Consider the following 57,671-nt stretch of genomic DNA (forward strand, 5'->3'; position numbering starts at 1 on the left):
CCAGCTACCTGGCCGGCCGGCCCTCTCTCCACCGGGGCTGACCCCGTCCCTCCCGGCCGGGAGGGACGGGGCGGCGCCGGGGTCACCCGCCGGGGCGCAGGACCGCGCGAACGCACCCGTCGGTCTTGTCCTTGAACATCGCGTAGCCGCGTGGCCCCTCGTCCAACGGCAGCAGGTGGGTGAGCAGGTGGGCGGTGCGGATCTCTCCCCGGTCCATCCGCTCCAGCAGGTCGGGGATGTAGCGCTGCCCGTGCTGCTGGCCGGTGCGCAGGGTGAGCCCCTTGTTCATGACCGCCCCGATCGGGAACTTGTCCGCCAGCCCGCCGAACACGCCCAGGACCGAGACCGTCCCGCCCTTGCGGCAGGCGTGGATCGCCTCACGCAGCGCGGAGATCCGGTCGGAGGCCAGCCGTACCTGCTGCTTGGCCCGGTCGTAGTGGTACTGCACGCCCTCGCCGTGCGCCTCCATGCCCACCGCCTCGATGCACACGTCGGGACCGCGCCCGCCCGTGCGCTCGATCAGCTCGCCCAAGACGTCCTGGGTGGAGTAGTCGATGGTCTCGGCGCCGATGTGGCGCCGGGTCATCTCCAACCGTTCGGGGAGACGGTCGATGGCGATGACGCGTTCGGCGCCGAGCAGCATCGCCGCCCGGGCGGCCATCTGTCCCACTCCCCCACATCCCCACACCGCGACGACGTCGCCGGGGCGCACGCCGGCCAGGTCGGCGCCCATCCACCCTGTTGGAACGGCGTCGGAGGCGAAGACGGCGGCCTCGTCGCTGAGCCCCTCGGGGACGGAGAAGGCCCCCTGGTCGGCGAAGGGCACCCGGACGTACTCCGCGTGGCTGCCGGCGTAGCCGCCCATGGCGTGGGAGTAGCCGAAGATGCCGGCCGGGTTGGACCCATACACCAGATCGGGCACCCCGGGTGTGGTGTTGCTGTTGTCGCACAGCGACCACAGGCCCTGCTCGCAGTACCAGCAGCGTCCGCACCCGATGATCGAGCAGACGACGACACGGTCGCCGACGCGGTGTCGGCGCACGTCGGGGCCGGTCTCCACGACCGTGCCGAGGAACTCGTGGCCGATGATGTCGCCCGCGCTCATCGCCGGGATGTACCCGCCGAGCAGGTGGAGGTCGGATCCGCAGGTGGAGCTGAGCGTGACCTCCACGATGATGTCGTGACGGTTGAGGATGCGCGGGTCGGGGACCCGCTCCACGGTGAGCTCGTTGACTCCCGTCCAGCACAGCGCCCTCATCGCGGCAGCCTCCCCCGGGAGCGGTGCGCGGCCGAGCGCAGCAGGGTCCCGGTCGCGGTGCGGCGGCCCGCGGGCTGCCCCTCGACCGTGGTGACCTCGCCGACCTCCAGGAGCTGCTTGGCCTCGCGCAGGGCCGTGGCGACGGTCTGTTCGGGGTGGCGTCCCATGGTCCGGGCGAGCCGTGCCCGGCCGCGCGTGCCGTCACCGGGCCGGGCCGCCAGTTCGGTTCCGCGGCCTCCCGGTGCGGGGCGCACCCGGGTGCGCACGGCGTCGCCGAGTGCGGCCAGCGGTTCGGGCGGCCGTCCCGCGGGGGCCACCTCCTCCACCGGCCGGTTGACGGTCACCACCTGCCAACGCGGCCGGCGGCCGTCCGTGCCGCGGTCGCGCGACCGGCCGCTCAGGAGTACGGCGACCCCTGCGGCCCCGAACGCCGCCAGGACCAGCTTGGCGCTCTTCTCCATGTGTGCATCACCTCGCGGGCGGATCTCCAGCCGGGTGGAACTCACGCGACTGGGCGTCCCCTGCGGGACGCGGTCCGTCCCCCGCTACCCCGGTGCGGGCGCTTCACCCCGCCTGTGGCGCGGGCCGGTACAGCGAGATCCGGAACGAGGCGGTGGTGGTCACCGGCTCGGGCAGGGCCGCGACACGGCGTCGCAGTTCGCCGGGGGGCAGATGGCGGGCGCTGGGGCCCATCTCGACCAGGGTGGTGGCGGCCTCGTGGGACAGCTCCAGTGTGGTGTCGAGTTCGTCCCGCTCCATTGGGAGGAACGAGCCCGCCAGCGCGCCCTCCAGGCGTTCCTCCTTACGGGCGTCGACCGTGACCAGGCCGAGTGCGCCGACCACTTCGGCCAGGTGACGCGCCGTGGGGGTGACCACGACGAGCCGGCCGTCGGGGCGCAGGACCCTGCGGAACTCGGCGCCGTCGCGGGGGGCGAACACGTTGAGCAGCAGCGACGCCGAGCCGGACCGGACCGGCAGGCCGCGCCAGGCGTCACAGCCGGCGGCGCCGGCGCGCGGGTGGCTCTTGGCTGCGCGGCGCAGGGCGAACTTGGACACGTCCAGCGCGAGCCCGACGGCGCGGGGGCGGCGCTCCAGGACGGCGGCGAGGTAGTACCCGGTGCCGGCGCCGATGTCGACGACGACCCCCTCGTCCCCGCCCGCCCCGGACGCGATCGCGGCGATGCGGTCGGCGAGGGGGGCGTAGTGTCCGGCCTGCTGGAACTCCACCCGGGCCCGCACCATCTCGGCGGTGTCGCCGGTGCCCGCGGACCGGTGGCCGGTGAGCAGGTTGACGTAGCCCTCACGGGCCACGTCGAAGGAGTGGGCCGAGACGCACCGCAGGGCACCGCCCTCGGGGGCCAGGCCCGCGCCACAGTGGGGGCAGGCCAGCGCGTCCAGGACGGGGGCGGGCATGCGCAGCCGGTCGAGCACGGCCGGGCGTCGATGGTCTTCGCTGCTGGTAGGCATGATCGCCGTTCACCCTATCCGGCCCGCGGCGGCGCCCGGTCCGGACGGCAGGCGGCGAGGACGCGGGGCGGGCCCGCTCGGGCGGGCCCGCCCCCTCAGCCCTGTTCGCCGCGTTGCGCGGGCACCCCGGTGCGGGCGTCGCCGGCGCCGTCCGCCGTCCCGGCGTCCCGGGCGTCGGCCCGGGCACGTTGCGGAACCACCGTGTACCTGGGATCGCGGGCCGAGGCGACGCCGGCCTGGAACACCCCGAGGCGGGTGCACAGCGATCCGGCGAGCAGCGCGACCCCCGCGGTGGCGGCCGCGGCGCGGCTGCGCCGTCCCAGCACCGTCCCCGCCGCTGCTCCGGCCAGGGTCAGGGCGGAGGCGGCGCGCATGAGGACGCCGGCGCTCCCGCGCCCGTAGGGTTCGGCCACCATGCCCATGCGGCGCCGCATCACCTGGGCCGCCCCGACCTCGAGGGCCGCCCCGAACAGGGCCGCGCGCCGCGCCGGGCCGGCCTGTTCGACCGGGGCGGCGAGCATGCCGAGCCCGCCCGCTGCAGCGGCGCCCGAGCCCACGAAGACGAACGGCATCTCGCGGTGGCCCTCGTGCCAGGCCGGTACCGCGGTGTCGCAGATCAACGGCGCGGTGTAGGCGGCCACGGCGGGTCCGAAGGCGGCGGCCCCCACCGCGGCGGCCCGCCCCAGGCGGGGGAGGAGACCGGTGACGTCGGTGACCGCCGCCGCGCCGGCCAGCGGCCCGTAGCAGGCCAGCAGCCAGGAGCCCACGCTCATCGGGGAGCTCGGCTTGAACACCCGCAGCATGTTGACGAACCGGGCCGGCCGGCCCAGGTCGTGGACGAGCGCGACGACCGACCCGGAGATGGCGCCCAGCGCGCCGATCTTCATCGCCCGGGCCAGGACCGGACGGCCGCTCAGTTCCGCGCCCGCGGCGAGGACCGAGGAGGCTCCCGCGAGCCCGCCCAGGAAGAGGTACCCCCCGATGTCGTAGGGGGCCCACACGATCTGGTTGAGGACCGGCTTGCCGTAGTAGGAGCGGAACTCCGCCTTCGGCACCATCAGGCGTTCGCCGCGTCCCCCGCGCCGGGGGCGCCGCCGACCGGCCGAGCCGGGGATGGCGTCGTGGTCGGGGCGGGCCCCACGGATGCCCTCCCGGGTCACCTCCGATGTGTTCACGTGCGCCTCCTCAGGAACGTCAGGGAAAGGCCGGCCAGCAGGGTCAGCGCGGCGACGCCGGCGTGCCGCCACATCGACGGCAGGTCGCGGGTGGTCACCACCGGGTCGGGGGGCAGGCCATAGACCTCGGGTTCGTCCAGGAGCAGGAAGAACGCGCCCGCGCCGCCGACCCCGTCGTCGGGGTCCTCGCCGTAGAGCCGGGCCGAGGCGACCCCCGCCTCGTGCATCGCCGCCACCCGGCGTTGGGCGCGCTCGCGCAGCTCGTCCAGTTCGCCGAACTGGATGGAGTCGGTCGGGCAGGCCTTCGCGCAGGCGGGTTCCAGTCCGGCGCCGAGCCGGTCGTAGCACAGCGTGCACTTCCAGACCCGGCCGTCGTCCTCGCGCTTGTCGATCACGCCGTAGGGACAGGCCGGAACGCAGTAGCCGCACCCGTTGCAGATGTCCTCCTGCACCACGACCGTGCCGAACTCGGTGCGAAACAGCGCTCCGGTGGGACAGACGTCCAGACAGGCGGCGTGGGTGCAGTGCTTGCACACGTCGGAGGCCATGAGCCAACGGAAGTCACCGCGCTCCTCGGCCCCGGTGGTGTCCCCCGGGCGGGTGAAGGAGGGCATGCCCAGGTCCGTCACCGTACCGCCGCGGCCCACCCCGCTCTCCTGGTGGCCCAGCGGGGCGCGCTGCTCGATGAAGGCGACGTGGCGCCAGGTGTCCGCGCCGAGCCCCTCGCTGTTGTCGAAGGACATGCCCGTGAAGTTCAGGCCGTCCTCGGGGACGGCGTTCCACTCCTTGCACGCCACCTCGCACGCCTTGCAGCCGATGCACACGCTGGTGTCGGTGAAGAAGCCCATGCGGGGCGGGTGCTCGTCGTAGCCGGAGCTCGCGGCCGGGTCCACGCCCCGCGCCCCGGTCCTACCCTGGCGTTCCATCACCATGGCCTCACACCTCCGTTCCGGTCAGGTCGGTGACGCCCGCGCGCCGCTGGTACCGGCGGACCAGGTCGATCCGCTCGGGACCGCGTGGCCGCCGGCCGGGCCTGATGTCGGCGGTGATCGCCTTCACCTCCTGTATGTGGGCGTTGGGGTCCAACACGATGGGGAACAGCTCGTTCGCGGCGTCGCCGGTGGTGTAGCCGTTGGGCCCCCAGTGGTAGGGCATGCCGATCTGGTGGACGACGCGCCCGTCCGCCCTCAGCGGGACCATCCGGTCGGTGACCAGGACACGCGCCTCGATGGCGTTGCGGGCGGTGATCACCGTCGCCCAACCACCGTGTTCCAGGCCGCGCTCGGCCGCGAGTTCCGGTGAGACCTCGCAGAAGAACTCCGGTTGCAGCTCGGCCAGGTAGGGCGTCCAGCGGCTCATCCCTCCGGCGGTGAAGTGCTCGGTGAGCCGGTAGGTGGTGATCACGTAGGGGTAGACCGCGGCGCCGGGCGTGCCGGCGTCGGGGTGGTAGCGGTTGTGGTCGTGCGGGTAGACCAGCCGGGTCGGACTGCGCTGCTGGCCGTAGAGCGGGTTGGCGAAGGGCGAGTCCTGCGGTTCGTAGTGGGTGGGCAGCGGCCCGTCCACGAGTCCGGCCGGCGCGTACAGCCACCCCTTGCCGTCCGCCTGCATGATGAAGGCGTCGGTGCCGGTGAGGGCCTCGGGGCCGCGGGCCCCCTGGGGCGGCCGGTAGTCCGGGGTCTTCGTCGCGTCGCCGTCGAAGTTGTCGTGGCCGGTCCACCGCCGCCGTTCGGGATCCCACCAGACCAGGGCCTTGCGGGGGCTCCACGGGGTCCCCTCGGCGTCGGCGGAGGCCCTGTTGTACAGGATCCTGCGGTTGGCGGGCCACGACCACGCCCACTCCGGGGCGATCCAGCTCTGCTCGGCGGCGGGCTTGCGGCGGGCGGCCTGGTTCACACCGTCGGCGCGGATGCCGCAGTAGATCCAGCAGCCGCAGCTCGTGGAACCGTCGTCGCGCAACTGGTCGTACCCGCTCAGCGGACGGCCGTCGGGGCCGTGGCCGTTGATCTCGGCGAGGACCGCCTCGGCGTCGGGCTCGCCGTACTGTCCGCCCTCCCCCTCCTCGTAGGGGTAGTCCCAGGTCAGGTCGAGGAGCGGACGGTCCATCGGGTCGGTGGACCCGGCCAGCCGTTCCCGGACGAGCCGCCCCAGGTGGAAGGTGAACCACAGGTCGCTGCGCGCGTCGCCGTTGGGCGGCACGGCGCGCGTGTGCCACTGGACCATCCGGTTGGTGTTGGTGAAACTGCCGGACTTCTCGATGTGGGCGGCGGCCGGGAAGAAGAACACCTCGGTCGCGATGTCCTCGGTGCGCATCTCCCCGGACTCGATCTCCGGCCCGTCGCGCCACCAGGTGGCGCTCTCGATCAGCGAGAAGTCGCGCACGACCAGCCAGTCGAGCTTGGCCATGCCCATGCGCTGGGCTTTGGAGTTGGCGGATCCGACCGCGGGGTTCTCCCCCATGAGGAAGTAGCCCTTGCAGGTGCCCTCGAGTTGGGCCAGCACGGTGTCGTAGGTGCTGTGCGAACCGGTCAGGCGCGGCAGGTAGTCGAAGCAGAAGTCGTTGTCGGCCGTCGCCGCGTCTCCCCACCACGCCTTGAGCAGGCTGACCATGTAGGCCTTCATGTCGGCCCAGTACCCCTTGTCCGGGGCGTCGTTGGCGATGGCGTCGTCCAACCCCTGCTGGTGGTGGGCGTGCGGCATCGGCAGGTAGCCGGGCAGCAGGTTGAACAGGGTCGGGATGTCGCTGGAGCCCTGGATGCTGGCGTGCCCGCGCAGCGCCATGATGCCCCCACCGGGGCGGCCGATGTTGCCGAGCAGCAGCTGCAGGATCGAGGCGGCGCGGATGTACTGGGACCCCACGGTGTGCTGGGTCCAGCCCACCGCGTAGCAGAACGCGCTGGTCCGGTCCCGGCCGGAGTTGCGGGTGAGGTGGTCGCAGACCTGCAAGAAGGTCTCGCGGGGAATCCCGCAGACCTTCTCGACCATCTCGGGCGTGTAGCGGGAGAAGTGCCGTTTGAGGATCTGGAAGACGCAACGAGGGTCGGTCAGCGTCTCGTCGGTGCGGATCTCCCCCCGGATCGCGGCGCCACCCGCTCCGTGCTGCTCGGCGCGGCCCGCCCCCTTGATCGCGTGGTCCTGTTCCGGCTCGCCGGCCTGCCCGGACGGGCGCCGGCCGCGCTCGCCCGAGGCCGCGGCGACGTTCGCCCCCTCGTACTGCCAGGTGTCGACGTCGTAGTCGCGGTTCTCCCACGAGAATCCGGAGAACAGCCCGTCGAGGTCCTCGGTGTCACGGAAATCCTCGGAGACGATCGTGGCGGCGTTGGTGAACGCCAGCAGGTACTCGCGGAAGTACTTCTCGTTCTCGATGACGTGGTTGATGATCGCGCCGAGGAAGGCGATGTCGGTACCGGCGCGGATCGGAACGTACAGGTCGGCCAGCGCGCTGGTCCGGGAGAAACGGGGATCGACGTGGATGACGACGGCACCGCGCGCCTTGGCCTCCATCACCCATTGGAAGCCGACCGGGTGCGCCTCGGCGTAGTTGGACCCCTCGATGATGATGCAGTCGGAGTTCTGCAGATCCTGCATGAACGTGGTGGCGCCGCCACGGCCGAAGGAGGTGCCCAGGCCCACGACCGTGGAGCTGTGGCAGACCCGCGCCTGGTTCTCGACCTGCACCACGCCCAGCGCGGTCAGCAGCTTCTTGATGAGGTAGTTCTCCTCGTTGTCCAGCGTCGCCCCGCCGAGGCTGGCGATCCCCATGGTGCGCGCCACCCGGCGCCCCTCGTGCTCCCACTCCCAGGTCTCGCGCCGGGTGCGCACGACCCGGTCGGCGACCATCTCCATGGCGGTGTCCAGGTCGATCTCCTGCCAGTCGCGCGCGTGGGGAGGCCGGTACAGGACCGTGTCCAGGCGGGAGGGGCCGGTGGTGAGCTGGAGGCTCGCCGATCCCTTCGGGCACAGCCGGCCCCGGCTCACCGGGGAGCCGGGGTCGCCCTCGATCTGGACGACCTTGCCGTCCTTGACGTACACCTTCTGCGCGCACCCGACCGCGCAGAAGGGGCACACCGAGTCCACGACGTCGTCGGCGGTCTCGGTGCGAGCGGTGAGCCCCGCGCTGCGCCGCGACTTCACCGCCGCGCCGTGACCGGTCCGGTCGGATCCGGTGACCTGCCGGTACACCGGCCAGGATTCGATCCACTCGCGAACGCCCATCGTCCCTCCTCGCCCTCGGCACCTGGTCCCCCGGCCGCTACGGACGACCGCGGGCGCCCGCTACCCGAGGGGCCGGGGACGAAACGGAAACCGCCCTGCCCCAAGGGTTTCGGACCGACGCGCAGGTTTGGGGAGGGGTGGGGCGGCTAGCGGAGGGACGTCCACACATCCCCCGAGCAGGGCCCGTCCCGGAGGAAGAGGCGAAGTGACGAGCGTGCAGGCCCGCCCCCACGGCGACACCCACCCGCAAGGCCCCCACCGCGCCGGCAAGGGGGCGGCCGTGGTGGCCTGGGTCACCTCGACGGACCACAAGATCATCGGCTACATGTACATCGCCACCGCGTTCGGCTTCTTCGTCGCCGGTGGCATCATGGCGCTGCTGATCCGCGCCGAACTGCTCTACCCGGGCCTGCAACTGGTGAGCCCCGAGTCCTACAACCAGTTGTTCACGATGCACGGCACGATCATGATGCTGCTGTTCGCGACGCCGCTGTTCGTCGGCTTCGCCAACGTGATCGTGCCCTTGCAGATCGGGGCGCCCGACGTGGCGTTTCCGCGCATGAACATGCTCGGCTACTGGCTGTTCCTGTTCGGCGGGCTCATCACGGTCGGGGGGTTCCTCACCGCGGGCGGGGCGGCGAGCTTCGGCTGGTTCGCCTACACGCCCCTGTCGGACGAGGTGCGCTCGCCCGGCACGGGCGGTGACCTGTGGGTGATGGGGCTGTTGGTGTCGGGGCTGGGCACGATCCTGGGCTCGGTCAACTTCATCACCACGATCGCGTGCATGCGCGCCCCCGGGATGACCGCCTTCCGGATGCCGATCTTCACCTGGAACGTGTTCTTCACCGCCATCCTGGTGCTCTTGGCGTTCCCGGTGCTCACCGCGGCGCTGGCGGGACTGGCCGCCGACCGGGTGCTGGGGGCGCGGGTCTATGACGCCGAGCACGGTGGCGCGATCCTGTGGCAGCACCTGTTCTGGTTCTTCGGCCACCCCGAGGTCTACATCATCGCGCTGCCGTTCTTCGGGATCATCACCGAGGTCATCCCGGTGTTCAGCCGCAAGCCCCTGTTCGGCTACAAGGGCATGGTGGCGGCGACCATCGCCATCACCGGTCTGTCGATGACCGTGTGGGCGCACCACATGTTCGCCACCGGCGCGGTGCTGCTGCCGTTCTTCTCCTTCCTGTCCTTCCTCATCGCCGTCCCCACGGGGATCAAGTTCTTCAACTGGGTGGGCACGATGTGGCGGGGCCAGCTCACCTTCGAGTCGCCGATGCTGTTCTCCATCGGCTTCCTGGTCACCTTCCTCCTCGGCGGCCTGACCGGTGTCATCCTGGCCTCCCCGCCGATCGACTTCCACGTCACCGACTCCTACTTCGTGGTGGCCCACTTCCACTACGTCGTGTTCGGCACCGTGGTCTTCGCGATGTTCGCCGGCTTCTACTTCTGGTGGCCCAAGTTCACCGGCAAGATGCTCAACGAGAAGCTGGCGAAGTGGCACTTCTGGACGCTGTTCCTCGGCTTCCACGGCACCTTCGGCGTCCAGCACTGGCTGGGGGCGCAGGGCATGCCCCGCCGCTACGCCGACTACCTGCCCTCCGACGGCTTCACCGCGCTGAACCAGTTCTCCTCGGTGAGCTCGTTCATCCTGGGCGCCTCCACGCTGTTCTTCCTCGCCAACGTCTGGATCACCGCGCGGTCCGGTGAACGCGCCCGGGGTGATGACCCGTGGGGGTACGGCAACTCGCTGGAGTGGGCCACCTCGTGCCCGCCCCCACGCCACAACTTCACCTCGCTCCCCCGGATCCGCGACGACCGTCCGGCCTTCCGCCTCCACCATCCCGACGCCGGCCGGGACAGCGAAGCGGTCGGCTGAGCCCCGCACGGAGCCGGGGCCGGCCTCCGGGAGGCGCCCCGCACGCCGTCCCCGCCAGACCGGTCCTCATCGGCGGAGCAGCAGCGCCACCGGATAACGGTCCAGCAGGTCGGCCAGGAGGGGGGCCGCGAACCCGTCGGGATCGGCCTGGATCTCGCGCCCGGTGAGCAGGTCGCCCCAACGGCCCGGCCCCACCGGCAACGGCAGGACCGTGTCCCGCCAGCCTCCCGCCCTCTCCAACCCCAACGGCAGCCGCGTGGCGACGGCGACCACGTCGGGCGGGTGGATCCGGTCGCGTCCGCGTGCGAACGCGACCGCGTGGCGGGCGGACGGCCCCTGGGCGGCCAAGGGCAGATATCCCTCGACCGGGTGGTCGCGGCGCAACCGCAACGCCGTACGGACCACGTGCATCTTGGCCGCCCCGCTGTGGTCCACCTCGGGCAGCCAGCCGTCCTCCAGCTTGGCCAGCAGCTCCTCGCGCAGCGCGTAGTCCACCGGGCGCCGGTTGTCAGGGTCGACCAGTGACAGGTCCCACAGCTCGCTGCCCTGGTAGACGTCGGGAACCCCGGGGCCCAGAAGCTGGAGCAGCTTCTGGCCGAGCCCGTTGGAGTATCCGGCCGGGGTGATCCGTTCGGCGAAACCGGTCACCTCCCCCGCCAGAACCGGGTCGGCGAACACCCGCTCGGGCCAGGAGGCCACCTCCCGCTCGAAGCCGGGGTCGGGTTCGGTCCACGAGGTGCGGAGCTTGGCCTCCTTGGCCGCCTTCGTCAGGTAGTCGCGCAACCGTCCCGAGTCGATCGGCCACGCGCCGAGCAGCGTCTGCCAGGCCAGCAGGTTCAGCGACGGCTCGCTCAGGCCACAGCGCCCGCTCCAACGGCGCACCGCCGCGGCGAACTCCTCGGGGATCTCGGAGAGCACCGCCAGACGGGCCCGCACGTCCTCCGCGCGCTTGGTGTCATGGGTGGACAGCGTCGTCATCGTGTCCGGCCGCGACGCCGCGCGGGCGGCCGCGCGGGCGTGGAACTCCGCGCTATCCACGCCGAAGCGTTCGGGGGCGCCCCCCACCTCGTTGAGCGCGACGAACCGGGTGTAGCGGTAGAAGGCGGTGTCCTCGGTGCCCTTGGCCACGACCATGCCGCTGGTCTGCTGGATCCTGCGGGCCAGTTCACCGCGGGGCTCGGCCCGTACCCGACGGTCGATCTCGGCGAGTTCGGCCGCCAGGTCGGGACGGGCCGCGCGGGCCCCTCCCAGCGCGCGCCCCCACTCGGCCGCCCCCTCGGGCAGATAGGAACGGTAGACCGGGAAGGCGACGAGGAGTTCGACGACCGCCGCACGCGCCCGTCCCGGGTCGGCGCCCTCCAGCAGCGCCGCGATCCGGCGGACCTCGGCCCCCAGCACCCGCGTGGCGACGTGGCGCCGGCAGTCGGCCTCGACCCGCGCGAAGTCGGTCTGGCCCCCCCTCTCCTCGGCGAGGCGGGTGAGCGGCCCCTCCGCGGCGGGATCGACGAACAGCCCGCACACCTCGCGCAGCGCGTCGTACCCGGTCGTCCCGTCGACCGGCCAGGACGCCGGAAGGGACTCGTCGGGGGCGAGGATCTTCTCCACCACGATCCAGCCGGGGAAGTCCTCGCGCAGCCGGCGGGCGTAGCCGCCCGGGTCGCTCAGCCCGTCCGGGTGGTCCACGCGCAGTCCGTCGACGTCTCCCGCCGCGGCCCAGCGCAGGATCTCCCCGTGCGTCGCGGCGAACACGTCGGGCTCCTCGACGCGCACCGCGGCGAGGGTCGCCACGTCGAAGAAGCGCCGGTAGGTCAGCTCCGAGCCGGCCCGCCGCCACGACACCAGCCGGTAGTGCTGGCGTTCGTGCGCCAGCCCGGGGTTGTCCCCCGGCGCGTAGCTGCCGGGAGCCAGCGGGAAACGGTGCTCGTAGTAGGTGAGGCAGTCGTCCGCGATGGCGAGTTCACCCAGCGCGGCCTCCCCTCCGTCGCCGTCGTCCGCCAGAACCGGCAGTAACAGCGGGCCGGCCGACCAGTCGATGTCGAAGAAGCGCGCGTAGCGCGACCGGGGTCCGTGGCGCAGCACGTCCCACCACCACGGGTTGGCCGCGGCGTCGGCGACCGACATGTGGTTGGGCACGATGTCGACCACCAGGCCCATGCCCAGCTCGCGCAGCCACCCCACCAGCGCGCGGCGCGCCCGTTCCCCGCCCAGCGCGACCGAGACCTGGGCCGGATCGACCACGTCGTAGCCGTGGGTGGAGCCGGGGGCCGCCGTCAACAGCGGAGAGGTGTACACCGCGCCGACCCCCAGCCGGTGCAGGTAGTCGGCCACCCGCGCCGCGTCCCCCAGCGTGAACTCCGGCCGTAGTTGCAGCCGGTAGGTCGAGCTCGGCACCCCCGGTCCCACTGCGCGTTCCCTTCGGCTCACCGGCCCCTCCCCGTCCCTGCCGTGCGGCTCGCGGCCGCCCTACCGCTTCTCGGTCTCCGCGCTCCGCCGCGCGGTGGTGCCGCGCCCCTCCGCCGTACGGCGCAGGAGCAGCAGCGAACGCGCGGGAAGCGCCATCGTGCCGTTGGCCTTGACCGTGCGCCGGATGCCCTGCGCCTCCGGCGGCGCCACCGCCCCCGACGGGGCGAACACCTCGCCGGTGGAGGTGTCGACCACGACGCTCCACTCGGCCCCGTAGTCCTGGTCGGGGATCGTGACCTCGACATCGCCGTAGTGGGCGTTGAAGCACAGCAGGAACGAGTCGTCGGTGACCCGCTCACCCCGCGGATCGAGGTCGGTCATGCCCTCGCCGTTGAGGAACACCACGATGCACCGGCCGAAGGGCGCCTCCCAGTTCTCCTCGGTCATCTCGGCGCCGTCGGGCGTGAACCAGGCGATGTCGCGCAGTTCGTCGCCCTTGCGGATGGGACTGCCCGCGAAGAACCGGGTGCGCCGGAAGATCGGGTGGTGGTGGCGCAGCTCGGTGATGGCCGCGGTGAAGGCCAGCAGGTCGGCGTTCTCCTCCACCAGCGTCCAGTCCATCCAGGTCAGCTCGCTGTCCTGGCAGTAGGCGTTGTTGTTGCCGGCCTGGGTACGGCCGATCTCGTCTCCGTGCAGCAGCATCGGCACCCCCTGGGACAGCATGAGGGTGGCCAGGATGTTGCGCCGCTGCCGGTCGCGCAGGGCGTTGATCGCGGGATCGTCGGTGGGGCCCTCGATCCCGCAGTTCCACGACCGGTTGTCGTTGTGGCCGTCGGCGTTGTCCTCGCCGTTGGCGAGGTTGTGCTTGTCGTTGTAGGAGACGAGGTCGGTCAGGGTGAAACCGTCGTGGGCCGTGACGAAGTTGATCGAGGCGAACGGCCGGCGCCCGTCGTCCTGGTACAGCTCGGAGGAACCGGTGATGCGTGAGGCGAACTCGCCCAGTGTGGCGGGCTCGCCGCGCCAGAAGTCGCGGACGGTGTCGCGGTACTTGCCGTTCCACTCCGTCCACAGCGGGGGGAAGTTGCCCACCTGGTAGCCGCCCGGCCCCACGTCCCAGGGCTCGGCGATCAGCTTGACCTGCGAGATCACCGGATCCTGCTGCACGATGTCGAAGAAGGCGCTCAGCCGGTCGACGTCGTAGAACTCCCGGGCCAGCGCCGAGGCCAGGTCGAACCGGAACCCGTCGACGTGCATCTCCAGCACCCAGTAGCGCAGCGAGTCCATGATGAGCTGCAACGAGTGCGGGTCTCGGGCGTTGAGCGAGTTCCCCGTGCCGGTGTAGTCCATGTAGTAGCGGGGGTCGTCGTCGACGAGGCGGTAGTAGGCCTGGTTGTCGATGCCGCGCATGGACAGGGTCGGCCCCAGGTGGTTGCCCTCGGCGGTGTGGTTGTAGACGACGTCGAGGATCACCTCGATGCCGGCCTCGTGCAGCGCCTTGACCATCGCCTTGAACTCCTGCACCTGGGCGCCGGGCCCGCGCGTGGCGGCCGTGGCCGCGTACTCCTCGTGCGGCGCGAAGAACCCGATGGTGTTGTACCCCCAGTAGTTGCGCAGTCCCCGCGCGATCAGCGCGTGGTCGTGCAGGAACTGGTGCACGGGCATCAGTTCCACCGCAGTGACCCCGAGCCGCTGGAAGTGGTCGATGACGGCGGGATGGGCGAGCCCGGCGTAGGTGCCGCGCATCTCCTCGGGGACGTCGGGGTGGCGCATGGTCAGCCCGCGCACGTGCGCCTCGTAGATGACGCTCTCGTTGTAGGGCGTCTTCGGCGGCCGGTCGTTGCCCCAGTCGAAGAAGGGGCTGACGACCACCGACTTGGGCACGAACGGCGCGGAGTCGGCGTCGTTGCGCTGCTCCTCGGTGCCGAAGCGGTAGCCGAACAGGGCCTCATCCCAGATCACCCCGCCGGTGATGGCCTTGGCGTAGGGGTCGATGAGCAGCTTCGCCGGATTGCAGCGCAGTCCGGCGGCGGGATCGTAGGGGCCGTGCACGCGGTAGCCGTAACGCTGCCCGGGGCCGACCCCCGACAGGTAGCCGTGGTGTACGAATCCGTGTGCCTCGGGGAGCCTGACGCGGGTCTCCGCGCCGGTGTCGTCGTCGAACAGGCACAGTTCGACGTGGTCGGCGACCTGCGAGTACAGAGCGAAGTTCGTTCCGGCGCCGTCGTAGGTGGCGCCGAGCGGATAGGGGGTGCCCAGCCAGGGTCGCAATGCGTGCTCCTTCGCGTCCCCCGCCCGCGCGACCCGGGGGGAGGTCGTCGTGTTCACCTGCACCTGTCAGCGGCGTGGCCGTCCGCCGCCTTTCAGACTAGAGCGGTGGGGCTCGCCACAAGGTGACTTCCCGAAACGGCGTGTTGTACGCCGATCGGCACGGGATCGGCCACGCCCACCGGTGGACGGATCCGCCGGAGGACTCCTTCCTCGAGGAACGACCGGGAAAGGGACGAGAATCGGTCCGCGCCTGAAGACGTCCCCCGTTCCCGTCGACCGAGACGGGAGGAGAGCCCGAAAGCCGAGCAGTGCGGAGAGGATCCGCTTCGCGGAGGGCCCTCTCCTGCTCATCCACCGGTGAGGTGCCGGCCATGGTCCCGAGGGATGAACCCGCCCCTGCAGGGTGTGGGCGGCGGCTCGCAGGACGGTGAGAGGATTCGCCCGTCTGCGGCACGTGGACGGTGACGGGCATACCGGCGGGGTGTCGAGAGCACGTGGCCACGCAGCGCGCCCAGGGGGGCGAGCGTTTCTTCACCGAGCCCGGGCCGCTCCTTGGCCGTCGGAAAGCCGATGACGACGGCACCGGCGATCCGGGCGCAGTCCAGGAGGTTCCCCGTGAGGTTCCCCGTCTTCGGCGGCGGGGGCGCGACTGGATCATGGAGGAGAAGGCCACGGACCCCCTTGTCCCCGGCGGTACGGGCCCGGTCGGCGCCGATCAGGCCCATTGGTACGCGGATCCGCGCGGGCCGGCCCTCGGCGGCCGGGCCATCGGCCTGGAAGCCGCAACGTGCACGGCGTTCATGGTCCCACCGTGGGCGATGCCAGGACCCGGTCGCCTTCGCACCGCTCGATGCGTGCCCCTCGGGGGACGGCCCCACCTCAGATGGCCGTTCCGGCTCTGCGCCCCCTTCCGGGATGTGCCGGAAGGGGGCGGTCCGCTATCGGCCGCGTCATGATCGGTGCGGCGGACGACCACGGCGCAACGGTGAGAAGCGCCGGAGAGTCCGCGGAACGCCCCAGGCCGGGTTCGGCGGTTTCCGGTGTGCCACGCCGTCTGCGCCTTTCTCCATGACACGTCCGCCGGATATTCACACCTCACATATTAACGATGCGTTGACAGAGTTAACAGGAAGATGCCATCCTCGTCGAAGGGCGAAGGTGTACGCTCCCTGCGAGACGCACCCATCTTGCGCGCAGCGGGCGAAACGGGGAGGGCGAGTGGACCTGAAGACGGTCGACGGGCGGTTCCGGATCACAGGAATCGTAGGCCGCGGGAACATGGGCGAGGTGCACCGGGCCGAAGACCTCCGGGCCGCCCCCGACTCCCCGCATCGGCAGGTCGCGATCAAGACCGTACTGCGCAGCCGGACCGGGGTGACGGTCGACGCCCCGGAGTCCGGCAAGGAGGTCGCCCGCTTCCGTCGCGAGGTGCGGATCATGCGCATGCTCTCCCAGGGGCACCCGAACCTCACCTTGCTGATCGACGGCGGTGTGGATCGGACGCCCGGCGGCGCCGGCCTGCCCTATCTGGCCATGGAGCTGCTGGACGGTCATCCGCTCACGGATCTCATCGACGAGGAACCCCAGCTCCCGGTCTCGTGGGCCGCCGCCATCGGGGCCCAGATCGCCGCCGGTCTCACCGCCGCGCACACCGCCGGGGTCGTCCACCGCGATCTGAAACCGGCCAATGTGATGCTGACCCACGACGGCACCCTCAAAGTCCTCGACTTCGGCATGGGCTCGATCGTCGACGACCCCGACCAGACACGGCTGACCAGCACGGGCGTCAGCGTCGGTACGGCCCGCTACATGGCGCCCGAGCAGTTCCGCGCCGAACACGTCTCCGCCCCGGCCGACCTCTATGCGCTCGGCTGCATCCTGTACGAGCTCCTGATCGGACGGCCGCCGTTCTCCGCCAAGACCCCCTACGAACTCTCCGAACAGCACCAGCACAAACAGCCACCGCAGCTGACCCTCGTACGTCCGGATCTGCCGCCCGGTCTGGTCCGGCTGGTGAACCGCCTGCTTGAGAAGGACGCCGAGCTGCGGCCCGAGAACGCCGCCCTGGTCCGTGAGGCGCTGATCCCGCTCGCACTCGCAGCGGACGAAGGGGCCGCCCTGCTCGCTCCACACTGGCTGGTGATGGATCCGGTGGCACGGTTGCGCGCCCTGCTCCCCGAATCCGCTCCGGCCGTGCCGGCACCGGCACCGCGCAGGAAGCCCCGCCTGCCGGAGGCGATGGACGTCTTCGGGATTCATGCCGACCTGATCAACGAGTACGAGAGCTTCACCAAGAGCGCGACGGTGATCCGGGACCCCCGGATCTCCGGTTTCGTCGAGGATGACCTGGCGGCGAAGTCACAGTGGCCCGACCCCTGGCTGTCGCTGAACCCGTTCTTCGCCGACGGCGGCCAGGTCACCGACCTGGTACGGGACGGAATCCTGCATCCCAGGTGCGCGGAGATCTTCCAGGCGGGCAAGAAGGAGACCTCACTCCGCCCGGACGGCCGGCCGCTGACCTTCCACCTTCACCAGCGGGAGGCGATCGAGGCCGCGCAGGCCGGCGACTCCTACGTGCTCACCACGGGCACCGGTTCCGGCAAGTCGCTGTCGTACATCGTCCCGATCGTGGACCGGGTGCTGAAGGAGCGTCAGACAGCGGGGCCCGCCGCCGGAGGCCGGATCCGCGCGATCGTCGTCTACCCGATGAACGCGCTGGCCAACTCGCAGATGGAGGAGTTGAAGAAGTATCTGCGCCACGGCTTCGGAGCAGGCCGAGAGCCGGTCACCTTCGCCCGCTACACCGGCCAGGAATCCGACGAGCAGCGCCGAGAGCTGCGCAAGAACCCTCCGGACATCCTGCTGACCAACTACGTGATGCTGGAGTTGATGCTGACCCGGCCGGACGACCGTTCCAGCCTGATCCGCATGGCCGAAGGACTGCAGTTCCTCGTCTTCGACGAGCTGCACACCTACCGGGGGCGGCAGGGTGCGGACGTGGCGTTCCTGATCCGCCGGGTCCGTGAGGCCTGCCGGGCCTCGGCGACCCTGCAGTGCATCGGCACCTCGGCGACCATGTCCACCGAGGGTTCCTGGGAGGAACAGCAACGCGAGGTGGCCAGGCTCGCCGGGCGCCTGTTCGGTACGACCGTGCTGCCGAAACGGGTCATCGGCGAGACCCTGGTCCGGGCGACCGAAGAGGCTCCCGCGACCGTGTCCGCCGAACGGCTCCAGGCACCGGCGGCGCCCCGTTCCTACGAGGCGCTGACGAAGGATCCGCTCGCCCGTTGGGTCGAGTCCCGGTTCGGCTTGGAGCGCGAGGAGGAGACCGGACGCCTTCGCCGTTGCGCTCCGGACACCGTCGAAGCGGCGGCGGCCGAACTGGCCGCACAGTCGGGGGTGGCCGAGGAGATCGTGCGCGAGGCGATCCGGACGACTCTGGAGGCGGGGGCACAGGCCAAGCATCCGGTGACGGAGCGGCCGTTGTTCGCGTTCCGGCTGCACCAGTTCCTCTCCAAGGGGGACACCGTCTACACGACGCTCGAGGATCCGCTCACCCGGCCGCTGACCCGCACCTATCAGCTGGAGCAGCCGGACAGCGACGGCAAACCGTTGTTCCCGCTGGCGTTCTGCCGCGAGTGCGGTCAGGAGTACCTGACCGTCTGGCGCTCCGAGGAGGGCGGCACGTTCCGGTACGAACCGCGCCGGGACACCTCCGCCTCCGGAGGCCGCGAGGGCGAAGGGTACCTGTACCTGGGCCTGCCCGGAGAGGACTACGAGTGGCCGGCCGATCCGCAGAAGGCCGTGGACGACCGGCGGCTGCCGGAGTCCTGGCTCGAACCGGACGCTCAGGGGGTGACGGTCGTCAAGAAGTCCTACCGCTCCCGGTTGCCCAAGCGTGTCGTCGTGGACGCCCATGGGAACGAGTCGGGCGAGGGGGCGGTGGCCGCGTTCATCCCGGCGCCGTTCCTGTTCTGCGTGCACTGCCAGGTCTCCTACGAACAGACCCGCGGCCGGGACTTCGCCAAACTGGCCACCTTGGACCAGGAGGGACGTTCCTCGGCCACCTCGTTGATATCCGCATCGATCGTGAAATCCCTGCGGGCGGTACCGGAGGAGAGCCTGGACAAGAAGGCGCGCAAACTCCTCACCTTCGTGGACAACCGCCAGGACGCTTCGCTGCAGGCCGGTCACTTCAACGACTTCGCCCAGGTGACGCAGTTGCGCGGGGCCCTCTACCAGGCGACGGCGCAGGCCGGTGAGGAGGGACTGCGCCACGACGTCCTCGCCGAGGCCGTCACCGGGGTGATGGGACTGTCACCGAGCGAGTACGCGGCGGGCACGGATCTGACTCCTTCCATGGAGCGCCGGGCCACGAAGGCCTTCCGGGACGTCGTCGGCTACCGCCTCTACCGCGACCTGGAGCGCGGCTGGCGCATCACGATGCCGAACCTGGAACAGACAGGGTTGTTGCGGATCGACTACGAGGATCTGGACTGGCTCGCCGCCCGGGCCGAGCGCTGGCAGTCCGCCCACGCCGTGCTGCGTGACGCCGACCCCGCGCTGCGCGAGGAGGTCGCCCGTACGCTGCTCGACTTCATGCGGCGCTCCCTCGCCATCGACGTGCAGTACTTCCGTGACGACTTCGACACCCTGCAGCGAGCGAGTGAGCTCCTCAGCGGGCCGTGGGTGCTGGGCGAGAGCGACCGGCCGACCGTCGGAACCGCTTACCCCTACGGCTCACGACCGGGTATGGAGCGTTCCGCACTGTTCCTGTCGGCCCGTGGCAAGTTCGGCAGATATCTCCGGCGGAACATGCCCGAACTGCGCGATCTGTCCCTGGAGGACGTCCAGCAGGTCATCGAGGATCTGCTGAGGGTGCTGCGGGACGCGGACCTGGTGCGCGAGGTGGAGGCGGCCCCCGAACACTCCGGTCCGGCCTACCGGCGCCGTGCGGCGGAGAAACGCACTGGTTACCGGGTGCCGGCCACCGCCCTGATCTGGCGGGCCGGGACGGGCGAACGGGGCGCGGTCGACCCGCTGGCGCGCACGTACAGCAGCGGAGAGGGCCCGCGCGTCAATCCGTTCTTCCGTGGTCTGTACCGCACGACGGCGACCGAGCTGGCCGGTCTGTTCGCGCGGGAGCACACCGCACAGGTCACCCCCGAGGACCGGCTGGAACGTGAGAAGCGGTTCCGTGACGCCGATCTGCCCCTGCTGTACTGCTCGCCGACGATGGAGCTGGGGGTGGACATCTCCTCGCTCAACGCCGTGCTGATGCGCAACGTGCCGCCGACCCCGGCGAACTACGCGCAGCGCTCCGGCCGCGCGGGCCGTTCCGGCCAGCCCGCGCTGGTGACCACGTACTGCGCGACGGGCAACAGTCACGACCAGTACTACTTCCGCCGCTCCCAGGACATGGTGTCCGGGCAGGTGGCTCCTCCGCGTCTGGACCTGGCCAACGAGGACCTGGTCCGTTCCCACCTGCAGGGCATCTGGCTGGCGGAGACCGGTATGAAGCTCGGTACCGCGATCCCCGACGTCATCGACGTCGCCTACGACCCCGATGGCGGCGACCGCCCCGATCCGCAGATGCCGTTGCCGCTCCTCCCCCACATCCGCGACCTGTCCCTGGACGAGGACGCCCGTCGACGTGCCACCGCCGCCGCCCACAGCGTCCTGGCCCCGCTGCTCGCGGACTTCGAGGCCACCACCTGGTGGTACGACGAGTGGATCGAGGACCGGATCGAGCGGGCGCCGGAGAGGTTCGACGCCTCCTTCGACCGGTGGCGTCAACTGTTCCGGGCGGCCGTCATCGACCAGTACGAACAGAACAAGCGCGTCGTCGACCACACCCTCTCCCCCGGTGAACAGAGCCGGGCGCGCACCCGCCGACGCGAGGCCGAGGCACAGACGAACCTGCTGCTGAACCGTTCCGCCGACAGCAAGTCGGTGATGAGCGACTTCAACCCCTACCGCTATCTGGCCTCCGAAGGGTTCCTGCCCGGTTACAGCTTCCCACGGCTTCCACTGGCCGCCTACATCCCGCGCAGCGGCAACCGTCGCAACGCCGACGGCGACTACCTGCAGCGTCCCCGGTTCCTCGCGATCCGCGAGTTCGGTCCCGGCGCCCTGATCTACCACGAGGGCGCCCGCTACCAGGTCACCCGGGTCCAGCTGCCGCCGGACGCCTCGGGTGACCTTGCCACGGCGGAGGCCAGGCGCTGCGACGGCTGCGGCTACCACCACGCCGTCAAACCCGGCTCCGACAAGTGCACGATGTGCGGGGAGGATCTGACAGGCAAGCGCACCGGTCTGCTCCATCTGCACACCGTGTACACCACGCCGCGCGAGCGGATCTCCTCCGACGAGGAGGAGCGGCGCCGAGCCGGTTTCCGGCTGGAGACCTCGTACGCGTTCCAGGACCACGGTGCCCGCAAGGGACGCCTCACCTCGCATGTCACCGACACCGACGGCGCCCCCGTCCTCGACCTGGACTACGGCGACTCGGCGACCGTCCGCATCACCAACCTCGGGCGCGTGCGCGACAAGCCGGGCGAGCCGGACGGCTACTGGCTGGACCTGGGCGACGGGCGCTGGCTCAACGACCGGGCCGCCGCGGACGCCATCGAAGGCACCGGCATGCCGGTGGTCGACGAGGACGGCAACGAGAAACGTCGCAAGAAGCGGGTCCTGCCCTATGTGGAGGACCGCCGCAACATCCTCGTGGTCACCTTGGACGAACCGCAACCCGAGCCGGTCGCCCTGTCGTTCCTGTACGCACTGGAGCGGGGCGTCGAGGCGGCGTTCGAGTTGGAGGACTCCGAGCTGACCGCGGAGCTGCTGCCCCCGGACGACGGCCCGCGCCGCCGTATGCTGTTCACGGAGGCCGCCGAGGGGGGCGCCGGTGTGCTGCGCCGGATCCAGCACGAGAAGGACGCCCTCGCCAAGGCCGCCCGGACCGCCTTGGAGATCTGCCACTTCGACCCGGAGACCGGCGAGGACCTGGGCGGGCCGGCCGAGGGCGAGAAGTGCGCCCGCGGTTGTTACGCCTGTCTGCTGACCTACGCCAACCAGATGCACCATCGCCGACTGAGCCGGCACGCCGCCCGCTCGCTGCTGATGCGGCTGGCCGGCGCCCGTACCGAGCGGGAGGACCGTGGCGAGTCCCGCAGCGAACGGTTCCGCAGGCTCGCTCCGGCGGCCGACGGCGCGGGCACCGCGTCCGGCACCGTTTCGGCGCCCGCGCCGTCGTCCCCGCTGGAGGCGGATCTGGCGGCCCTCGTCTCACGGGGCGACCTGCTCGGCTGGCTCAAGGCGAAGGGTTACCGGCTGCCGGACGAGGTCAACACCCTCGTCCCCGAGGCGGGGGCGTGCCCCGACCTCGTCTTCCGCCTGGACGGCGCCAACCTCGCCGTGTTCGTCGACGTCCCCGGTCGCGCGGCCGACTCCACCCGTGACATCGAGGCCGGTTACCGTCTGGAGGACGCCGGCTGGGACGTCCTGCGCTTTCCGACGGACGCGGACTGGGAGGGCATCGCCGACCACAACGCCGCCTACTTCCACACCCGTTGACCGCCCGCCCCCCGACCCCGAGGAACCGAGACATCTCATGAGCCCCACGTACACGGCCGGCTCGCTGGTCGCCGCCCGCGGCCGCGAATGGGTGGTGCTGCCCGAGAGCGCCCCCGACATGCTGGTGCTGCGCCCGCTGGGCGGGAGCGAGGACGACATCGCCGCCGTCTTCCCCGCGTTCGAGGAGGTGCGTCCCGCCGAGTTCACGGCGCCGAGCCCGGACGACCTCGGCGACCAGCGCGCCGCCGGCCTGCTGCGCACGGCGCTGCGCATCGGGTTCCGGTCGGGTGCGGGACCGTTCCGCTCGCTGGCGTCCATCGCCGTGGAGCCCCGCGCCTACCAGCTGGTCCCCCTGCTGATGGCCCTGCGGCAGCGTACCGTGCGGCTGCTGATCTCAGACGATGTCGGCATCGGCAAGACGATCGAAGCCGGGTTGATCGCCAAGGAGCTGCTCGCACAGGGCGAGGCGTCCCGGCTGGCCGTGCTGTGCTCCCCGGCGTTGGCCGAACAGTGGCAGAGCGAGCTGCGGGAGAAGTTCGGCATCGACGCCGAGCTGGTCCTGGCCTCCACGGTGCCGCGTCTGGAGCGCGCCCTGGAGATGGGCCAGTCCCTGTTCGACCGGCATCCGTTCACGATCATCTCGACGGACTTCATCAAGTCGGCCCGCCACCGCGAGGACTTCGTACGTCACTGCCCGGATCTGGTGATCGTCGACGAGGCCCACACCTGTGTCGCCGCCGACGACACACAGGGCTCCGTGTCCTCCTCGAACCAGCTCCGTTACGAGCTGCTGCGGAAGATCTCCGCCGACGCCGACCGCCATCTGCTGCTGCTGACCGCGACCCCGCACTCGGGCAAGGAGTCCGCGTTCCGCAACCTGCTCGGCCTGGTGCGTCCCGAACTGGCGTCCCTGGACCTGGACACCCCGGCGGGACGGGCGAGGCTCGCCGAGCACTTCGTGGCCCGCAAGCGTGCCGACGTCCGCGACTACCTCACCAAGGAGGACGGTCTCGCCGACGACTCCCTGGCCGAACGGACCGCCTTCCCCTCCGATCGCTGGACGAAGGACGAGCCGTACCGGCTCACCCCCGCCTACCGGGCGCTGCTCGACGACGCCATCGCCTACGCCAGGGACCGCGTCGAGGCGGCCGGCGAGCAGGGCGGGCGGGAGGCCCGTATCGCCTGGTGGTCGGTGATCGCGCTGCTGCGCTCGATGGTGTCGTCGCCGGCGGCCGCCGCACAGACCCTGCGGACCCGGTCGGAGTCCGCCGCCGCCCGCACCGCGCACGAGGCGGATCTTCTCGGCGCCCCGGTGGCCGCCGACTCCGCGGACGACGACCGTCTGGAAGGCCGGGATGTCGCGCCGGGCGCCGCCGAGGCGGAGAACGCCGGCACCTGGCTGCACGAGCTCGCCGAGCGGGCCGAACAGCTCGCCGGTCCGGCCGAGGACGCGAAGCTGAAGGCGCTGATCCGCCACCTGAAGGAGCTGACCGCCGACGGCTACCATCCGATCGTCTTCTGCCGGTACATCCCCACCGCCGAATACCTCGCCGAACAGCTTGAGGGCAGGCTCGGCAAGAGGACGAGGATCGCCGCCGTGACCGGCACCCTCTCCCCCCAGCAACGTCTGGAGCGCATCGAGCAGCTCGCCGCCGAGGGGGCCGGTGATCCGGCCGTCCGCCGCGTGCTGGTCGCCACCGACTGCCTCTCCGAGGGCGTCAACCTCCAGCACCACTTCGACGCCGTCGTCCACTACGACCTGGCCTGGAATCCGACCCGCCACGACCAGCGCGAGGGCCGCGTCGACCGCTACGGCCAAAAGCGCGACCGGGTCCGCGTCATCACCATGTACGGGGAGGACAACGGCATCGACGGCAAGGTCCTGGACGTGCTGTTCGAGAAGCACCGCCAGATCAAGAAGGACCTGGGCATCTCCGTCTCCGTCCCCGACGAGACCGCCTCCGGCGTCACCGACGCGATCGTGGAGTGGCTGCTGCTGTACGGCCGGCAGGGCAGCCAGGAGGCCCTGTTCGACCTCGGCGACCACCAGGAGTCCCTCGACCGGATCGAACGCGAGTGGAGCTTGGCCGCCGAGCGGGAGAAGACCTCCCGCTCCAAATACGCCCAGCGCGCCATCCACCCGGAGGAGGTCGCCCGCGAGGTCGCCGCCGTGCGGGCCGCCCTCGGCGGCACCGATGAGGTCCGTGACTTCGCCCTGGAGGCGCTGCGCGACCTGGACGCCCTGGTCCGCGATCCACGCGACGGCACCGGCGATTTCACCGCCCAGGTCGGCGGCGCTCCCGCGGGCCTGCGCGACGCGCTGGCCGAGGCCCTCGGCGGCCGCATCGTCGAGGAGGACCGCGAGATCCCGTTCCGCGCCACTCCGGCGATCGCCCGTGGCGAGGCCGCCCTGGTCCGTACCGATCCCGTGATCGGGGCCATCGCCTCGTACGTCCTGGACTCGGCGCTGGACGTGAACGCCCTCGGTCCCCGCCCGGCCCGCCGCTGCGGTGTGGTGACCACGGACGCGGTCGCCACCCGCACCACGCTCCTCCTGGTCCGCTACCGCTTCCACCTCACCCTGCCGTCCCGCACCGGTGAACGGCAGTTGGTCGCCGAGGACGCCCGCCTGCTCGCCTTCGAGGGGATGCCGGCACGGGCCCGCTGGCTGGACGACGAGGCGGCCACCGCCCTCCTCACGGCCCGCGCCACCGCCAACACCCACGAACAGCTCGCCCGCAACCACATCACCCGCACCCTGAACGGTCTGCCGGACCTGTCCGCGCACCTGACCGAGTACGGCATCCGCCTGGCCGCCGAACTGGACGCCTCGCACCGCCGGGTCCGCAAGGCCAACGAGGAGATCGTCCGCGGCCTGAAGGTCGTCCCGCAGGAGCCCGCCGACGTTCTCGGCGTGTACGTCTACCTGCCGCGGCAGCCCGCCTCCCCCGCCGCATCCGCCTCTACCGTGTCCGGAGCCGAAGCCTGATGTCCGCCACCCCCCGCACCGCCCTGGCCTTCACCGCCGTCACCACGGTCGGCGGCCTGCTCCCCGCCGACATGCTGCTGCGCATCGCCGAGGCGCGGGACCTGCCGGGTGCCACGTCCGCCGACTACGGCCTGCCCGCCTCGGTGCCCGTGCACGACGAGGCCGAACGCGCCTGGGAGTACCTCAAGCCGCTCTGGCGGGACCTGCGTGCCGTCCTGCCCGCCGACCCCACCACCGGCGCGCCGGCCGCCGATCCGACCGGCCGCGCCGGCACCGACTGGCTCGCCCAGCTCTTCCGCAAGCTGGACTTCGGCGCGCTCACCGAGGTCGGCCCGGACGGCATCACCACCGACTCCGACCCGGACACGCGTTTCCCCGTCTCCCACCGCCACGGCCCGGCCCTCATCCACCTCATCCCCTGGAACCAGGACCTCGACAGGCGCCCGGCCCCCGGCCGGCTCCCCGCCCAGTCCATGCTCCAGGACTGCCTCAACCGCGTCGAGGCCCACCTGTGGGCCGTCCTCGCCAACGGCCGCCGGCTGCGCCTGCTGCGCGACTCCTCGTCCTTCGCCACCGCCGCCTACGTCGAGTTCGACCTGGAGGCGATCTTCGACGGCGAGCTGTTCAGCGAGTTCGTGCTGCTCTACCGCGTCCTGCACGCCTCCCGGTTCACGGTGGCGGAGGGCACGGCCCCCTCGGGGTGCTGGCTGGAGAAGTGGCGGACGGTCTCCATCGAGTCCGGCAGCCGGGCTCTCGACCACTTCCGCGACGGCGTCCAGAAGGCCCTCACCGTCCTCGGCACCGGTTTCCTGAGCCACCCGCACAACAGCAGGCTCCGCGAGCGCCTGGACGTCCACGCCTTCCAGACGGCGCTGCTCCGGCTCGTCTACCGCATGATCTTCCTCTTCGTGGCCGAGGACCGCGGCGCCCTGCTGGATCCCGGGGCGGACGAGCGGACCCGCGAGCGTTTCACCCGCTACTTCTCGACCGCCCGCCTGCGCCGCCATGCCCTGCGCCGTCTGGGCACCGCCCACGACGACCGGTACCGCGCCCTGGAACTGCTGATCGAGGCGCTGGGCCGCGAGGAAGGGCGTCCCGAGCTGGGACTGAAGGGGCTCGGCGGCCTCTTCGACCACACCTCCGCCGACGAGCCTCTGCGCGACGCCCGGTTGTCCAACCGCCACCTGTTCGAGGCCGTCAAGCACCTGGCCCGCGTGCGCGACGCGGGTTCGGCCCGCTGGCGTCCGGTCGACTACCTGCACATGGGCGCGGAGGAACTCGGCTCGGTGTACGAGGCGCTGCTGGAACTGGTGCCCAAGCACAGCGCCGCCGACCGCACCTTCGAGCTGGTCGACCGCATCGGCAACGACCGCAAGAAGACCGGCAGCTACTACACGCCGTCCGCGCTCACCGAGACCCTCCTGGACTCGACGCTGGACCCGGTGATGGACGACGCCGTCAAGCGCGGGGAACGGCGCGCGAGCGCCGAGGGCCGCCCCGACCCCGCCGACGCGATCGTCGAGGAGCTCCTCTCCCTCACGGTCTGCGACCCCGCGTGCGGCTCGGGCCACTTCCTCGTGGCGGCGGCCCGCCGCATCGCCAAGCGCGTGGCCGCCGTCCGGGAGCGCAACCCCGAGCCCACGGCCGAGGCCGTACGTCATGCCCTCCGCGAGGTCGTCGCGCGCTGCGTGTACGGCGTGGACCTCAACCCCATGGCCGTCGAACTCGCCAAGGTGTCCCTGTGGCTGGAGGCCATGGAGCCCGGCCGTCCCCTGGGGTTCCTCGACTCCCACATCAAGCACGGCAACGGCCTGATCGGAGCGACCCCCGCCCTGATGCGGCAGGGCATCCCGGACAAGGCGTTCAAGGCGGCCGAGGGCGACGACGCGGCCTGGGCACGGTCGCTGCTCACCCGCAACGCGCTCGAACGCGCAGGCCAGGATGGCCTGTTCGAGATCGGGACGGAGACGAGGGTCGCCAACGTCTCCTTCGCGCGCGGGCTGCGGCGGATCACCGCGTCCCCGGCCGACAGCCTCACCGACGTCCGCCGCAAGAAGGCCGCCTACCGCGACTGGTCGACCTCGGCCGAGTACCTGCACGCCCTGCACCTGGCGGACGCGTGGTGCGCGGCGTTCGTCTGGGTCAAGCGCGAGGACGCGCCCCCGGCCATCACGCACAAGGTGTTCCGGGAGCTCAGGGAACCAGGGAGCGACGCGGCACCGCGGTCGACGCACGACGAGATCGCGCGCCTGCGCGACCAGTACGCCTTCTTCCACTGGCACCTGGAGTTCCCCGAGGTCTTCACGGTCCCGGAGGAGGACGACCCCTCGGCGGGCCGGGGCGAGGTCGACCCGGCGACGGGGTGGACCGGCGGATTCTCGTGCGTGGTGGGCAACCCGCCGTGGGACAAGGTCGACTTCGAGGACAAGAAGTACTTCAGCGTGGTCGCCCCCGAGATCGCGGAGATCGCGGGCACCGCCCGCCGCACCCGCATCGCCGAGTGGGAGCGGGAGAACCCGGAGGGCGGGAAACGCTACCGGGAGGCGCGGCGTACGGTGAAGGGGACGTTCCACTTCGCGGGGGACTCGGGGGTGTTCCCGCTGTGCGCGGAAGGGCTGACGGTCAAGGGCGTCACCATGATCCAGACGGACCAGCTCTTCGCCGAGCGGATGGCGAACCTGGTCGCGCCCGGGGGACGGTTCGGACTGATCCTGCCCACGGCGATCGCGACGGGCGCGGGCGCCCAGCACCTGTTCGCCGACTTCACCCGGCGGGGGGCCCTGGCGTCGCTGTACGACTTCGAGAACCGCCGGCCGAGGTCGGCCCTGCTTCCCAAGGGCGGCAAGTGGTTCGAGAACGTGCACTCCAGTTACAAGTTCTGCCTGCTCTCGCTCACCGGCCGGGGCACGCAGGCGGAGGCCAGCCGGATCGGCTTCTTCCTGTCCGACGTCGCGGACCTGGAGGACCCGGGCCGTGTCTTCACACTGGACCCGGAGGATCTGGCCCGGATCAACCCGAACACGGGCACTCTTCCGGTGTTCCGCACACAGCGCGACGCGGACATCACGGCCGGCGTGTACCGAAGGGTACCTGTGCTATACGAAGAGAGACGATCCAATGGAAATCCCTGGCAGGTGACCTTTAAAGCGACCTTCTTCCATATGACCGACGACTCCGACCTCTTCCGCAGCCGTGAGCGGCTCGAGGCCGAGGGGTGGGAGCTCCGGGGCAACGTCTTCGAGCGCGGTAAGGAGCGGCTGCTGCCGCTGTACGAGGGCAAGATGGCCCATCTCTTCGACCACCGCTGGAACTCCTACACCGGGACGGGCAACGAGGACCGGCGCCGCATCGGTGCCCTGGAGAAGGCTGATCCTGCGGCCTGTGCCGTTCCCCGGTACTGGATCCTGGAGGACGGGCCCATTCCCACGGTCCGCCGTGGCAGGGAGGTCAAGGAGCGTGGCGTCGGTGAGCGTCTCGCCGAACTGCACTGGACACGCGACTGGCTGTTGGGCTGGCGAGACGTATGTCGTACGACAGATGAACGCACCGCCATCCCGGCCTTCCTCCCACGTACGGCTGTCGGTCACACTTACCCCCTGATGCTGCCCCAGGTCGCCCCTCCACTGGTCGCTGCCCTGGTCGCCGCCCAGTCCTCCCTGGTCTTCGACTTCGTGAGCCGCCAGAAGATCAGCGACGCCCATATGAAGCTCTTCATCTGGAAGCAGCTCCCCGTCCCCACCCCCACCTCTCTCGAACCCCACCTTCCTTTCCTCCTCCCCCGTGTCCTGGAACTCGTCTACACCGCCTACGACATGACACCGCTCGCCCGCGACCTCGGCGACGAGGGGGAGCCGTTCCGGTGGGACGAGGACCGCCGCGCCCGGCTCCGCGCCGAGCTCGACGCGTACTTCTTCCACCTCTACGGGATCTCCCATGAGGACACCGAGCACATCCTGGAGTCCTTCCAATCGGAGTCGGGCGGCCTGAAGAACAACGAGATCGCCAGGTTCGGCGAGTACCGCACCAGGCGGCTGGTCCTCGCCGAGTACGACCGCATGGCCGCCGCCGGCCTGTCCCTGAAGACCCCACTCGCCGAGGGCGGGTCCGGCGCCTACCGCTCCCTTCTCATCCCGCCTCCCGGCCAGGGGCCCCGCCACCCGGCCCGGCAGGAGGGGTGAGGCGTGTCCCGTGAGATACCGGCTGCTCGGATCGCCGCGTTCCGTGCTCATGACCTCCCCGTCATCGAGGCGTACCCGGAGCCCAAGAACCGGCGGCGGAACCACGGAGGCGGACCGGGCGCCATCCGATACCACCGGGAGACCGCCTGGGGCCCCTGCCCGCGGTATGGCGGTCCGGACGGCCCGTTCCCCCACGGTCCCGTGCCCGGCGGTGCCCCGCAGGCCCTGGTGTGGCCCTGCGGAGACAGGGCCGGCGCCTACGATGCCCTATGCACGCCGCGCCGTTCGCAGGAGCGTAAGCCGGAGACGGTCCTCCACTCGCTGTCCTCGCGCGACCGGAACGGGGTCCGGACGGTGATCGGAGGCCCGCTACGGCAGAGGGGCCGGGATCCGGACCCCGATGCCGGCTTCTCCGGGACACCTGGCGAAGTAGCGGCCTCGGCCACGGACCGTGACGTAGTGGTGCCCGGGGAGGGCCGGCACACGTTCGACGGCCGCCCGTATCCGGCCGGGGTGGTCTCCGAGAACGCGGTGCCGTCCGGCCTCCGCCACGACGCACCGCCGACGCGCGGCGGCCCGCCCTCGGCGGGCCCTCACGCGGCGCGGACTCTCGGTGGCAGGCGCCCGGGGAGGCTTCTCCGGCCACGGAACCCATGCGGCGAGGAGACGCGCGGCCGGTGGGCGGAGCACCGTGGAAGTCCCGAGAGCGGAGGCCCCACCTCCACCGTCCCCTGGTGAGGACCACGTCGGTTCACTTCTCCACCGGTTCGGCATGACGGACTGGACGTCCGGCGCGGTCTGCCGTGACACCGTCCCGTCCCTCACCCGCACACCAGGTGAGACGTGCCTCCGCCGCCTCCCCGTCCGCGGCGGCGGACGGCCGGCCCGGCCCTGTACCACCGTGCCCCCGGCCACGGCTCCGGGCTTCGGCTCCCCGCCGAGCTCCTCCCCCAGGCCGCAATACGCCCGCCTACACCCATGTCGATTGACAGTGTCAACACGTAAACTCTTCGCCGCCCGCGCAGAACCCGCCCCCGGAAGGTGATCGCCCATGTCGCATCCCGGACGCCTCGCCGGCTCCCCCGACTTCCGCATCGAGCTCCCCAAAGGAGGCGAGGCGCGCGGACACCTGCTCTCCGAGACCAACGGCAACGGCACGCACAGGTTCCTCCTGGAAAAGGGGTCAGAGGTGGCCGCCGAGGCATGGCCGGGGCTCCGCGACCACGGACGCCGGTTCCGCGCGGAGCTGCGCGCGAGCGGAGCACTGGCCGACATGCCCGCGGATCCGGAGCGACCGGAGGCGCCACCGCGTTGGGTGGCGGCTCGCGACATCGTGTGCAGCTCCTCCTCCGCCGCCGCCACGCTGGTGTACGGCTACAACGCCTCCGGCCCGGAGTTCTGGCGCACCGACGAAGGTCATCCGCTCGCCGACTACCTGTCCACGAGCTGGCGTCCCCCGCGCAAGGCCTGGCTGGTGCGCGGCTCCAACGTCTCCGGGCACAACCTGGTGCGCCAGCTGTGGCTGGGGGAGGGGATCGTCTCGCTCTCAGGCGCACACCTCCCTCCTCTGGAGGAGACCAATCCGACGAAGAGCACGCTACGCCGCTTCGTCGAGGAGGGATACGAAGGGACGGCCTCGTACAACCAGAAACGGGGCCTCGTCGACGAACTGCACGCCTTCCTGACGCAGATGCGCATCGGCGACACGGTGGCCACCATCGGCGACGGGCAGCTGCACGTCGGGGAGATCACCGGGGAGGCCGTGCAGACCGCGTCGCCGGGCGGCCTGTCCAACCTGCGCAGGAGCGTCGCCTGGCTCCCGGAGAGCCACGCCTACGAGAAGCTGCCGGAGGAGATCCAGCAGAAGCTGTCCGTGCAGCATGACGTCGTCGACCTGACCACTGTCCTGGACACGCTGGACGAGCTCACCGGAGCCACCGGACACACGGATCCGGCGGCGTCCGGCGACACGGACGCGTTCCCCTCCGCGGAGCGGCCCGCGCAGCGCGAACTGTCGCTGCCCGACGTCACCGAGGCCCTCGCCGCCGATCTCCTCGTCCACGACCGCGCCTGGCTGGACGAGATACGCGAACTCCTCTTGGACGAGAGGCAGCTGGTCTTCTACGGTCCGCCGGGCACCGGGAAGACCTACGTGGCGATGAGGCTGGCCGAGTACTTCGGCGGTGGCCCCGAACAGGTCAAGATCGTGCAGTTCCACCCCTCGTACGCCTACGAGGACTTCTTCGAGGGGTTCCGGCCCGTGGAGGACCCCGAGACGCGGGAGGCGGCGTTCCGGCTGACGGCGGGCCCGCTGCGGGAGCTCGCCGACCTCGCCTCCCGCGAAGGCAACCGGCACATCCCCCACTTCCTGATCATCGACGAGATCAACCGCGCCAACCTGGCGAAGGTCTTCGGTGAGCTGTACTTCCTCCTGGAGTACCGTACGAAGTCCGTCAGGCTCACCTACTCCGGAGACGACTTCGCGCTGCCGCCGAACCTGTTCGTGATCGGCACGATGAACACCGCCGACCGCTCGATCGCACTGGTGGACGCGGCGATGCGACGCCGGTTCGCCTTCGTGGAGCTGTCCCCGCGTACCGAGCCGACCGCCGGGCTGCTCCGGCGCTGGCTGGAACGGGAGGGCAGGGACCCCGAACCCGCCCGTCTTCTCGACGCCCTCAACACGCGCATCGACGACGCCGACTTCGCCATCGGCCCCTCGTATCTGATGAAGCCCGGCGTGTACCGTGACGGCGGGCTCGAACGGACCTGGCGGACGAAGATCCTGCCGCTGCTCGAAGAACACCACTACGGCGAGGGTGTCGACGTCGCCGCCCGCTACGGCCTCGACGCGCTGCGCGAGCAGCTTCGGCCGTCATGAGCACGCGGCCGGGCATCGACACGGAGGCGGGTACGCGCACAGGCGTGGACACCGATCCAGCCGTGACCGTGCCCGAGGTGGTACTGCGCGAGCACGGCCCCGCCGTCTCCGTTCCGATCGGCGCCGCGGCCGGGCGGGCCCTGGCCGCCTCCGACATCCTGCGCAGTGCGGCGCCCGACCCCGCGCGGCGCGGGTGCTGGCTGCTGCGGGCGGGCAGCATGGTCGGTGCCGTGCGCGTTCCCAGCGGCCCGGTCGTGCGGATCATGCCCAAGATCCCCGTCGGCCGGCTGTTCTTCCTCCTCGGTTTCAGCCTCGATCCGGCGCGTGCCTGGCGTGACGGGCGGGAGGGCACCGTCGACATCGGTGTCCACGACGACGTCGTCCCGGCGCTCGCCCACGCCGTGGAGCGGCAGATCGATGCGGCGCTGCGGCAGGGGGTCCTCCAGGGCTACCGGGAGGTGGAGGAGTCCGCGCCGGTCCTGCGCGGCCGGCTGCGCGAAGCCGAACAGATCCGGCGGCACTTCGGCCGAACACCGCCCGTGGAGATCGCCCACGACGCCTATACCCCCGACATCGCCGAGAACCGCATCCTGCGCGCCGCCGTCGAGCGGCTGCTGCGGCTGCCGGGCGTCCCGGGCACCGTCCGGCGGCGCCTGGTCCACCAGCGTCTGCGTCTCGCCGACGCCCTGCCGCTGGTACGAGGACAGGAACCACCGCGTTGGCGCCCCTCGCGCCTGAACTCCCGTTACCAGCCCGCGCTGCGGCTCGCCGAGGCCGTCCTGCGCGGCGCCTCGCCGGAGCACCGGACCTGCGGGTCCGAACGGCTCGCGGTGAACGGCTTCCTGCTCGACATGAACAGGCTGTTCGAGGACTTCGTCACCGTCGCCCTTCGCGAGGCCCTTCGGGAACACGGCCTGACCGCGCGCCTCCAGGACCCCCACCACCTCGACATCGCCGGCCTGGTACGGATGCGCCCCGACCTCGTCGTCCGCACCGGTGACGGCCGCACACCACTCGCGGTCGTCGACGCCAAGTACAAGGTCGAGAAGGCCGACGGACTCCTCAACGCCGACCTGTACCAGGCGCTCGCCTACGCCACCGTGCTCGGCCTGCGCGAAGCGCACCTGGTGTACGCGGCCGGACGGCGGCCCGAACGCTTCCACGAGGTACGAGGAACGGCGGCGGGACCGGACGACCAGGGGGTGCGGCTGTACCAGCACAGCCTCGACCTCTCCCACGAGCCCGAACGGCTCCTGGCGGCTCTCCGGGGGATCGCCGGACGGCTGGCCGAGACCGTGTCGCGTTCGTGACCGTCGAACACCACGAGGAGACCTCCGCTCTCCCCGACCCCCTCACCGGAACCGGACCGCTGCCCGATGCACCGGACCGAGCAGTCAGAAAGGAAGAGAGACCATGCCCCGGCTCGCCTTCGCCCAGAGCTTCTGGGACGGCTACGACGCCCTGGAGAAGCCCGTCCGAGCCGGAGTGCGCAAGGCCATGGCGAAATTCCAGGCCATGACCGTCGCCGAACTCAACGCGGACAAGGGACTGCACCTGGAGTCCGTCGAGAACGCCCGTGACCGGCGGATACGCACCATCCGCATCACCGACTTCTGGCGCGGCGTCGTCCTCGCCCCCGATGATGGCAGCGATGTGTTCCTGCTGGTCAACGTCCTGCCGCACGACGACGCCTACGCCTGGGCGGCGAAACGCCTCTACAGCGCCAACACCGCGACCCGTGCCCTGGAGGTACGCAACGCCGTCGCCTTGGACGAGCTGACGCCCCTGTACGAGACGGCCGCGCGCACGGCCCCCCGGCTGTTGTTCGCGGACGTCTCCGACGGCACGTTGCGCGAGCTCGGCATCGACGACCAGGTCCTGCGCGCCGCGCGTTCCGTGGTGGACAAGGCGCAGCTGGAGGCGTTCTCCACACTCCTGCCGGAGGACCAGCTGGAGGTGCTGCAGTACCTCGCCGAGGGCTTCAGCCCGGAGGAGGTCTACCGGGACGTCGTCGCCGTCCGCCGCCCCGCCGACGCACCCGCCGAACCGGTCGAGGACCTGGCCACGGTGATCGCCAACACCCCGGCCCGTATCCGCCTGGTCACCGGGCAGCAGGAGCTGGAGGAGATCCTGGAGAAGCCGTTCGCCGCCTGGCGGGTCTTCCTCCACCCTTCCCAGCGGCGCGTCGCCTACCGCACCTCTTATGGAGGTCCCGTCCAGGTCACCGGCGGGCCCGGGACGGGTAAGACGGTGGCCGCCCTGCACCGGGTCAAGCACCTGCTCGGCGGTTCCGACGACGGCCGCATCCTGCTCACCACCTACACCAACGCCCTCGCCACCGGGCTGCGCGAGATGCTCGGTCTGCTCCTCGACGAGGACGAGAAGCTGCTGGCACGGGTCGACGTGACGACGGTCGACGCCTATGCGAACGGCGTCGTGCGCGCGGCATCGGCGTCCGCGCCCAAACCGATCGACGACCGGGAACAACGGCGGCTGTGGGAGAAGGTCGTCAAGCAGCTCGGTCTGCCGTTCACCGCCCGGTTCCTGGCCCAGGAGTACCGGCACGTCATCCTCGGCCAGGACCTCCGCGATCTCGACGCCTATCTCGCCGCGAGCCGCCGCGGTCGCGGCACCGGACTCGGCCCCGCGCGCCGCCGGCTGCTGTGGAGCGGCGTAGAGCGGTTCGAGCGGCTCCTGCACGACCGCGGTCAAACCACCCACCTGGGCGTATGCGCCCGCGCCGCCGAACTGCTCGCCGCCGGGCCGGCCCCGTACGCCCATGTCGTCGTCGACGAGGCACAGGACCTGCATCCCGCCCAGTGGCGCGTGCTGCGCGCCGCGGTTCCCCCGGGGCCCGATGACCTGTTCCTCACCGGAGACCCTCACCAGCGGATCTACGACTCCAGGGTGACGCTCGGCTCCCTGGGCATCGCCACGGCCGGGCGCAGCTTCCGCCTGCGCGTCAACTACCGCTCCACCGAGGAGATCCTCACCTGGTCCGCACGGCTCCTCGCCCCCGTCACCGTCGACGCGCTCGAGGGCGAGGGGAGCGACTCGCTGGCCGGGTACCGCTCCCTGCTCCACGGGCGTCAGCCCCGGACACAGGGGTATGCGACCCGCCGGGAAGAGACCGAGGCTCTGGTGGAGCGGGTCCGGACGCTGCTCGACGAAGGCCTCGCACCGCACGAGATCGGCGTGTGCGCACGCTTCAACCTCTCCCTGGACGCGGCCGAGGAGAAACTGAAGTCCGCAGGCATCCCGGTGCTACGGGTCAAGGGGCAGGCGGCGCAGGGGCCCGAGGGTGTACGGCTGGCCACGATGCACGCGATGAAGGGGCTGGAGTTCCGAGCGGTGTCCGTCCTCGGCGTCACCGAGGACAGCGTCCCGTTCGCCCGTGAAGTCACCCCACGCGAGATGGATCCGTTGCAGCACGACGCCGACCTGCTCCGAGAGCGCTGTCTTCTCTTCGTCGCCTGCACTCGCGCTCGTGAAACGCTGAGTGTGACCTGGAGCGGGACTCCCAGTCCGTTCCTGCCGCAGGCCGCCTGACCTGCCATCCGGCACCGCCCGGCGCGGGGCGCCCGTCGAGGGTGCCCCGCACGTTCCTCACTCCTCCGGTGCCAAGGCTCCCGTGGCGAGGCCGTCACGGGCGACCTCGGCGAGCCGGCGGCTCAACTCGTCCACTTCGCGCATTCCCTCCTCGAACGCGGACAGGGCTCGGAAGGCAGAGCCATAACGGCGCTGCTCGTCGATGCCCATACGAGGGATACGTGCTCCCCTGGTGTCGAGACGGAAGGTCCCGCTGGCGCTCGTGGAGCGACGGGCGTTGACGGAGCTGCGCAGGAATCCCCGGAGGAAATCCGTGTCGAGCTGCTCGCTGGCCGAGACCGGTTCCGGACCGTCGTAGGCGACGAGCCCGGCGCGAGCGAGATCCGCGATGCTGGCGGTGACACCGTTCAGCGAACCCGATCCGTCACCCGGTTCGAGATCGGGCAGGAGCGCGGCGAGCCGGCGGATCCTCTCCTCCAGCTCCTTGCGCAAGGAGACGTACTCACCGGGATAGTCCCGATGCCGGACGCGCAGATGACTGCCGGGGGTCAGGTCGACGATGTCGTCGAGGAGTTCGATCAACGACACGTCGGCGACCTGATCGGGGCGTGGTTCCAGACCTCCGTCAGGATTGTTCTCAGTCAGGTCGACCATGCGCACGGTGTGGTCCGTATCCGTCCCCTCCGCGTTCCCAGGACGCCGCAGACACCAGAGATGGACGGGCATGGCGTGGGAGGACGCCGTCCCCGGCGGCAGGGCCACCACTTGGCGCAGGATACCCCGGCGTACCAGTTCCGCCCGGATGCGGCGGCCCGCCTTGCGGTAGGCGACCGAGGCGGGCATGACCATGAGGACCTGACCACCGGGTTTTGTGTGCGCATAGGCATGCTGGAGCCACGCGAGCTCCCCTTCGGCCTTGGACGGGATACCGAGTTCCCAGCGGGAATCGAGCAGCAGCTCCTCTCGTCCCCACTCGGTCACACCGCCCGGTGGATCGCAGACGACCAGATCGGCCCTGAGGTCCTGCCATCCGTCCGTACGCAGGGAATCACCCGCCACGACGCGCACATCCGACCGGCCCGCGAGTTCGGCGCGGAGTCGCGCGAAGCGGGCACTGTCGGCATCGATCTCCTGGCCGCGGCAACGCACGCCCGTTTCGGAGGCGACGGCCAGGAGCAGCCCACCGATCCCACATGCGGGATCGAAGACCGTGGCGTCGGCCGGCAGAGGGGGAGCGAAGTGACGCACGGCACGGACCACGCGCTCGGAGGTCACCTGGTCCGATCCCGCACGCCGAGCGGACTCGATGAACCGCTCCGCCAACCCGTTGACAAGGGCGACGGGGGTCTCGGTCCGAACGAGCTCCTGTACGCGAACGGCGACGTCGTCCGGCGGCCTCGGTCCCCGCTCTCCGGCCAGCATCCCGGCCACCTCCGCCAGGCCCGTGACCATCTGCTCCCCATACGCGGCCCGCATGGTCTGCCAGAGCTCGACCTCGGGTGACACTTCCTGGCCTTTGCGCTGCCTGTCCAGCCACGCCTGGACCTCAGCGAGCACATAGAGCGGGCTGTTCGAGGCACCTCCCGCCGGCTCGGGGAAGTCGTCGTAGCGCCGGCGCCAGTTGGAGACGGCGGCCCGAGTGACCCCTGCCAGCCGGGCGATCTCGGAGCCGGTGACAAGAGGGCCGACCGGTGAAGCGGCGTTGTCCGTCATACTCCCAGCGTACACGGATGAGCACACATCTCCCAGAGGTAAGCATGTTGACGATGTACACGGATTGATGGCAACATCTCGCGTGTACTCGCTTCCCTCCGGTCCAGCGCGGCGCATCCGCCCCTGTCCGATTCTGGAATCTCCACCGCCCGCTCCGCCCCACGCTCATCGGGACCACTCATGCGCACCTTCTCCCGGCCGGCCCGTGACCGCTCACACCGGTGGCGCCGAAGACCGACCACCTCAGCGCCCGTCTCCCCCCGTTCGTGTCGCACTCGCAGCATCGACCAGCGCCCTTCCACCACGGTCGGCACGGCGGCACGCCGATGCGTCTTCGTGAGGACCGGTCCCCTCACCCGGACGTCGACCGCCCTGACCCCGGCCCTGCCGGGAAGAGCCAGGACCTCGACGACCACCTACCACGGCCTCCGTTCGCATGCTTTCCATCTCGAAGAGGTCCCGTTCCGCCACACGCCCTGGCCGGTTCCACGCTGCGCCGCTCACCCGATCGCCCCTCGCAGGAAGGCCGCGCGGCGGTGCCGCCTTGTGACTGTGACGCTCGGTGTTCCCGCTGCACTCGTCGCCGCGGAATACGTCGTTCCACGGCTCCACGGCGTGAACCCATGTCGCACACCATGGGCGTCCAGGCCGTCGAAAGCGTCCACCATGCCGTCACCGTGTCCCTGCTCTCCGGCGACGGCCTCCGCCGACCGCGAAAACGACGTCCCTGTTCCCGCCTGGCGGCCACGATGACCGCTCGGTGAGGAGCCGTGCCGGGGATCCGGGCAGGTCGTCACAGATGGCGGTCACGAGGGCGCGGACCCGGTGATTCACGTCGCCGTGAAGAGCCGGGCCTGTCTCCCTCCACCGGGCTCCTGGCCCGAACAAGGAGTCATGACGTCCTCGAACGCGAGGACGGCCCCTTCGTCGGAATCCCCCTCACCTGCGCGAAGAGCCGGAAGACCTCGCGCGGCCGTCTCCTCGCAGGTGACGCCGTCGACCGCGCCGTCCGCCTACGCGAGTCCGCCGCAAAGTCCCCGAGCACAGAGCAGACCACCCGTCACAGCAGAAGATCACCCGCGGACATCCCGTGGTGGCCACGCCCGGCACGACAGACGCCGATCCGGCGATTCGCCGGTTCGTCCGCACACCTCATACCCGACACGAAGAGGAACACGAAAGGCATCCACTGTGGAGAACGTCGCAGCGACAGTCCCCCGAAGCAATACGACCAAGATGGAATCAGAGGCTTCCTCGAACCAGGGGAAGCCCGGAGCCGGAATGTACCTGCAACAGCTCGACATCAAGAATTTCCGGTCCTGCTACGACGTGAAGGTCGAGTTCCGACCGGACGTCACACTCCTCGTCGGCGAGAACAACTCCGGCAAGACCAACATCATCGAGGCGCTGAGGCTGGTCACCACACCCCTCAGCCGCAGAGCCACGCGCTGGTTCGACGAATCCGATCTGTCACACGGCGAAGAGCTCACGGAAGCCGCGTTCCGGGCGACGTACGGTGGTCTGACCAGGGCGCAACGTGCTCACTACATCACCGCGCTCGACCACGAGACGAACCAGGCCGTCTACACCACGACCTACAAGCGGGATCCCGTGCGGCAGCGGATACGGCCCAGCGTGACGGTCGGCCCCATGGGAGGACCAGATGCCGAACCTGAGAAACGCGGCCAAATCGCTCACGTCTACCTGGCGCCGTTGCGGGACGCGCAGCGGGAACTGGACTCTTCGGACGGCAACCGGCTGCTGCGGATCATCCGCTACCTCACCAGCGACGCGGAGCAGGAGGAGTTCCGCGCAAGGGCGAACGCCTCATTCGACGGCCTCACGGGCCATCCGGTCCTGACCTCGACGATCAAGGAGATCCAGAGCCATCTTGGAGAGCTGACCGACCCGGTGCGCGGACAGACCGTGGAGATCACCTTCGCCGAGTACGAATTGCACCGGTTGACACGGAACCTGCGCGTGAAGATGGCCGAGGCCGGTATCGCGCCGGCCGACCTCACCGAGTCGGGCCTGGGTTACGCCAACCTCCTCTTCATCGCGACCGTCATCCTGGAGCTGCGCAAAGCCCAGGACATGGAACTGACGCTGTTCCTCGTCGAAGAACCCGAGGCCCACCTCCATCCCCAACTCCAGGCGGTCCTTCTGGACTACCTGTGCGAGCAGGCCGCGGCCTCGCTCAGGGACGACACCTGGGGCCCGGCCGGTCGCATCCAGGTCGTCGCGACCACCCACTCGCCGAATCTGGCCAGCAGTATGGGAATCGAGCACGTGGTGGCGCTGCGCCCCCGGACAGAGGAGGAGAGGGGGCGGAACGGCGAGAGCCGGGAGAAGACGGTCCAACGCCGGAAGACGCAGGCTCTTCCTCTGGCCCGGCTTCCCCTCACCGACGAGGAGCGACGGAAGATCGACCAGTACCTGGACGCCACCCGGGCCGGCCTGCTCTTCGCTCGCCGTGTCATCCTCGTCGAAGGGATCGCGGAGGCGGTCCTGCTACCGGTCATCGCCCGTCATTGCGTCCTCGATGGCGCTGAACAGGCGGAACAACGACGCGGGTTCCGCGCTGTCACGGTCGTCAACGTCGGCAGCGTCGACTTCGCCCCCTACATCACGCTCCTGCTTTCGACGGTGAACGGCTGCCGGTTGCTCGACAGGTTGACCATCGTGACCGACCGTGATCCGAAGATCCCTGAAGAGAAGAAGACCGCCAACGGTCAGGTCGGCGTCCGGCCGGCGGCCACGGCCGCAGTCCCGACCGCAGCCGCCACCGGCGAGAAAGCCGAAGACGACGGGGGACGACCGGACGATGATGCCGCCACCGTGGTGGACAACCGCAAGGATCGTCTGCTCGCCCACGCCGAATCGATCGGGGCGAAGGAACACCTGGTCGTGGCCGAAGCACCACACACCCTTGAGGCCGATCTCCTCGCCCCCGAAGTCAACGAGCCGCTGCTCCGCACCGCCTTCCTGAAGCAACATCCACGCTCGCAGAAGAAATGGCGGGAGATCGTCGACGACGGGCGGGGCCGCGCCTGGGGTTTCTACCTGAGGCTGCACAAGGACAAGAAGCTCATCAGCAAGGGCGAGTTCGCCCACGACGTGGCGCTGGGCATCGAGAGCGGCGCGGACTTCGAACCACCCCACTACCTGGTCGAGGCCATCCGTGGCGTCCTGTTGGACGAGACAGGCGGTGAGGGTTGAACACCCCGAAACTGACCGACGGACAGCGGGCGCTCGTCGATGCCGAACAGAGTCTGTTCGCCGCCGCCTGCCCCGGCGCAGGCAAGACCCGGGCCATGGTGGCCCGCTTCCTGAAGCGGGCCGGAGAGGAAAACCGGCGGGGCATCGCCCTCGTCTCCTTCACCAACACCGCGGTGGAGGAGGTACGCCGCCGGTGTGGGGATCGGGTGGAGGTTCTATGTGCGCCGCACTTCGTCGGTACGTTCGACGCCTTCATTCACCGCTTCATCGTCACGCCCTTGTATGTCAAGGCGTTCAAGCGGAAACCGGACTACGTTCGGTCCTGGCAGGACATAGAGAGCACACGCTTCCGTCTCCCCGACATGGGGAGGACCAGGAGCCTGGAGTTCGACTGGTTCGACTTCTCCGCGGACGGACGGGCCCATCTGAATTCGGACCGGGTTCCGAGGGATTTCGGTAACGCCGAAGCCCACCGGATGCTAAAACGACGCAGAAAGGAGGCGGAGAACGCCGCTCACAACATCTTCTGGCGTCTCGTCAGGGCAGGGACCCTCAGTTGTGAAGCGGCCCGTCTCATGGCCGAGTTCTGGCTGAACCGCCCTGAGGAGCAGAACGTACTCGCTCCGCTGCTGCACGCCCGTTTCGCCGAGGTCATCGTGGACGAGGCCCAGGACTGCGGCCGCGAGGAGCTGCGCGTCCTGAGGTTCCTCCGCGACTGCGGAATCCGTATCGTCATGGTCGGCGACATGGACCAGTCGATCTACGAGTTTCGACAGTCGACCCCCGCGGCCGTACAGGATTTCGCCTCCGGCCTGCCGGGCCGGCTCACCCTGGAGGACAATTGGCGGAGTTCCCCGGCCATCTGCGCCTTCAACAGGAGCCTGAGATCCGGACGACTGGTGGAGACGGCCCGCGGTGACCGATCCATCGTCCAGACCCCGGTGCACCTGATCGGATTCTCAAAACCGAACCAGATCGTGCCTGCGGCTCTGGAAGTCGCCGAACAGTACAAACTGGCGGTGGAGGACCTGATGATTCTGTCGTACGCCGAGGCGACCGGATCGAAGGCGGCCGGTGGCGTGCCTGTCGACGACTCGGGCTCCAACCGTGTTCTCGCCATCGCCAACGCCGGTTTCAGGCTCAGATCGCGAGAGACGGACGCCGGAACACGCCGGAAGGCGATCGATCAGGTTCGGCGCGCTGTCTTGTCGGCCCTCACCCTGGACATCGAGACGAAGCACCACGGCTTCGCCGCCATCTGTGAGCGGATAGGCGTGGAACCACGCCGGTTGGAGTCCTTCGCGGTACGCCTGGCCGTAGGGCTCGACGCCACCGGAAAGACCCGGCAGGCGTTCGCCGCGGAGGTGCGCGACTTCCTCGCGGCAGTGGACTGGGGGGACGTGCCCTCTCCCGATTCCAGCACCCTCGGAAGGCTTTTCAGGGCGCCACCGGAGGAGGTTTGGGCGAGCGTCACACGTTCCGGCACCGTTCCACGGATCCGCCATTCGACCGTCCACGGCGTCAAGGGCATGGAATTTCCCGGAGTGGTGCTCGTCCTACCGGAGAGACTGAAAGCCGACCCGACCACGGGACGGACCGTCTTGGACGATTGGGAAGGTGGACACGACACCGAAGCCCGGCGCGTTCTCTACGTCGCCGGATCACGAGCGCAGGAGCTACTGATGTGTGCGGTACATCGTCGGCACATCGACAGGGTGGCCGCGCTGCTCGGCAGTAAAGGCGTCCCCCACCTCAGAACATAGGATCTGCCACAGGACGGCCGAGCAGGACCCCACGTCACGTCCGGTGCTGAGGTGGCTCCTCCGCGGCGGGGGAACACCCCCGGCATCCTCCGCCCCGCACGGCTCCAGGAACCGACACGGGACCACTGGATCCGCACCGGCCGGCTGTTCTCGGCCCCGTGTTTCTGACCAGTGGGTCCGTCCGATCACCGACCGGATCCGGATCCGAGCACGGTATGCAGCAGGATGGTCCCCGCCTGCGGAGCGACGTCAGCACAGCCATGACGCGGCTCGGGTGTAGTGGCGGTCCAGGTCGACGCCGCTTCGACGCTGACGGTCATGACGTCTCTCCCCTCAGCGGGCGAGGCGATCGCGTGGTCCTGGCTTCGGCGACGCCCCAGAGCTCGAAGGCGCACAGGGTGGTGTCGACGACACCGTCACATTCTGTGAGGACAACCTGGAAGGCGGTCGGTGACCACCGCAGGACCCCGGGCGGGGGCACCCGGTGCCTGGTCGCCTGCCCGGCGCTGTCGGGGTGGCCCACCGGAGGCGCCCCGCTACGGCCGAGGACGGGGCGGCGCGGGAGAGGACGCCCTCGGGCCGGCCCACGGCGGGACGACCACGGGGGCGAGGCCGTGTCCCCGCGAGGCGTGTGGCCCGATCGCCCCTGGCCCGCCGGCCCCCGGAGGCGGCACGGGACGCGCCTTCCGGCCCCTTCCACCCCTGATAGGACGCGGAGCCGGGCGGCCTCCCGCAGACCTGCACTGTTCTCCCTGTTGTAAATTCTTCGACGGCGTCCGATCACTTTCGCGCCATCTGTCCGTCACCGGGCGTCCTCCGTGCACACACTAGGCGGACCCGGCGTTGTCGAGGGGGAATTCAGAGCAGTGCAGGCGTCGACCTACCGAAGGATGTCCACGATCGCGCTGGCCGGCGCGGTCGCGCTGGCGACGGGGTGCGGCAGCGACAACGCCGTCCGCGGCACCGCTCCGGTTCCGGTCCCCGCCGACCTGGAGTGTCTGTCCGGCAGCATCTCCGGCGCGGGATCCAGCGCGCAGGAGAACGCGATGCAGGTGTGGATCGCCGGCTACCAGACCGCCTGCCAGGACTCGCTGGTGTTCTACGACGCGATCGGCTCGGGCGGCGGGCGCAGCCAGTTCATCGACGGCGCCGTGGACTTCGCCGGCTCCGACGCCGCGCTGGACCCCGAGGAGACCGAGGAGGCCAGGGCGCGCTGCCACGGGTCCGACCCGATCAACATCCCGGCCTACGTGGTGCCGATCGCCGTGGTGTTCCATCTGGAGGGCGTGGACTCCCTCGACCTGACCCCGCAGACCATCGCGCGGATCTTCGGGCAGGAGATCACCCACTGGGACGACCCGGCCATCGCCGAGACCAACCCCGGCGTGGACCTGCCGCACACGCCGATCACCCCGGTCAGCCGCTCCGACGAGTCCGGCACCACCGAGAACTTCACCGCCTATCTGGCCGCCGCGGCCGGTGACGCCTGGCCGCACGAGGCCGACGGGCAGTGGCCGATCCCCGCGGCCGAGGCCGGGCAGGGCAACAGCGGCGTCGCCCAGGCCGTCGAGGGCGGCAACGGGACGATCGGCTACGTCGAGGCCTCCCACGTCGGGCACATGTCCACGGTGCGGGTCGGGGTCGGTGGCGAGTTCGTGGAGCTGTCCCCGGAATCGGCCGCGGCCGTCGTGGCCTCCTCCCCCGAACGCGAGGGCGGCCCCGAACACGACCACGCCCTCGAACTCGACTACGGCACCACCGAGGCGGGCACCTACCCGATCGTCCTGGTGAGCTACGAGATCGCCTGCATGGAGTACGCCGACGAGAACGAGGCGGCGGGCGTCACCGCCTTCCTCGACTACGTGATCAGCGAGGAGGGCCAGCAGGCCGCCTCCGACGAGACCGGGTCGGCGCCGTTGTCGGAGGAGATGCGGACCAAGCTCCAGGAGTCCATCGACGCGATCGGCGTGGCCTGACACCGCCTCCGCCCGCCGCCCATGGCGGCGGGCGGGTTTACCCCCGTGTCCGCGGGATAGCCGTGGGATGGATCGCGACGGACACGAAGAGACGGGGGTGTGCGGCATGACGCAGCCGGACGCGCAGAGCCAGCCCTATCCCGGGCGGACCGGGCCGATGACGCCCGAACCACGCGACGAGATGCGCGACTATGAGGGGCGGGGCCTGCTCTCCGGGAAAAAGGCGCTGATCAGCGGCGGCGACTCCGGGATCGGGCGCGCGGTGGCGATCGCCTTCGCCAAGGAGGGCGCCGACGTCGCGATCGCCTACCTGGAGGAGCACGAGGACGCCCGGCGCACCGCGGAACTGGTGGAGCAGGCCGGCGCGCGCTGCCTGCCCATCCCGGGGGACCTCGGCGACGAGGCACACTGCGCGGACGTGGTGGCGCGCGCGGTCGCCGAGTTCGGCGGGCTCGACATCGTGGTGGCCCACCACGGCACCCAGGCCCCGGTGGAGGATTTCGCGAAGCTGAGCACCCAACAGCTGACCCGCACCTACCAGGTCAACGTGTTCGGGGTGTTCTGGCTGCTGCGGGAGGCGGTCCCGCACCTGCCCGAGGGCGGCTCGGTCATCATCACCGGATCGGTCAACGGCCTGCGCGGCAACAAGAGCCTGATCGACTACGCCACCTCCAAGGCCGCGGTGATGAACCTGACGTACTGCCTGGCCCAGCACTACACGGACAAGGGGATCCGGTTCAACTGCGTCGCCCCCGGCCCGGTGTGGACACCGCTGATCCCGGCGACGTTGCCGGAGGAGAAGGTCGAGGGGTTCGGACAGCAGGCCCCGATGGGCCGGGCCGCGGACCCCGACGAGATCGCCCCCTCCTACGTGTTCTTCGCCAGCGGCCGGCTGTCGTCCTACTACACGGGCGAGGTGCTGGCGCCCATCGGCGGGGAGATCCAGTCGAGCTGACGTCGCGCGCGGCGCCCGGAAAACCCGTTTGAGCGGGCGCCGCGTGGCGTTAGGGTCGGGCCGACGAGAGGACCGATCCACATGACCACTCCCGCCTGGACCCCCGAGCCCCCCGCCGCCGAGCCGGCCGAGGTGCGCCGCCGCCACGCCGCCAACCGGGTCGCCTGGAACGAGGCCGCGCAACGCTACAGCGAGGGGCTGCCCGAGGCCATCGCCGAGCTGCGTGCCGGACGGTCGTCGGTCCACCCCGTCGAACGCGCCGCGCTGGGCGATCTCGCCCCGTGGTGCCGGCGCGCGATCCACCTGCAGTGCGCGTCGGGGCGCGACACCCTGTCGCTGCTGCTGGAGGGGGCGCAGGAGGTCGTCGGGGTGGACATCTCCGAGGTCCAGGTGGCCAACGCGCGGGCCACGGCCGCCGCGATCGGCGCGCCCGCCCGGTTCCATCACTGTGATGTGCTGGACACCCCGCACTCGCTGGACGGCACCGCCGACCTCGTCTACACGGGACGCGGCGCGCTGTGCTGGATCCACGATCTGGCCGCGTGGGCGCACGTCGTCGCCCGGTTGCTGCGCCCCGGCGGGGTGGTGTCGGTGTTCGACGACCATCCCGCGGGATGGCTGTTCGACCAGGACGCGGCCGAGCCCGTCGCCTCCGGCGTCGACTACTTCGGTCACGCTGAGAGCAACGTCGGCTGGCCGACGACCTACATCGGCGAACTCGACGTGCCGCCCTCGACCAAGCATGAACGGCTGTGGCCGATCGGCGATGTCGTGCAGGCGCTGATCGACGCGGGGCTGACCATCACCCGTCTGGAGGAGCGCCCCGACGAGTACTGGACCGTCTTTCCCGCCATGCCCGAGGAGCTCCGCCGCAGGATACCGATGACCTTCCTGCTGCACGCGCGCCGGCCCGCCTGAGAGCGGCCGGGCCCGCGCCCCTCCTAATCGCGGAAGCGGGCGATGACCAGCGCGCTGTCGTCCTCCCTGCGCCCGAAGTGTCCCAGCACGCGGTCGCCGAACGCCTCCAGGTCCTCCCCCATGGACCTGGCCAGGCGGCCGAGGGCGTCGAGGTTGTCGTCGATGGGGACGGAACGGTCCTCGACCAGCCCGTCGGTGACCAGGAGCACCGCGCCGCCCGGCGGCAGCACGTGGGTCTCCTCGCGCGCCCGGTCCACCGGCGTGCCCAGGAGGACCCCGCCGGTGCCCGCGTAGGCGGCGGCCCCGTCGCCGACGAGCAGGGGCGGGATGTGGCCGGCGTTGGCGATCTCGATCCGTCGCGTCGCCGGATCGACCAGCACCAGGCACACCGTCGCGGTCTGGTCGGGGTAGTAGCGCGACAGCACCCGGTTGAGCCGGCTCAAGACGACGCCGGGGCGCTGGTCGTCGAGCACGCAGGCGCGCAGCGCGTGCCGCAGCTCGGCCATGACCGTGGCGGCGTACAGGGAGTGGCCCTGCACGTCGCCGATCGCGATGAGCAGGCGGTCCTCCAGCCACAGGACCTCGTAGAAGTCACCGCCGATCTCGACCTGGTCGTCGGCCGGCTCGTAGCGCACGGCGAGGTCCATTCCGGGGACCTGGGGCAGCCTGCGGGGCAGGAAGCTGTGCTGCAGGGTCAGCGCGATGGCGCGTTCCTCCAGGTAGGAGTGCAGGGTTCCGGCCGCGAGCGCGAGCGCCTCGGCGAGCTGGTGCATGACGTCCAGCTCGTCGGCGCCGCGTCCCGGCGTTCCCACCGCCACGCAGACCCGTACCCGCCCCTCCCCGCCGTGGGCGATCGCGGCCTGCACCGGGCCGGGGAGGCGGGCGCCGGCGCTCACCGCGGCCCACTGTTGCGCGGAGAATCTGACCAGACCGGTGGCGCCGCCCGCGATCCCGTCGAACAACGCCGTGGCGTCACACTCGAAGGAGGCGGTGCTGGAGCCGCCGCCCGGGCGCGCGCCGACGACCCGGCCGTCGGGCGCCTCCAGGACGACGGCCACCTGGCCGAAGATCTCCCCCGCGGCGTTCACCGCGGTCGCGGTGAGCTCCTCGAAGGACCTGGCCGTGTTCATGGCCAGCGTGGTCCGGGTGAGCAGGGTGAGCAGCCCCGCCTTGTTCTCCGCCTTCAGCCGCGCCCGCGAATAGCGCAGGGCGGCGTCGACCGTGGCGAGGAACTCCTCCGGTTCGATCGGGTCGGTCATGTAGACGTCGGCGCCCCTGGACAGTCCGTGGGCCCGGTCGGCGACGCTGATCGCCGAGGCCGAGACCTGGAGGACGGGAAGCGCGGCGGTCGCCGGATCGGCCTTGATCCGCTCGCACACCTCGAACCCGCTCATGTCGGGCAACCGGACGTCCAGGACCACCAGGTCGATCTCGCGCTCGGCGAGCTCCCGCAACGCCTCTCCCCCGCTACTCGCCTCCAAGACGGTATGCCCGCTGCGGCGCAGCCAAGTGGAGTACACGTAGCGTTTGGTCAGGGTGTCGTCCACCACCAGCACGGTGGCCGGTGCCTCGCTCATCCTCTGCTCCTCGTGTCAACTGCCGCCCGTCGTCGCCTTCGACAAGGCGTCGGCGAGCGCCGCCCGGGACAGGTCGGTTGCGTCCACGACCGCTCGCACCGCCCCGCCGCCGGCGAGTTGCGCCGTCGGCAGGGAGGCCGGGGCGATGAGCACGACCGGGACACGGCCGCCCCCGTGTCGGCGCTCCAGCGCGCGCAGCACCAGACGGCTCCCGGTGGCCGGCTCGTGCAGGCGCAGGACGACGGCGTCGGGAGGGGCCAGGCGGATACGGCGCAGGGCCGCGTCGTCGTCCTCGGCCTCCTCCACCTCTTGGGCGGTCCCTTCCACCAGCTCCCGTAGGAGCGTGCGCGAGGCGGGGTCGTCGTCGACGAGGAGAACCCGTCGGACCAGGCCCGTGGGCGCGGCCTCGGGAAGGGGCGCCCGCGTCGCGGGCAGCCGGAGGCGTACCCGGGTGCCCTCCCCCGGGGTGCTGGTGAGGGACAGGTCGCCACCGAGCAGCCCGGCCAGCCGCCTGGCGTAGGCGAGGCCCAGCCCGGTGCCGCGCGCCCGATCGCCCTCGCCGGGCCGGCACGGGGCCTGGAAGAACTCCTCGAAGACCCGTTCCTGGTACTCGGCGGGGATCCCCACCCCGGTGTCGCAGACGGTGAAGACCAGCTCCTCCTCCCCTTCCGGCTCCACGGTGAGGCGGACCTCGCCCCGCTCGGTGAACTTCACCCCGTTGGACAGCAGGTTGCGCAGGATCCGCTCGAGCATCCGCTCGTCGGTGACGAAGAACCGCGGGGCCGCGTCCAGGTCCACCACCAGGCCGATCCCGGCCTCCTCGGCCAGCGGGCGCAGCCCCGCCCGCAGGTGCTGGAGGAAGGACGGGAGCTCCACGGTGGTGAGGACCGGTTCCATCCGCCCGGATTCGGCCTTGGCGTGGTCGAGGAGCTCGTTGACGAGCCCGAGGAGGGTCCGCGCCGAGTCGCGGATGAGCTCGACCTGGTAGCGCTGTTCGGCCGAGAGGGGCTCGGCCGCGGGATCCGCCAGCAGACCGGTCAGACCGATGACCGAGTTGAGGGGGGTGCGCAGCTCGTGGCTCACCCCCGCCCAGAACCGGTCCTTGGCCTCGCCGACCTCGCGGAGCTGGGCGGACTTCTCGTCCAGTTCCGCGTACAGGGCGACCACCCCCCCCGGTTGGTCTCCTCCAGCTCCTGGGAGAGCTCGTTGTAGAGCGTGCGAGCCTCATGGAGGGCCGCCTCCAGCTCGGCGTTGGCCCTGCGCAGCTCGTCCCGCTGTCGGCGGGCCTCCTCCAGCTCGGCCTCCCGGGCCCTGCCGTCCCCTCCCACGCCGAGGCGGGACAGGCCGGCACGCACCATCGCCCCGATCCCGGGGCGCCGTGTGCCGTTGTCTCGTCCGCTCACCGTGCCGTTTCCGTCCCTTCCACACCACCGTCCCGGCTCCCGCAGGCCCCACGCGGCTCCCCGTCGGGGCTCACATGTCCGGCTTCAGCACGAGAACGCACGAGTCGTCGCGGCGGATCCCCGCGTCGCGTAACAGGGTGGCGGCGATCACCAGGGGACTGTGCCTTCCCAGGCCGGCCGGGATGCCGGTGATCCTGCGGGAACTGAGCCCGTCGGAGTGCAGGACGACGGTCGAGTCCTGCGGCAGCTCGTAGGTGAACTCGCGCAGCGATCGGGCCTGGTGTCCGACGATACCCGGGATGGAGACCATGCTCTGCCAGCCCTCCGACGCCGCGACCCACCCCGAGATGTTGCCGAGGCCGGCGTAGGCGACAGACCGGGCGTCAAGGTCGATCCGGACGATTCCGGCGGCCCCGCCTCGCGTGGACCCGATGGCACGGTGGACGTCACCGAGCAGGCCCCTCGGTGTCGTCTCGTCGGACGCCTGGAACACCTCCAGGGCCGTGCGGGTCGCCAAGGCGGCGGCAGGGCCGTGGCCCAGACCATCGAAGACGACCGCCGTGAGGTGACCGTCACGTTCCTCGATGAGGTAGCCGTCACCGCAGACGGTCTCGCCGGAGATCGGGCGGGCCAGCCCGTCGGCCTGCCTCCGGAGGCGTCCGTCCTCCTTCGCGGTGAAGGCCGCGGCCAGGACCGTTCCGTGGCCGGGGCGGGAGTGGACGTCGAGTTCGTCGGCCATCCGGCCGATGGCCCCGAAACCGATGCCCAGCGTCCCGGTGGTGGAGTGGCCGTCGCGGCGGGACAGGTCGACACTGGCCATCCCCGGACCGCTGTCCACGGCGAGCAGGTCGATCACCGTCGGTCCCGCGTCACGGACACGCAGCATGAGGACACCGTTCTCGGCGTGCTTGGCCAGATTCGAGGCGGCCTCGCTCACCGCGATGGCGACCTCGGCGGCGCGGTGTTCGCCGAGACCGGCCCGTTCGGCGAGTGTCCCGGCGGTTCTGCGCGCGGCCCCGACACTGCTCTCGTGGTCGATCGGGATCCACACGGCGCCGTCACCGGCCGGGCCCTGACTCGGGGAGGAGGTCACCTCGCCCACTTGGTCACGACCACTTTGGTCCCTTTGCCCACCTCGGTGAGGAGGTCGAACTCGTCGACCAGGCGCCGGGCGCCCCCCAGCCCCAGGCCGAGACCGTTTCCGCTGGTCCACCCGTCGGTGAGCGCCGTCTCCGGGTCGGGGATCCCGGGCCCTTGATCGCTGAAGGCGACCCGGACGCCGCTGCGCCGCTCCTGGACGAGCGTCTCGACCTGAGCCTTGCCACCGCCCCCGTGGACGAGGGTGTTACGGGCGAGTTCGCTGGCCGCGGTCACCAGTTTCGTCTGGTCGACCAGTGACAGACGGGCGGCGATGGCCGCCGACCTGACCACCTGGCGGACCCGGACCACATCGGCGTTGGAGGCGATGGCGACCTCCTCGCCGACGGCCGGGGCCCTGCCGGCGATCATGCCTCCGCCCGTTTCCCGCTGGCCGGGTCCGTCCCCGCCGCCGACAGCAGTCTCATCCCCTTCTCCAGGTCCAGCGCCGTACGGATGCCGTCGAGGGTCAGTCCGAGCTCGACCAGGGTGATGGCGACGGCCGGCTGCATGCCGACCACGACCGTCTCGGCGTCGAGCATCCGGGAGATCCCCGCGATCGTGGACAGCATGCGCCCGATGAAGGAGTCCACGAACTCCACCGCGGTGATGTCGATGATGACCCCACGCGCGCCGGTGGCGACGATGCGCTCCGACAGGTCCTCCTGGAGGGCCATGACCGCCTGGTCGTCGAGGTCGACCTGGATGGAGACGAGCAGGATGTGGCCGACCTTGAGGATGGGCACCCGGGTGGTCATCACTGGGTCTCCTCCGGCAAGCGGACGATCTCGACGCCGCTGCGGCGCAGGGCGTAGGCGAGCGCGTCGGCGAGGGACGCCTTGGTCACGATGTCGCTGAACTCGATGCCGAGCGTGACGATCGTGTGGGCGATCTGCGGCCTGATGCCGGAGATGACGCACTCGGCGCCCATGAGCCGCGCCGCGGCGACCGTCTTGATCAGGTGCTGGGCGACCTGGGTGTCCACGGCGGAGACCCCGGTGATGTCGATCACGGCGTACTCGGAGCCGGTCTCGACCAGGGTCTGGAGCATCTTCTCCATGACCACCTGGGTGCGGGCGGAGTCGAGGGTGCCCACGAGCGGAACCGCGACGACCCCCTCCCAGAGCTTGACCACGGGCGTGGACAGCTCCAGCAGCTGCTCGGCCTGGTCGATGATGACCTGTTCGCGGGCGTTGACGTAACTGTCGTAGGTGATCAGGGCGAGCTCGTCGACGAACCGGGAGAAGCCGAAGAAACGCTCCAGCGTCTCGTAGGCCGGGGCAGGGCCCAGCAGGGCGCGGACGACGTCCTTGATCGCGAACACGCTCGTCGCGGTCTCCGACGGGCGGAAGTCCTGCCGGGCACGCCGCCGCGACAGCTCCTCCAGCAGGGCGCGGAGCTCACCCGTCGTGGTCTCGTCGGCTCCCTCGTCCATCGCCGCGATCATGGCCTGGAGGAGTTCGGCGAGATCCTCGCGGATCTCCTCGGGTTCCAGGCTCCCGCGCAGGCACAGCGCCACCTCCCTGCTCCAGTCGTCCAGGAGCCGCTGCTTGTTCTCCCTGAGCAGACCGGCGATCTCGGGGTCGGCGAAGGTCGGGGGATGCGTCACGGTACTCGTCTCTCAACTACCGGCGGGTATGGGACGGCCCAGACGGGCGCGTCGGCCTCCTCGACGGGACGCGCGGCTCTCGGGCCACTCCGGGCGTGCCGTTGTTCGACAGCGCCAAGAGCCCAAAAGGGCCGAAACCATGGAACGGTCCATGGCACCCTAGCAGCCACCGCCGGCCCTCTTCCCGTCCCCCGTCAGACCGCCGTGGGACGCAGAAGACGGACGCAGGCGCGAACGGCGCGTAGCGGTGGGCGCAGGAACGGGACCGCCCGGTGCAACCGCCAGTAGGTCAGACTGGCCCGCCCACGCCCCACCCGCGCCTGCCGCTTCCCCGCACGCGGTGGTCCGGGGATGCGACCGGCCACGGATCCGGGCTCACGGCGGGGCCACACCGGGCTTTGCAGCTGCTCGACCGGCAGGCCGGGAAGCTCGACCATGTCCTCGACCTCGCCCTGGACCCGGCAGCGGCCATGGACCTGGGAGATGACCCTGGCCAGGTCCTCCCCTGGCGCGCGGACGCGCAACGCCCGGACCAGGGCCCGGGTGCGCCACAGTCGCAGGACGGGTCCGTCCGGGCGGTCCGCGCAGGCCAGCTCGGTCAGACCGGCGCGGGCGCGATCGGCCCGCTCGATGAGGCGGGAGACGGTGTCGCGCCCCACCCCCCGCGTGACGGGCACGTCCAGCAGATAGGGCGAGGGAAAGCCGGTGCGCGGTCTGCTCGTGCTGAAGGAGACCCGGGGGTCACCGAGGTAGTTGGCCTGGATCAACCGCAATTCCAGACGCGGACCCGCGGTTCCGGCGCGCTGGCCGGCACACCCGTCCCAATCGGCCACGAGGGTGACGGTGAGATCGCTCTCGGCGCAGTTCAGCAACCGGTCCACGCAGGCCCGCACCACCTCGTAGCGGGCTCCGGCGACGTCGACGACCGCGCGGACGAGCGGGACGCGGGCGGCGCCGGCGGTGTTGGGGGAACGGTCACGGTGGGAACGCGGATGGGGCATGTAGGCGGCCAGCACATCGGCGCGGAACCGCAGGGAGGGTACGCGCGCCCGGGTCACGGTGGCCGGTCCCAGGTGGCGTCCCGTGGCCTGGCGCTCGGGCACGAACACGGCACCCGCCTGCCACAGCCGGTAGCCGAACTCGGTGTCCTGTCCGAGGGTGAGCGCGGGGTCGAGTCCGCCCGCGGCCTCGTACAACGAGCGGCGCAGGGCGACGTTGGATCCGATGTGGGTGAGGAAGCCGAGGTGGTCGGGGTCGCGCAGGTCGTCGCTGCTGGCCAGCAGGCGTTCCACCCATTCGTGTCCGTGCTCGCCGGGCACCACCTCGGCGAGACGACCGGTGCGCGCCAGCACCGCGATGTCGGCGGGGTCGGTGGGGTGGGACGCGGCGAAGCGGACGCCGCCGAGCGTGACGCACTCGGGATGCAGATGGTGCCAGCGGGCGTGCGCCTCGATGTGGCGGGGGTCGACGATCATGTCGGGGTCGAGCCAGCAGATGATCTCGCCGGAGGTGATGTGGGCGCCGTAGGCGCGGGCGTGCCCCCCACCCCAGCCCGCGGCGGGGGCGGGTTCGATCCGGCAGGAGCGCGGGCGGATCAACGGCAGTCGCAGCGGGGGGACGGAGTGGTCGTCGACCACGACGACCTCGAACAGGCGGTCGGGATAGGTCTGGGCGGCGAGCGCGGCGAGGACCAGGTCCAGGCGCCGCTGGTCGCCGCAGGCGGCGATGACGACGCTGACGGTGAGACGTGGGGTCCATGCGCCGAGCTCGGGGGGTGTCAGCACGCTCCAGTCGTTGCGGAAGACCCGGGTCGTGGCGCGTTCCATTCGGCCACGGTGAGAGACCCCGTCAATCAGTGACTCTGCGTATGTAAATGACTGCACAGAGTCACTATAAACGACCGTGTGCCGCACTGGACGAGAACGTCCGGGGGGAGACACGCGGCCCGTCACGGCCCGGGGAACGGGGTGGCGAGGGGAATGCACGGCCCCGGCCCGTGTCCCTCGGAGGAGGACACGGGCCGGGGCCTCAAGGGGCACCACCCCGGCCGTCCTCCACGGTGGCGCCCACGGCCGCCCCCGCTGCCCGTGGCACGACGGGGCCGACGCCGGTGACGGCGTTCTCCTTACGAGCCGCCCTCACGACGTGTCCGACGTTAGCGCCTCTCACCGACACTCCGGCCCCCGTGGACGTAACGGAGGGGGTACCGACACGGCCGTCCGCGCGCGATGCCAGACGTCGAGCCACTGCGGGTGTCCCGCCCTCGGCGACCGATCGGGCGGGGGCCCAACGGGACGATCCCCGCGGCTGCGCCGCCCGCGCGCCTGAACGGCGCGGCCTCGCCCCGGGCCGATGCCGCGCCGGCGTGGTGGACGTTACTCCGCGACCACCCGCAGCGTCTCCATCGTGGAATCGACCGCGTCGGGCAGCACCATTCCGGCCGGCGGACCGCTGGCCAGGTAGTCCAGCACCTCCGCGGTGATGCGTTCCCCCGGCGCGATCACGGGGGCGCCCGGCGGATAGGGGCTGATGATCTCCGCGGCGACCCGGCCCACCGCCTTCGCCCGGGGGACCTGTTCGGCCGGACCGAAGAAGGCGTCGCGGGGCAGCATCACCGTCTCCAGTTCCAGCGCGCCGGAGGGCGGGAGGTGAACCGGGGACGGAGGGGCCATGTCGCGGGACTCCTCGGCCAACGCGGTCACGGCGTCGAGCAGGGCCGTGATCGTGGTGTCGTCGTCGGCGTGGGTGATCTGCGCGGCGAACCTGCGGTGGTCGGCCAGCCCCACGTTGACGTGGTGGCGCGCGTGCAGGTGGTCGGCCGCCTGGTAACCGCTGATCCCCAGTCCGGAGACGTCCACGACGACCTTGAGCGGGTCGAGGTCGGCGGCCCCGCCCGGACGGACCACCTCCAGCCCCATCACGTCGAGGCCGGGCAGGTCGGCGATCCGCTCGCGGACCCGTTGGGCCCGGGTCAGCGCGGCGTCGAGCAGCTCCTCGCCGCGTTCCACCATCTGCCGGCGCCAACCGTCCAACGCCGCGTAGACCAGGACGGAGGCGCTCGTGGTGCCCAGCAGGTCCTCGCGCATCTTGAGCACCGCCGGATCGACCCGGTTGCCGCGCAGGTGGAACACCGAGCTCTGCTCGATCGCGCCGCCCATCTTGTGGACGCTCGTCACGACGAGGTCGGCTCCGGCGTAGACGCCCCACGCGGGCAGGCTGGAGTGGAAGGGAAGGTGGGCGCCCCACGCCTCGTCGACGATCAGCGGCACACCGTGGGAGTGGCACACCAACGCGACCCCGGCGATGTCGGCGCAGGTGCCGTAATCGGTGGGGGTGACCAGCAGCATCCCCTTGGCGTCGGGGTGGGCCTCCAGGGCGCGGCGCACGTCCTGCGGTTCGGGCGGATGGACCAGGTGGAGGTCCTCGTCGAAGTGGGGGTGCACCCACACCGGTTCGACGCCGTTGATGATGACCGCGGCGATCACCGACTTGTGGGCGTTGCGCGATACCAGCAGCTTCTCGCCCGGCCCCGCGACGGCCAGCATCGCGCTTTTGACCGACAGGGAACTGCCGCAGGTGGAGAAGAAGGTGTGGGTGGCCCCCACGGCATCGGCCATGAGGTCCTGGGCGGCGGCCAGCACCCCCTTGCTCATGGCGCGGTCGTCCAGCGCGTTCATCGACAGGATGTCGGAGGCGAACACCGAGTCGCCCATGACGGCGCGGACACGCTCGTCGATCCCACGGCCCTGTTTGTGCCCTGGCGGATTGAACGACACGTCGCCACGTCGTTTGAAGTCCTCCAGCGCCTCCAGCACGGGGGCTCGCGAATGGTCCACCGTCGCCTCCTCCTTCTCCCGGATCGCCGGCACCGCGCCGGTTTTCGCCTCCGGCCGCTACCCGGCAGGTATCGGGGAAAACTCCTCCCTCGCCTGGCGGCTCCGTTCGGGGAGACGGTGGGACGCCGCGGGAGGAGGGAGGACGGGCGCGTCCACCGGGCGGCTCACCACCCCTGCGCGTTGGCGGCGGGGGCGCGAACTCGCCGGAGTGTCATCCTCGCCGTAGCCGGCCTCGACCGGGCGAAGGGGGTCTCGGGCTCCGCGGTTCATGGACTCGCCGGATGTCCGGCGTCCGCCCGCCCTGGCGGATGCCGTCCGCGGGGCGCTCGTCGACACGGGCCGGGCGATGACGCGGGGCACGCTCTTCCTCGATCTGCACCGGGGCCGGCCCGGCGCGGAGGGGTCCGGACCGGCCACGATGCGCTCACCACGACAATATCGAACGAGACAATATTCATTGTACAAGCCCGGCATCCAGCACCGCCAGCACGCCCCCCACGGTAAGTCCGACGAGAACGGCCGCGCAGGACGACACCGCCAGGACACGCGGCGCCACCGCGCCCCGCAACGGCAGGAGCGTGGGCAGCCCGGCCAGGGGCAGGGTCACCAGGAGCGCTCCCGCCGCCCCGACGGCGCCCGACGCCGCCATTCCCACCACGATCGGCACCTCCCCTCCCAACGGGACCACGAGCAGCACCCCGGCCACCGCGGCCACCGCGATCCCGGCCACCACCCAGCCCTGCCACGGCACCGCCCCCAGCCAGGTCCGCGCGATTCCGGTCGCGAGCAGGAGGATCAGATAGTCCGGCAGGAGAGTACGCGCCATGCCCGCCAGCGCGCGGCCGAACGCGCGGACGGCCCCGCCCGCGTCCGCCCCGGGGGCGCGCCGGGCCGGCGGGGGGAGCCGAAGCGGACCCCGCCCAACGCGGTCGCGCAGGCACCCGGCGACGAAGATGACGAGGAGGACCCCGGCGGCCACCCGCGCCGCCACCCACGGCCACGGCAGCACCGACGCCAACAGCGCCAGGGCCGCCGGGTTGAGCAGCGGTCCCACCGTCCAGAAGGCGACCGTCCCGGCCAGTGGCGCGCCCCGGCGACGCAGCGCGAGCGCCACCGGAGTGGTCCCCGAGACGCACAGCAGCGAGCCGGCGCCCAGCGCGGCTCCGGCCAGGGCGGCGCGCAGTGGGCGGGAGCCGTCGCCCAGCGCCGCGACCGCGGCCCGGCGCGGCAGGAAGGCCTCCAGGGCCGCTCCCACGACCAATCCCGCCAGCAGCAACGGCCACACCCGCCCGAGGAGATCGACGGCGTGGCCCAGACCGGCCATGAGGTCGGGACCACCGGCCTCGGTCAGCTCCCCCGCTCCCCCGTGCCCTCCTCCGAACCACCACAGGGCCCAGGCCGACGGTGCCACGCCCAACAGCGCGAGCAACGCGATCCGCGGCCGCCCCCGGTCCTCGGAGGCGACGGTGGCGGAGGAGGGACTGGGGGGAGGTGTCCACATGGCAACCGTTCTCCGGTCGTGTCCGAGTGCCGACTGACGGGGAGCGCGGGCTCGGGGAGGAACCGCGCTCCCCGAGACCCGGGAGGCGGCTCAGCCCACCGCGAGCCCCGCGGGACGCAGGGTGTAGTCGGGGAAGTTGCCGGGCAGGCGCTCATCGGGCGGCCCGACGGTCACCGCGTGGACGAGGAGGCGGCCACCGACGAAGGCCCCCCGCCAGGAACCGCCCCAGCCCC

32 protein-coding genes (2 of these 32 cut by a window edge) are annotated in these 57,671 nt (G+C 71.1%); 13 read left to right on the forward strand and 19 right to left on the reverse strand.

Annotated elements, in window-relative coordinates; translation table 11 throughout:
• A protein-coding gene (locus tag B5D66_RS21955) for a cation:proton antiporter (RefSeq protein ID WP_078763703.1) crosses the window boundary here: on the forward strand, window positions 1-41 show its final stretch. The gene continues 1,105 nt to the left of window position 1, outside the view; the window shows 41 of its 1,146 coding nt (coding positions 1,106-1,146); its start codon lies off the left edge, out of view; its stop codon occupies window positions 39-41.
• 41 nt (window positions 42-82) lie between these two features.
• On the opposite strand, the gene B5D66_RS21960 is transcribed toward B5D66_RS21955, so the two are convergent.
• From B5D66_RS21960 to fdh, 6 genes are all read right to left on the reverse strand, one after another.
• Window positions 83-1,258, reverse strand: a complete 1,176-nt coding sequence (locus B5D66_RS21960; RefSeq protein ID WP_078763704.1) for a zinc-dependent alcohol dehydrogenase — start codon at window positions 1,256-1,258, stop codon at window positions 83-85.
• A complete protein-coding gene (locus tag B5D66_RS25565; RefSeq protein WP_159457301.1) occupies window positions 1,255-1,719 on the reverse strand; it encodes a hypothetical protein in 465 nt (154 codons plus the stop codon). Before B5D66_RS25565 ends, B5D66_RS21960 begins: the two co-directional genes overlap by 4 nt.
• 103 nt (window positions 1,720-1,822) lie before the next feature.
• Window positions 1,823-2,671, reverse strand: a complete 849-nt coding sequence (locus B5D66_RS21965; protein WP_200813752.1) for a putative RNA methyltransferase — start codon at window positions 2,669-2,671, stop codon at window positions 1,823-1,825.
• Window positions 2,672-2,820: 149 nt separating this feature from the next.
• Window positions 2,821-3,900 (reverse strand): NrfD/PsrC family molybdoenzyme membrane anchor subunit, encoded by a 1,080-nt coding sequence (nrfD, locus tag B5D66_RS21970; RefSeq protein ID WP_078763706.1) that lies wholly within the window; start codon window positions 3,898-3,900, stop codon window positions 2,821-2,823.
• Complete coding sequence (locus tag B5D66_RS21975; RefSeq protein ID WP_235001162.1) at window positions 3,897-4,748, reverse strand: 4Fe-4S dicluster domain-containing protein; 852 nt, start codon at window positions 4,746-4,748, stop codon at window positions 3,897-3,899. The genes nrfD and B5D66_RS21975 overlap by 4 nt, the downstream gene beginning before the upstream one ends.
• 88 nt (window positions 4,749-4,836) lie before the next feature.
• Window positions 4,837-8,112 carry a formate dehydrogenase gene (fdh, locus tag B5D66_RS21980; protein WP_078763707.1) on the reverse strand — a complete coding sequence of 1,092 codons (3,276 nt, stop codon included), beginning with the start codon at window positions 8,110-8,112 and terminating at the stop codon, window positions 4,837-4,839.
• A gap of 214 nt (window positions 8,113-8,326) precedes the next feature.
• Here fdh and ctaD point away from each other — a divergent pair, with 214 nt between their 5' ends.
• A complete protein-coding gene (gene ctaD, locus B5D66_RS21985) occupies window positions 8,327-9,988 on the forward strand; it encodes an aa3-type cytochrome oxidase subunit I (RefSeq protein ID WP_078763733.1) in 1,662 nt (553 codons plus the stop codon).
• A gap of 66 nt (window positions 9,989-10,054) precedes the next feature.
• Here ctaD and treY read toward each other — a convergent pair whose 3' ends face one another.
• Window positions 10,055-12,412, reverse strand: coding sequence for a malto-oligosyltrehalose synthase (gene treY, locus B5D66_RS21990; RefSeq protein ID WP_078763708.1), 2,358 nt, complete (start codon window positions 12,410-12,412; stop codon window positions 10,055-10,057).
• Window positions 12,413-12,451: 39 nt separating this feature from the next.
• Window positions 12,452-14,659: a glycogen debranching protein GlgX gene (gene glgX, locus B5D66_RS21995; protein WP_078763709.1), complete on the reverse strand. Its 2,208-nt coding sequence runs from the start codon at window positions 14,657-14,659 to the stop codon at window positions 12,452-12,454.
• Between the two features lie 1,218 nt (window positions 14,660-15,877).
• Between glgX and B5D66_RS22000 the strand changes: the two genes are divergently transcribed.
• The 6 genes from B5D66_RS22000 (at window position 15,878) to B5D66_RS22025 (ending at window position 35,831) form a co-directional block, all read left to right on the forward strand.
• Window positions 15,878-22,234, forward strand: a complete 6,357-nt coding sequence (locus B5D66_RS22000) for a protein kinase domain-containing protein (RefSeq protein ID WP_078763710.1) — start codon at window positions 15,878-15,880, stop codon at window positions 22,232-22,234.
• A 37-nt stretch (window positions 22,235-22,271) separates the two neighbouring features.
• On the forward strand, window positions 22,272-25,223 hold the full coding sequence (locus tag B5D66_RS22005) for a DEAD/DEAH box helicase (RefSeq protein ID WP_078763711.1): 2,952 nt from the start codon (window positions 22,272-22,274) through the stop codon (window positions 25,221-25,223).
• Window positions 25,223-29,401, forward strand: a complete 4,179-nt coding sequence (locus B5D66_RS22010; protein ID WP_078763712.1) for an Eco57I restriction-modification methylase domain-containing protein — start codon at window positions 25,223-25,225, stop codon at window positions 29,399-29,401. Before B5D66_RS22005 ends, B5D66_RS22010 begins: the two co-directional genes overlap by 1 nt.
• 1,051 nt (window positions 29,402-30,452) lie before the next feature.
• A complete protein-coding gene (locus tag B5D66_RS22015; RefSeq protein ID WP_078763713.1) occupies window positions 30,453-32,282 on the forward strand; it encodes an AAA family ATPase in 1,830 nt (609 codons plus the stop codon).
• A gap of 44 nt (window positions 32,283-32,326) precedes the next feature.
• The gene (locus B5D66_RS22020) at window positions 32,327-33,592 is read left to right on the forward strand and encodes an McrC family protein (protein ID WP_200813750.1); all 1,266 of its coding nucleotides are present in this window, start codon (window positions 32,327-32,329) and stop codon (window positions 33,590-33,592) included.
• Window positions 33,593-33,695: 103 nt separating this feature from the next.
• The gene (locus tag B5D66_RS22025; protein ID WP_078763715.1) at window positions 33,696-35,831 is read left to right on the forward strand and encodes a UvrD-helicase domain-containing protein; all 2,136 of its coding nucleotides are present in this window, start codon (window positions 33,696-33,698) and stop codon (window positions 35,829-35,831) included.
• A 57-nt stretch (window positions 35,832-35,888) separates the two neighbouring features.
• On the opposite strand, the gene B5D66_RS22030 is transcribed toward B5D66_RS22025, so the two are convergent.
• The gene (locus tag B5D66_RS22030; protein ID WP_078763716.1) at window positions 35,889-37,544 is read right to left on the reverse strand and encodes an N-6 DNA methylase; all 1,656 of its coding nucleotides are present in this window, start codon (window positions 37,542-37,544) and stop codon (window positions 35,889-35,891) included.
• A 1,281-nt stretch (window positions 37,545-38,825) separates the two neighbouring features.
• Between B5D66_RS22030 and B5D66_RS22035 the strand changes: the two genes are divergently transcribed.
• From B5D66_RS22035 to B5D66_RS22055, 5 genes are all read left to right on the forward strand, one after another.
• Window positions 38,826-40,763, forward strand: coding sequence for an ATP-dependent nuclease (locus B5D66_RS22035; RefSeq protein ID WP_159457302.1), 1,938 nt, complete (start codon window positions 38,826-38,828; stop codon window positions 40,761-40,763).
• On the forward strand, window positions 40,760-42,526 hold the full coding sequence (locus B5D66_RS22040; protein ID WP_078763718.1) for an ATP-dependent helicase: 1,767 nt from the start codon (window positions 40,760-40,762) through the stop codon (window positions 42,524-42,526). Before B5D66_RS22035 ends, B5D66_RS22040 begins: the two co-directional genes overlap by 4 nt.
• An 890-nt stretch (window positions 42,527-43,416) precedes the next feature.
• Window positions 43,417-44,502, forward strand: coding sequence for a phosphate ABC transporter substrate-binding protein PstS (gene pstS, locus B5D66_RS22045; protein ID WP_078763734.1), 1,086 nt, complete (start codon window positions 43,417-43,419; stop codon window positions 44,500-44,502).
• Between the two features lie 106 nt (window positions 44,503-44,608).
• Entirely contained in the window at window positions 44,609-45,457 is an 849-nt protein-coding gene (locus B5D66_RS22050) for an SDR family oxidoreductase (protein WP_078763735.1), read from the forward strand.
• Window positions 45,458-45,538: 81 nt separating this feature from the next.
• Window positions 45,539-46,375, forward strand: coding sequence for a class I SAM-dependent methyltransferase (locus tag B5D66_RS22055; protein WP_078763719.1), 837 nt, complete (start codon window positions 45,539-45,541; stop codon window positions 46,373-46,375).
• A gap of 23 nt (window positions 46,376-46,398) precedes the next feature.
• Here B5D66_RS22055 and B5D66_RS22060 read toward each other — a convergent pair whose 3' ends face one another.
• From B5D66_RS22060 to B5D66_RS22105, 10 genes are all read right to left on the reverse strand, one after another.
• Window positions 46,399-47,952 carry a fused response regulator/phosphatase gene (locus tag B5D66_RS22060; protein WP_078763720.1) on the reverse strand — a complete coding sequence of 518 codons (1,554 nt, stop codon included), beginning with the start codon at window positions 47,950-47,952 and terminating at the stop codon, window positions 46,399-46,401.
• A 15-nt stretch (window positions 47,953-47,967) separates the two neighbouring features.
• On the reverse strand, window positions 47,968-49,119 hold the full coding sequence (locus B5D66_RS22065) for an ATP-binding response regulator (RefSeq protein WP_078763721.1): 1,152 nt from the start codon (window positions 49,117-49,119) through the stop codon (window positions 47,968-47,970).
• Window positions 49,120-49,425: 306 nt separating this feature from the next.
• Window positions 49,426-50,448: an ATP-binding SpoIIE family protein phosphatase gene (locus B5D66_RS22070; protein ID WP_235001159.1), complete on the reverse strand. Its 1,023-nt coding sequence runs from the start codon at window positions 50,446-50,448 to the stop codon at window positions 49,426-49,428.
• Window positions 50,445-50,864, reverse strand: coding sequence for an ATP-binding protein (locus B5D66_RS22075; protein ID WP_078763723.1), 420 nt, complete (start codon window positions 50,862-50,864; stop codon window positions 50,445-50,447). The genes B5D66_RS22070 and B5D66_RS22075 overlap by 4 nt, the downstream gene beginning before the upstream one ends.
• Window positions 50,861-51,250 (reverse strand): STAS domain-containing protein, encoded by a 390-nt coding sequence (locus tag B5D66_RS22080; RefSeq protein WP_078763724.1) that lies wholly within the window; start codon window positions 51,248-51,250, stop codon window positions 50,861-50,863. Before B5D66_RS22080 ends, B5D66_RS22075 begins: the two co-directional genes overlap by 4 nt.
• Window positions 51,250-52,101: an STAS domain-containing protein gene (locus B5D66_RS22085; protein WP_235001160.1), complete on the reverse strand. Its 852-nt coding sequence runs from the start codon at window positions 52,099-52,101 to the stop codon at window positions 51,250-51,252. The genes B5D66_RS22080 and B5D66_RS22085 overlap by 1 nt, the downstream gene beginning before the upstream one ends.
• A gap of 194 nt (window positions 52,102-52,295) precedes the next feature.
• Window positions 52,296-53,927, reverse strand: coding sequence for a glycosyltransferase family 2 protein (locus tag B5D66_RS22090; protein ID WP_144390257.1), 1,632 nt, complete (start codon window positions 53,925-53,927; stop codon window positions 52,296-52,298).
• Window positions 53,928-54,476: 549 nt separating this feature from the next.
• Window positions 54,477-55,937: an aminotransferase class I/II-fold pyridoxal phosphate-dependent enzyme gene (locus B5D66_RS22095; protein WP_078763737.1), complete on the reverse strand. Its 1,461-nt coding sequence runs from the start codon at window positions 55,935-55,937 to the stop codon at window positions 54,477-54,479.
• A gap of 454 nt (window positions 55,938-56,391) precedes the next feature.
• A complete protein-coding gene (locus B5D66_RS22100; protein WP_078763725.1) occupies window positions 56,392-57,438 on the reverse strand; it encodes a permease in 1,047 nt (348 codons plus the stop codon).
• Between the two features lie 90 nt (window positions 57,439-57,528).
• Window positions 57,529-57,671, reverse strand: partial view of an aldehyde dehydrogenase family protein gene (locus B5D66_RS22105; RefSeq protein WP_078763726.1) — the end only. Its footprint extends 1,411 nt past the window's final position; the window shows 143 of its 1,554 coding nt (coding positions 1,412-1,554); its start codon lies off the right edge, out of view — the gene reads right to left on this strand; its stop codon occupies window positions 57,529-57,531.

Origin of the sequence: Marinactinospora thermotolerans DSM 45154, from assembly GCF_900167435.1 — a bacterium.
Lineage (GTDB): Bacteria > Actinomycetota > Actinomycetes > Streptosporangiales > Streptosporangiaceae > Marinactinospora > Marinactinospora thermotolerans.

Excerpts from the sequence above, each read along its gene's own strand:
- B5D66_RS21960 (WP_078763704.1), bottom strand. The coding sequence starts at position 1,258 with ATGAGGGCGCTGTGCTGGACGGGAGTCAACGAGCTCACCGTGGAGCGG.
- B5D66_RS25565 (WP_159457301.1), bottom strand. The coding sequence starts at position 1,719 with ATGGAGAAGAGCGCCAAGCTGGTCCTGGCGGCGTTCGGGGCCGCAGGG.
- B5D66_RS21965 (WP_200813752.1), bottom strand. The coding sequence starts at position 2,671 with ATGCCCGCCCCCGTCCTGGACGCGCTGGCCTGCCCCCACTGTGGCGCG.
- B5D66_RS21975 (WP_235001162.1), bottom strand. The coding sequence starts at position 4,748 with ATGGGCTTCTTCACCGACACCAGCGTGTGCATCGGCTGCAAGGCGTGC.
- fdh (WP_078763707.1), bottom strand. The coding sequence starts at position 8,112 with ATGGGCGTTCGCGAGTGGATCGAATCCTGGCCGGTGTACCGGCAGGTC.
- B5D66_RS22005 (WP_078763711.1), top strand. The coding sequence starts at position 22,272 with ATGAGCCCCACGTACACGGCCGGCTCGCTGGTCGCCGCCCGCGGCCGC.
- B5D66_RS22010 (WP_078763712.1), top strand. The coding sequence starts at position 25,223 with ATGTCCGCCACCCCCCGCACCGCCCTGGCCTTCACCGCCGTCACCACG.
- B5D66_RS22015 (WP_078763713.1), top strand. The coding sequence starts at position 30,453 with ATGTCGCATCCCGGACGCCTCGCCGGCTCCCCCGACTTCCGCATCGAG.
- B5D66_RS22025 (WP_078763715.1), top strand. The coding sequence starts at position 33,696 with ATGCCCCGGCTCGCCTTCGCCCAGAGCTTCTGGGACGGCTACGACGCC.
- B5D66_RS22030 (WP_078763716.1), bottom strand. The coding sequence starts at position 37,544 with ATGACGGACAACGCCGCTTCACCGGTCGGCCCTCTTGTCACCGGCTCC.
- B5D66_RS22035 (WP_159457302.1), top strand. The coding sequence starts at position 38,826 with ATGTACCTGCAACAGCTCGACATCAAGAATTTCCGGTCCTGCTACGAC.
- pstS (WP_078763734.1), top strand. The coding sequence starts at position 43,417 with ATGTCCACGATCGCGCTGGCCGGCGCGGTCGCGCTGGCGACGGGGTGC.
- B5D66_RS22050 (WP_078763735.1), top strand. The coding sequence starts at position 44,609 with ATGACGCAGCCGGACGCGCAGAGCCAGCCCTATCCCGGGCGGACCGGG.
- B5D66_RS22055 (WP_078763719.1), top strand. The coding sequence starts at position 45,539 with ATGACCACTCCCGCCTGGACCCCCGAGCCCCCCGCCGCCGAGCCGGCC.
- B5D66_RS22060 (WP_078763720.1), bottom strand. The coding sequence starts at position 47,952 with ATGAGCGAGGCACCGGCCACCGTGCTGGTGGTGGACGACACCCTGACC.
- B5D66_RS22075 (WP_078763723.1), bottom strand. The coding sequence starts at position 50,864 with ATGATCGCCGGCAGGGCCCCGGCCGTCGGCGAGGAGGTCGCCATCGCC.
- B5D66_RS22080 (WP_078763724.1), bottom strand. The coding sequence starts at position 51,250 with ATGACCACCCGGGTGCCCATCCTCAAGGTCGGCCACATCCTGCTCGTC.
- B5D66_RS22090 (WP_144390257.1), bottom strand. The coding sequence starts at position 53,927 with ATGGAACGCGCCACGACCCGGGTCTTCCGCAACGACTGGAGCGTGCTG.
- B5D66_RS22100 (WP_078763725.1), bottom strand. The coding sequence starts at position 57,438 with ATGTGGACACCTCCCCCCAGTCCCTCCTCCGCCACCGTCGCCTCCGAG.